This window comes from Bacillus sp. PK6-16, from assembly GCF_056530295.1.
Map to the genome: position 1 here is coordinate 657672 of NZ_CP096511.1, position 56213 is coordinate 713884.

Here is a 56213-nt window from a genome sequence, read left to right on the forward strand (position 1 = left end):
TCTTCATAAAGTCGGTGTAACGAAGCAAGAAATGAAAAAAGCTATCGCAAAACAAGTAAGCTTTATCTTCGCTATTCCGTTAGTAATCGGTATTTTACACAGCTTATTTGCACTAAAAGGTTTATCAAATATATTACCATTCGAAATTATGATTCCGCTTCTAATTAGTATCGGAGTATACGGCGCTATTTATATTGGATATTACTTCTTAACTGTTCGTTCTTATTATAAGATCGTGAGTGCGAAGTAATAAGGGGCAGCTATCGCTACAGGCGATAGCTGTTTTTTTATTCTTCATAAAATCTTAAGAAACTTCCTCAATTTTTGTTAAGAAACGATAGTTATACTTAGACACAAGTTAAAAACTATCGAACGAATGAGGAGAGGTTTATATGCAACTCATAACATTCTTACATGAATTTATGAAACATCCGAAACATACTGGTGCAATTGCGCCAAGTTCAAAAATATTAGCAAAGAAAATGGTAGGAGTAATTGATTTTAATAAAGCGAAGTGCATTGTAGAATTAGGGCCTGGTACAGGAGTCTTTACGAAAGAAATTATGAAGAGAAAGAAGAAGGAAACAATATTTCTTCTTATTGAAATTAATGAAGTGTTTTGCAAAGAGCTAAAGAGAAAATTTAAAGATGAGCAGAACGTCATTGTTGTGCACGGTTCAGCTGAAAATATAAAGAAGTATATGGAAGAGTTCCATATAGAATGCGTGGATTACGTTTTATCGGGATTACCTTTTACCTCTTTACCAGAAGAAGTTTCAAAGCGTATTTTAAACAATGTAATGGAAGCGATACATGAGAATGGTGAATTTATTACATTTCAATATTCACTTGTGAAAAAAGGATTTATACAGCATTTCTTCCCTGAAATTAAGCTAGAGAAAGTGTGGCTCAATTTCCCACCAGCGTACGTCTTTAGCTGTAAAAAAGAGCTAAGGAGAGCGTATGCATAATGGAATTACATGAATTATTATCCTATATTGAGCAGTACGGTTATTGGGCATTATTTTTCTGTTTATGGTTAGGTATTATCGGTATGCCAATTCCAGATGAAATGATTGTTATGAGTGGAGGATTTGTATCTTCATTAGGTATATTAAATGTTATTCCTGCGTTTTTATTAACGTATTTAGGCGTTGTGTCCGGACTTTCTTTAGGCTATATATTAGGGAAAATATTTGGTACAAAAGTACTTGATAAGCTAATGAAAAAGAAAAAAGCAAAGTATGTTGTGAAATCGCAAGAGATGGTAGAGAAGTATGGTCATTATGCATTAGTTACAAGTTACTTCATACCAGTTGTAAGACATGTTGTACCGTATTTAGTTGGAATGAATAACATGTCATTTAAGACGTATGCTTTGTATTCTTATACGACAGGATTTCTTTGGACACTCGTTTACTTTGTGCTAGGTTCTTTATTTGGACAACATATTGAAAGAATTGTAGCAGTTGCGATAGAGTATGGTGTGTATTTTGGCGGGAGCATTGCATTGATTGTGAGTGTGTTTTATTTTTACAGACAAAAAAGAAATACAGTGATGAGTAAATAAAGGAGGCGGCAGCCTCCTTTTATTATTAATATGGCTTTATTTATCGAAGTGCTGATGCAAAGCCCTGTTACATTAAGAAAAAGTTAAGAAACCGTACGAGTTTTTATTAAGAAATGCTCTCTATACTTAGAAAGGTCTTATAGAAAAACATAATGAAAGGCGGAATATAGATGAAAAGATTTATTTTAGGATCATTACTTGTCATCATAGCAGGAGCGGCATATTTGTTAAATGGGAGTGCTACGATTGATAGAGTGAATCCATTTATTGATTTAGAGAACCATTACGCAATTATTGATAATGATGGAAAAGAATTAGGTGGAAATAAAGGCCGTGAGTATACAGTGAAAGCTTATGATGAGAAAGGTGAGGCAAAAGAAGTTACGATTAGTGAGGTTGATGAGTTACCGAAAGGTTCGTATTGGCATGTAATTACAAGAGGGAAGTTTTTACATGACAAAGTGCAAGTAACGATAGAGAAAATTCCTGAAGGTGCGAAGGCAAAGTTAGGATTGTAAATATAAACCCGATTCTTGATGAGAGAATCGGGTTTGTTATTTTATGGTAAAATTTAGAAGGGAGGAGTGAGAGGCATGCTACTTATTGTTAGCCTTATATTGATTGGGATTATGTGCAGTATGAGAATAGTATCCTTACATATGATAGAACGACAAAAGATAGAAGAGCGATATGTATATTGCCCAAAATGTTATGTGAAAATTAGAAAAGGGAATGCTGCGCCTTTTTGTTCGAAATGTAATGTAATATTTTAACACTATTAAATCCCAAATCACTTTATGTGGTTTTGGATTTTTCTTTTTAAGAAAATATTAAGAAACCCCGTCACTATTTGTTAAGAAAATGTATCTATACTGAATTCTGTTGCTTAAAGAGAACATCACGAATTATAACAGGAGGTACAGATAGATGAAAACAATGTTAGAAGCGAAAGGGATTTCGAAAATATATGATACAGGCGGGAATACGTTTGAAGCGTTGAAAGATATTCAACTGCAAGTGAAAGAAGGAGAGTTTGTCGGTATTATGGGACCGTCTGGTTCTGGTAAGACGACACTTTTGAATGTTCTTTCTACTATTGATACGGCTTCAAAAGGTGAGATTTTAATTGATGGAAAAGATATTGTGAAGATGAATGATGATGAATTGGCACTTTTTCGCCGTAATCATTTAGGATTTATTTTTCAAGATTATAACTTATTAGATACGTTAACAGTGCGAGAAAATATTGCATTGCCACTTGCTTTATCAAAGGTGAAGGCGAGAGAAGTAGAATCTCGCGTTGAGGAGATTGCAAAGAAGTTTGGGATAGATCATATTTTAAATCGGTATCCGTATGAAGCTTCAGGCGGACAAAAACAACGCTGCGCGGCATCAAGAGCGATTGTAACAAATCCAAGTATGATTTTTGGAGATGAGCCAACTGGTGCGCTTGATTCGAAGTCAGCGACGGATTTATTAGAAAGTATGAAGACATTAAATGAAAAAGATCTTGTAACGATTTTAATGGTAACGCATGATGCGTTTGCGGCAAGTTATTGTAAACGAGTTGTATTTATTAAAGATGGAAAGTTATATAAAGAATTACGTCGCAAAGAGATGACAAGAAAACAGTTCTTCCAACAAATTATTGATATGATGTCTTCAATCTCTGGGGGTGCGACAAATGAGCTTATCTAGCATCGCCCTTCGTAATATAAAACGAAATTTTAAAGATTATTTTATATACTTTGCTTCCATGATTTTTAGCATCGTCATTTATTTTACGTTTAAGGCGTTGCAATACAATTCACAAATAAGTGAAGCTGGAGATAACATTGGACGAGGATTCCAGCTTGCGAGCGTAATGCTCATTATTTTCGTTGCAATATTTATTATATATTCGAATGGTTTCTTTACACGAAAGCGTAAGAAAGAAATAGGTCTTTATTCTTTACTCGGTATTCGAAAAAAAGAAATAGGTAAAATGCTGTTTTATGAAAATATGTTAATGGGTTTATTATCATTAGTAATCGGAATTGTAATTGGTAGTTTACTTTCAAAAGGGTTTCTAAAGTTACTTGTAAATATGATGGAGTTAGGTGTAAATGTTCATTTTGAAGTACCGGTTGGAGCGGTTATAGATACAACAGTTATTTTTTGTCTCATCATTTTATACACATCGTTTAAAGGATACCGCGTTATTTATCAATTTAAGTTAATCGAGCTATTCCGTGCAGATAACGAAGGCGAAGTCATGCCAAAAGGTTCGAAAATAATGGCTTTCATTTCTTTATTATTAATTGGATCAGGTTATTTCTTGTCAGTAACGGCTATTAAAAATGTGAGCGGTGATAACTTTATGCCCCTTGCACTTTACATTTTATTAGCGACAGTACTTGGAACGTATTTATTATTTATGTTCTTTACCGTTTTTGTATTAAAAAGAGTGCGAAATAAAAAATCCGCATTTTATAACGGAATGAAAATGGTTACGACGTCTCAGTTACTATACCGCATTAAAGGAAATGCAAAATCGTTAGCAACAATTGCCGTATTAAGCGCAGTAACGTTAACGGCGGTTGGAACTTCTGTAACGATGTATTACAACACATATATGCAGGCGAAGAAATATCATCCAGTTAGTTATTCTTATGAAAAGAAAGATATGGAATTAGATCGTAAAGTAAATGAGATTTTAAAAGAAGGACAGAATGAAGTCATTCATCAATATGAATTAGAGACGGTAAAAGTAGTAGGAGAATACGGTGATGGCACTTCATTACAATCAAGAACAACAGAACTTATCGCACAATCATCATTTAATACAATCGCAAAATATTTAAATGAAGAAACTTTAGATTTAAAGAAGAACGAATTGTATGCATTTGATGGCATGTACAGTGAAGGTAAGAGAGATAGTGGCGTATATAAAAATCGAAAAGCTACATTCCCAATTGAAGAAGTAGCACCAGTACAAGTGAAAGATGTACAAGCAAAAAACATTACAAACTTATATGAACTTCTAGTTGTCGTTCCGGATGAAGTGTATGAGCAAGCAAAGAAGACAATTGGCTCTCATACTGTAAAAAATATTGATGTGAAAGACGAAAGAAATAGTAAAGTGTTAACGGAGAAATTAAAGAAAGTAATATCGGAAGAAGATGCAGAAGGAAGAGAGCAATTCAGTGACTTCTATACAATATTCCGCAGCGGTATTGAAACGTCAGGGTTAATGATGTTTAGTGGTATATTCTTAGGACTTGTATTTTTACTTGCAACAGGCTCTATTATTTATTTCAAACAATTAACAGAAGCACATGCAGATCGTGAACGTTACATCGTTCTTCGAAAACTCGGTGTCACGAAAAAAGAAATGAAAAAAGCCATTGCGAAGCAAATGAGATTTATCTTCTTTATTCCTTTAGTAGTTGGTATATTACACACTTTATTTGCGCTCAAAGGATTAGCGACAGTTATTCCGTATGAAATTGCAGTTCCGTTACTAATTAGCATCGGGGTGTATAGTGTTATTTATATTGGTTATTATTGCTTAACGATTTGTTCTTATTTTAGGATTGTTAGTAAATGAAAATAGGGTGTACAGTTTTTGAAAAAGCGAAAGAGAACATAGTGAAAATTATGTTCTCTTTCGCTTTTTTTAGTTAAAATGAGGTGTGCATGAAAATGGTATTTAAATGGAGTGTTACATTTGGGAATTCTTATCATAGAAAGAAAGAGAAATGGAAAGTAGTAGCTGGAAATTTGATAGAGTTATTTAGTGATCCATTGCATGGAGCGCCGTTCTATTTTTTAACTGGGGGTTTCTTTTTTGTAATCGGACTGTTACTTCTTTCTATGGGAATGGGTTGGCTTGAAATTGATTAAGGCCTATTAACAAAGATATTTCATCATGTTAGTGAAGTGGCTTGGAAGTTAAACCATAAAGTACTGTTGATGAACGATAAAGGAAAAACTGTATGGATGTTAACCTTTTTAGAGAAAGATATCCCAGCTAATTTAGTTTGGAAGATTGAAAGAATAGATTGAAAATAGATGAGAAGTGGAGTGCATATGATGGAGACACAAATCGTTATTGGAGTACCTGGTTTATGGAAAGATAGAACAGAATTAATAAAAAAAGTTGTGAGTAAAAGTAACTATATATTAGCAGGAAATGTGATACACCATAAGGAGAAAGAGATTGGCTTTGAAATTGATATATATGAACAAGATCCTTCTTTGAGAGAGGCTTTCTTCTATGCAGGTGGTGAGCGTTTTAATGAAGAATTGCTTCAGGAGTTGGAGAAGCATACTTATACAGTGTATGTTATTGCAAAAGTTGACGATACAGAGAGATTACAAGAAGTAATTGATGTAGGAATGGAACTTTTAAATGCAGGTGGACTTGCTTTAAAAGTTGAAACAGCAGGTGTGGCTTATTCGAAAGAAGAATGGCAAGAGCTTGCAGAGGATAAGGAAATCTTTCCGATGTATTCGCACCTTGTAACTTTAGTCGGAGATGAAGAGGACGGTTATTATTCATGTGGAATGCAAGCATTTAATCTACCAGACGTTGTTTTAGACGGAGGGATAGATCCGGAAGTAGCTGTAGATTTATTGAATGATTTTAACCTACATAATATATTGGAAAAACCTAATTTGAAAGATGGAGATACAATTAGTTTCACAGAAGATGCTCCAGTGTATCGTTTATCTCATTATATAGATAAACGTTATGAACAAGAGGATCCATTTTATAATCCGTGTGGGGTATGGAAGTTAGAGAGTGCTTCGGCAAAGAAATCTATCTTTCAAAAATTGGGGAGTGTGCTAAAAGGATGGAAAAATACATAAAAGAACAGAGGAGTATATGTGATAAATATAAAGCGGAGTATGTAGAATCTCCGAATGACTTGAAATTAGGAATAGCGCAAAATGTGAAAGATGGTATCGCTCCGATTAATGGGTTACGAATGCCTATAGAAAACGGAACGACAGGTTGGTACATTTGGGCTGGTGAAGAAATGGGGACAGAGGAAGATTTCTTTCTTCCTTTACACGTTCAACATATTGATGAATGGGCACCTGAAATAAAGAAGTATTTAGGGTTACCACCTGGTTGGAGATTTTTAATTGCTGGAGATTACGAGGACGTGTGGTATGATCCAAATTTGTTTGATAAAGATTTAGAAGAGGATACAGATGAATGGGAAGAAAATATGCTACAAGAGTATGGATGGTACATGCATATCATATTAGCAGAAGATATTGATGGCATCCATGCTAATTATCATACGCATGGTCTAAGAGATAACTTTAATCATCAAGATTTACAAATAGCATTAAATATGGATCCTGAAGTCGCGCATAGTGTTTTTTGTACTATAATAGAAGAAATAAAGAGCGGAAAAAAGTTTGAACAAGGGATTGAGTATACGAATATTATTGAAGGATATCCCATTATTATGAAGTCTTTCGTAGAGATGGATCGAGAAGTTTTGAGGGTTTTATTACCTGATGAAAGAGGGATTCTTCCTACTAGGTCAGAGTGTGATGAGTGTTATAAGACTCAATTGGATAGTATTGAGGAAATTTGATAAAAAAAGAGCTTGAAACTATTCAAGCTCTTTTTTTATCACTATTTATGTCCTAAAATATGCTCAATCTCATGCAAACTTAATTTACTTGCCTTAGCAATCGTTTCAAGTGGTATACCAAGATCATACATATTTTTAATCATTTGAATTTTCCCCTGTTGAATGCCTTTTTCAATGCCTTTTTCAATGCCTTTTTCAATGCCTTTTTCAATGCCTTTTTCAATGCCTTTTTCAATCCCTTTTTTAATTCCTTGTTCCATTCCTCTTTTAATTCCTTCTGTCTCTGCATGGGCGAATTTTGCTGCTTCATCCATTAAAACTTTCTCCCTTGCGTCATAGGCTTGTCGGAAAGAAGAATCTTGACTCATACGTTCCCATTTATTTATTGCTTTTTGTAAAATAGGGTCTTGGTTCATAGCAATATCCTCCAATAGTTTAGTTAAGTGCTCATCCTCATTTGCTGAAAGCAATAAAAGCCAACGAACAAATGGATTTTTCCACGGATTTACTTTTTCTTCATGCCATTGTTCAGTTAACTTTGGAATTTCTATAATGTGGATTTCTATGTCTTCACTCAGGATTTTTTGTTGTTGTGTATTCCATAATATGCTCGTTGTATGGAAGGCTGGGTGTTCCGAAAACATTACGAAGTTTAGTAAGTTTATGGTGATGGTTTTGTGAAGTGCACTGTAGGGCATCCCTTTTTGTAGTTGAGATGTGTATAGTCTTCCCCAATAATATAAACTGCGTTTAACCATATCGTGATTATTATTGAGTTGTATTTCTACATTAACTTTTGTTCCTGTGTCTAATGTCGCTGAAATGTCTAAAATAGATAACTTATCCTCTTCATATTCCCTGTGTAAATGTGGATCTTCTAGTTGTAGAGAAGCAATGGGCGACTCTAAAGACTCTTGTAACATAGCATTTAAAAATGCAATTAGAATATCTTCGCTACCATTCGTACCAAACAATTGTTTAAATGCAAAATCAATGCGTAAATTAACTAACTGTTGGTTGAACAAAGTTTGTCCTCTCCCTTATATGAAGGTGCTTCTTTCTTTCATTGTACATAAAAAGAACTAGAGTATGCAAACAAGCCATTCTTCTATTTTATTAGAGGATGTTTAGAGATTCCTATCATTGACTACCACGAAAATTTCATATGGACTGTTTGGGTATCACTTAGTAAAGAAAGTTATGATGAAGTATTAGAAAAGTGGGATGAGAGAGGCCGAGAAAATAGTGATCCTTATTTTGGTTGGTTATCTGTAGAAATACCATTTTATCCAGAAACATTAAATTTAAAAACAAATGTACATATAAGAGAAGTTGGAACGGCACCGTATGTTGAATTAGAGCCAACCGAGCATCCTTTAGCGATCGAACAAAGAAATGGAATTACTTTAGAGAGAGTTAAAGAAATACAAGAAATGATTCAACGACATAACTAGATTAGAAGAGAAAAAAACGAGTGCTAGCACTCGTTTTTTTCTTTACACAACCGCAGGATTATAAATCATTGTAAAGTGTCCTGGTAATAATTCAATGTGACAAGGTGTATGAAGCGAACTTTCTCCATCTGTATCTACTTCTTTTTCTTCTTTCGTTTCAATATGAATGGATTTCGCTTTTACGTGGAAGATGTTATTTTCATTTGAGTCTTCAAATAGTTTCTTTCCGATGTAATCTTTAAATGCTTGAATACCTGTTGATTTGACTACGAAAATATCAAGTGTTCCGTCATCACATTTTACGTTTGGAATAAAGGATGGAATACCACCAAGATATTCCCCATTTCCAACCATGACAAGGACAGCTTCGTCTTCATATACTTGTCCGTCATAAGAGATTTTTACCGGGAATGTTTCAGCATTCTTTACAGTTCGAATTGTGCTTAAATAGTAACCGATTTTACCAAGCTTTGCTTTTTCTTCTGCATCGATATTGTTTGATACTTCAGATACGAGGCCAATTCCCCAGAAGTTTAAGAAATGTTGTCCATTTGCTTTTGCAACGTCAACTGGTTTTATGTGTTCTTTTGTAATAAGTTTTGCCGCTTCTGCAATGTTTTGCGGAACACCAAGTGTGCGAGAGAAGTCGTTGCAAGTTCCGCCTGGAATGATTGCAAGTGTAGGTCTAGTTTCGAGAGGTGCTAAGCCATTTGTGCATTCAAATACTGTTCCATCACCACCAAAGACGATAATTAAATCTACTTTACTAGCAAACTCTTGGCAATATTTTGTTGCATCACCTTGTTTTTTCGTATGAAGGATATGTAAATCAGGAAAAGCTGCGGCAAGAGGTGGTACGATTTTCGTTAAATTTGTATGTAAGTCACCTTGACCAGCTTTCGGATTTACGATGAGGAGTACTTTTTCAAATTTTGTCTTTGTCATATTTCATCTCTCCCTGTAGTTTGTAAATGGAAAGAAAGGAGCTGTTCCCATGTATTTTAGAACAGCTTCTCCCTATTAATTGGGTGCTAACATTGTCAGTTATTGTCGGTAAGTCGATATATTTAAAAAACCGCCGATATAATTTGAGTTACGATCGATATATTTTGAAAATCGCCGATATACATTTTATATACTATCAATTTTTTAAGTTATACGATTATTCCGTTACAACTGAAGCAATGAATGGTAAGTTACGATATTTTTCCGCACAGTCGATACCGTATCCAACGATGAATTCGTCTGGAATTTGGAAGCCAACATACTCAGCTGTTAAGTCTACTTTACGACGTTCTGGCTTATCAAGTAATGTACAGAACTTGAGTGCCTTTGGTTTATGCATAAAGAAGTGGTCTTTTAGGAAATGAAGTGTTAAACCAGAATCGATAATATCTTCTACAACAATTACGTTTTTTCCAGTAATGTTTACGTCGATATCTTTTAGTAGTTTCACTTTTCCTGTTGTTTCTGTTTGATTTCCGTAGCTAGATGCAGAAATAAAGTCAATTGTTACATCATTTTTGATGTGACGAATTAAATCAGCAGCAAATACGAATGAACCTTTTAATACTGCGATAACTACGATTTCTTCTCCTTCAAAGTCACGTTCGATTTGAAGTGCTAATTCTTTAACTTTTGCTTGTAATTGTTCTTCAGAAATTAAAGTGTCTTTTATTTCAATATTCATTGTAATCCTCCTACAGTGTAAAACTTGCGAACATTTCGACTGTAAAGGATAGAATAGAAAAAGTCAAAGGAGATAGTAATTTTTTACAAAGATAACGCCAAAATCATCTGATGATATGATATACTAAGTGTATTAAGAAAACGCTTCCATAAAGGGTGAATATGATGAAGAAGAAACAGTACACAAGTGTAACATTTATAAAAGCATTACTTTTAACAATTGTTCTTGGCCTGTTGGCTTACGTAATTGATGTACCTGCGATTCGTATTTCATTAATTGGAATGACTTTAGTGTTAGGAGCAATTTCGCACGGTATGATGTCGCAGCTAAAAGAAGCTGGACTTGATGATATGAGAGATCATATAGATAAAAAGTAAGAAACCTTCATTATATCGAGTGAAGGTTTTTTTGTTTCTTACAAAAATGTAAGGTAGTTGTAAGGCAAATCGATAGTTGCATAAGAGCATTTTGGATAAACTATGGATGTAAGGTAAAAGGCAAGCATATTTTAGGTAAATTAAGTTTTAGGCACTCTATATGTGAAAAAGGAGTAGGAGGGCATGGAGAAACGTTGGACGACCTTTTCTTTTTTAGCGACTAGTAACACCGTAATGCTAGATGGAAAAATGGATTTTTTGCACTTGTTTGATCGTGAAGATGATCATTCTTCTTCTAAATTTACAATGAAATGGAATAAATGGAGCGAGAGTTGTAGGTTTGAAGAAGAGGCCCCTAACGAAGAGCAAAAGATTATTTTAACAAACCCTATTAAAGCGTGGGTTGTTCAACGTCGTAAGTGTAACGTCAAAAATCACTTCAAGAAAACTGAGCCGAGACAATTAGTTATCGCTCCGGCCCGTTCTACTTCCAAATCACGCGAAAGTAACATGTAAATAATTGAGACACACACCCGAAAAAACATCGTACATATTGCGATGTTTTTTTCTTTTTCTACAATGAAATCTTTAAATGAAATATATTTCATCTGCATCTTATATTTATATCTCTTGCTTATTCTAGTAATACATCCGATGCGAGTTGATGAGAATAAAATATAAGGAGAGAATGAAAATGAAAAAGAGACTATTACCAATTTGTGCAATGGCACTTTTAGCAGTAGGATATTCTTCAGTAGCGAGTGCAGATACTGGAACAGTAACAAAGGAAGAAGCGCAAGTGCAACAAGATAAAGCTAAAAAAGAAGAAGCAATTAAGGAACAGCAAAAAAGTGAAGTAGAAAAAAAGCAAGCGGCACAAGTACAAGAAAAAAATGATATGGCTAAAAAAGAAGAAGCAATAAAAGCTGAGAAAAAAAGTGAAGAAGAGAAAAAGAGAATAGCGCAAGAACAGTTAAAAAACGATATGGCCAAAAAAGAAGCAGCGATAAAAGCCGAGCAAAAGAATGAAGTAGCTAAAAAAGAAGTAGCAAAGCCAGTTGTACAAGGTGAAAAATTACCAAATACAGCATCAAATAATGTAGCAATGATGGGATTAAGTGCATGTCTTGTAGCGGTAGGTACATTATTTGGTTTGAATCGTCGCAATAAGATTAAAGCGTAAATAAAATATTTTCCTATAAAGAATGGGATAATTTCATATATTAAAAATGGTAGGTTACTCCTACCATTTTTGGCATGGAGGAATGAAGAATGAAGTTACTCAATTATATCGGTATCATATTGATGGCTATAGGGCTATTCATGGGATCCTATTATGCTGTGGAATGGTATAAAGGAAGAAGCTCTGCCGGGCAATTAACGGCAGAAGAAATAAAGAGCCTTAAAAATATACAAGATACTCAACTTTCTCATGAAACACCTGTAACTTCTCAAGTGCCTTCTTCTCAAACAGAACATAAAGAAGGAGAAAAGGTAGCGATGTTAAACATACCGAAAATAAAGAAGAAGTTTTCTATATATTGGGGAGCAGATGATACGACTTTGAAAAAAGGAGTGGGTATGTTCGTTAGTGATTTAACGACAACTCCATCTGGAGGGGGACATACTGTACTGAGTGGACATCGAGATACTGTATTTACAGATTTAGAAGAGTTGAAAGAAAAGGATACCCTTGTTTTAGAGTATGATAATAAAACGTACACATATGAAATTCAAAAGACATGGATTACTCATGCGGATGATCGTACTGTTATTATAAAAAAAGAAGAACCGATATTAACGCTGACAACTTGTTACCCATTTAATTATATAGGGAATGCACCAGATAGATATATTATCGAGGCGAAGTTAACTGGCAGTCATTCAAAGTGAAATTATAGTTTCTGAAAGCGGGAGGGGGATATATAAATTATGTCAAAAAATATTTTAATTGTTGAAGATGAAGACATATTACGTGAAATATTAAAAGATTATTTTTTAAGTGAGCAATATGTAGTGTTTGAAGCGAGGGACGGGAAAGAGGCTTTAGTTGTATTTGAAGAAGAAGAGGTTGATTTAGTTATTTTAGATATTATGTTGCCAGAACTCGATGGATGGTCTGTTTGCAGAAGGATTAGGAAGACGTCCGAGGTGCCTATTATTATGCTGACGGCGCGCGTAGATGAAGACGATACGTTACTTGGTTTTGAACTTGGGGCAGATGATTATGTGACGAAGCCGTATAGTCCGCCAATTTTATTAGCAAGAGCGAAAAGGTTGTTAGAAAGTAGAAAAGTGACAAAGCAACTTTTAGAGAATGAAGATGATACATTATCAATCCACGGCATTCACGTTCATTTTCCGTCTCGCACTGTTACGGTAGATAGAACCGATATTAATTTAACACATACAGAATTTGAAATATTAGCGTATTTCATGAAAAATCAAGGAATCGTTTTAACGCGAGAGCAACTCATTTCAAGAATTTGGGGATATGAATTTGCTGGTGATGATCGAACGGTGAATAGTCATATTCGTAATTTAAGAAATAAATTAGGAGAGAAAGCAAAGTATATTACAACTGTAGTACGAACAGGTTATAAATTTGAGGGCAATGTATGAGGAAAGGAATTGTACTAAAATTATTTACTCTTACAACGACATTATGCATGTTGATTTTAGCGACGATATTTATTGGACAAACGATATTTTTTAAACAATATTATGCGAATCGAAAAGTGGAAGATATTAAAGTAAATTTAAATTCCTTTGAGAAGAATTATTTAAATTATGCAGGAAATGCAGAAGAAATTCAAAAACTAGAGCAAGACTTTTTAAGAGAAAATAATACGTGGATTACGACATTAGATAAGAACGGGAATTTAAAACATGCAGATGATTTTTATTTTGAAGTAACGATAGATCGTAGGCAACAAAAGAGCTTTGGACAACAAATATTTAAAATTCCCTTAGGTAATCTCGTCAATATAGAGGAAATTGATAATAAATTATCAGAGCAGTTTTTAGGGCAAGAAATTTATTTTTCTGGAATAAGAAAAGAAGATAGTTTTATTCCATTCTCTTTTTCTTTATCTAAGCAGAATTTAAGCGGATCTAATAAACCGTTAGAAAAAGCATTTAATGAGAAAATGAGTAAATTAAATGAGGAGAAAAAGAGAGCAGCTGAGGAACAACTTGTTAAGGAAAAGAGGCCAGCCGTTCAGGAGCAAGTTGCCCAAGAAGCAGATGTTTACATAGGAGGGCGTGTTACGAAAGTACAGTTTCCAGATGTAAAAGGTCCTGTGAATCCAATTTATAAAAATGGCATCTTCTTAGATAACATAAAAGAATTTCAAACTGATTTATTATTAAAAGAGAACAAACACATACAATATACAATACAAACAATGGACTACGAAAAGAATGATATAAAATATAAATTATTAATGAAACCAATAAAAGAAAAAGACGGATCGGTAACATATATTTATGCGATGGCTTCTTTACAGCCGGTAGATGAAGCTGTACAAATGGTGCAAGATTATTACATCTATATCATTGCATTTGTAGTCGTTCTTATTTTTTTAGCTTCGTTCTATTACTCAAAACAAATTGCAAAGCCATTATTGAAAATAAATGATACAACAAAGAAAATAGCGCATTTAGACTTCACAGAAAAAATACCGATTACTTCAAAAGATGAAATTGGGGATTTATCGAAAAATATTAATGTGCTATCAAATAAACTCCATTCGCATATTGGACAGTTAGAAGAAGATATTGAAAAGGAAAGAAAGTTAGAAAAGACGCGAAAAGAATTCATTTCTGGTGTTTCACATGAATTAAAAACACCGCTAAGTATTATGAAAAGCTGTATTTCTATTTTAAAAGACGGGGTAGCTGAACATAAAAAAGAGTATTATTTTCAGGCAATGGAGAGAGAAGTAGACAAAATGGATACGTTAATTTTGGATATGCTTGAGTTAGCTAAATTTGAATCTGGTACATATAAAATGAAAAAGGATTCGTTTTATATTGATACAGTAATTGAAGATATATGTGAACATCTATCTGTGGAAATAGAGAAAAAAGAACTTCATGTTCATAAAAATATATGTTCATTTGAAGTGATTGCAAATCAAGGCCGGATTGAACAAGTCATCGTGAACTTCATTACGAATGCTATACGATATACACCAAATAAAGAGGATATTATTATTTCTACAATAGATGAGAAGAATCGTATAAAAGTGTGCATTGAAAATAAAGGTACTCATATTGAAGAAGAGCAATTAGATAAAATTTGGGATCGTTTTTATCGCGTGGATACAGCTCGTCAGCGTTCACAAGGTGGGACGGGGCTTGGGCTTGCCATTTCAAAGAATATTTTAGAACTACATGATGCTGAATATGGGGCAGAAAATACAGAAAATGGTGTGTTATTTTACTTCTATTTACCGAAAAAAGCGTAAATAATATGATTTACGCTTTTTTAATTTATTTTCATATTATCTTTACCTAATCTTTATTTTTAATCAGTATAATTTGTTTAGAATATGAGGTTATGTAAGGAGTCGATGAACCGTGCATAGCAATTGGCTAAGTATAATGGTATTTATTTTCTTTTGCGCATTTATTGTATTTTTAATTGATATTACGATATGAAAAAAGAGCGCTCATTAAGCGCCCTTTTTTTGTGTATTCATTTGATAAGCACTGATGCTTTTGAATAAGCGTGGTGAAGTGATAAATAAAAATATAAGTAAAACAGTACATAGAATATAGGAACCAATCATTGTACTACCGTTAAATATTAAAGAATATAGGAAAGCCGATTGGCCTTTTGGTGCATATTGTCCCCAGAAAATGATACCAGCGATAAAGTGACAGAAGTAACGAGCTAGACTACCGATAAAAGTAGCGACGATAATGTATCCAATTACTTTCTTTCCTTGGTTTGGTTTTGATGAAGGTTTGTCTTTACGGCTACCTAAATTTGATTGCTCTTCGCTATTATCATTGGAAGTTAAAAGTGCTTTTTGAATTGGACGATAGAATAAACCAGCAAATCCAATGAATGCAAAAGCAACAAAGTATTCAATTAGTACTTGAATTGGTGTGACGATAATGGCATCGCCTACGACAATTTGTAATAATCCCCAAATTAGGCCCCCTAAGAAAGCCATTTTGAAGCCCCAGCGGTATGCGATAATAAAAATAGGAATCATAGCAAATGAAATGGAACCGCCTGTTGCTGATATTTTTATTGAAAGTGGTAAAATGTCGATGACCAAGGCGAAGGCTGCAAGAATAGCAGATTCGATCATCGCTTGTAAATTGGTGTTACGCATGTTGTCTCCCCCTAAATCCAAGTTATACAAAAAAGAATAGATATCATAGGAGGATACGAAATACGTAAATAAAAATGAGGTATGTATTTCGGACGTTTGCACAATCCCTGCGTTAGCATTAACTAACAGGTTCGAAGGGTCGGAACGAAGTGTTCCCTCTCAGCGGCATGGCTCCCCCAGTGATAACGAGATTCTTTATTTGCTATTGTTTATTGTAAGCGAAATGGATGAGAATGGCAAACGAATACAGTATGACAATAATTGAAATAGAATTGTAGCGAAATGTTAATAAATATGAAGCAAAAGGGTATAGTACAAGAGAAATTGAGTGTGGTATAATTTTTTTGAAAATAATTATCATTCTCTTCTGAGGGGGAAGGTTATGAGCTTAGTAGATATTAAAATTGGAGAGAAAGTGTTAGTAAAAAGTATTCAGTCTTTAGATCAGCTATTAAAGCGTAGACTAGCTGCTTTCGGTCTTGCTGAAGGAAGCGAACTTCGCCTGAAACAGAAAGCGATGTTCAAAGGTCCTTGTACATTGGAGTGTCGTGGACAGTTAATTAGTATTCGTCATTGTGACGCGAAAATGATAAAGGTGGAATTAGCGTGAATAAGGTAGCTTTGCTAGGGAATCCGAATACAGGGAAGACATCATTATTTAATGCACTTACTGGTTCTTATGAGTATGTAGGAAACTGGAGCGGTGTAACAGTAGAAAAGAAGGTTGGTAAATTAAAAGATAGACAAGGAACATTAATTGATTTACCAGGTGTTTATGATTTAAATCCAGTTTCACGTGATGAAGGTGTTGTAACAAACTTTCTATTAACAGAAGAATTTAATCATATGTTAAATATCGTAGATTCCTCGCAGTTTGAAAGAAATATGCATTTAACGTTGCAGTTACTTGAATTTGGTAAGCCAGTCTCAATTGGTTTAAACATGGTTGATGTGGCGAAGCAAAGAGGAATTGTCATTGATGTAAAACGATTATCAGAGCTATTAGGTGTAACAGTCGTTCCTGTTGTTGCAAGAAGTGGAAAAGGCTGTGAAGAACTGCTTACGACTCTTAAAGAAAATAACAAACAAGAGAAAAAGCCATTCCTTATTTCATATGGTGTACAAATGGATGAAGGAATTGGAGAAGTAATTGCTCTTTTAGAGACAGCGAATTACGAGCATCCGAGATGGTTAGCACTTCAATTTTTAAGCAATAACGAAGTAGTAGAAAAAGAAATGAAAGCATTACCAATTTATAAGGAACTCATAGCCATTCGATCTCGCTTAGAAGGAAAACTTGATTGTACGTTAGAAGAGCACATTTACAAAACTCGTGAAGCGTATATTGAAAAGTTAAAAACAAATGTTATGAAGCATGAGAAAGAAGGAAAAATTCCTTTTTCAGAAAAAATTGATAGATTAATTACACATAAAATTTTAGGACTTCCAATCTTTTTAGCAGTTATGTTTTTTATTTTTCAGGTTACGTTTACGTGGATTGGTACACCTTTATCGGATATGTTAGATGAGTTTTTTGGTGGCCAGCTTACGGATTGGGTGACGGCTGGACTTATAAGTATTGGAGCTTCTGATTTTATTCAAGCGCTCGTTACAGAAGGTATTATTGCCGGTGTTGGTGCTGTATTAGTATTCGTACCACAAATCTTTGCACTATTCTTTTTTATTTCATTATTAGAAGACTCAGGGTATATGGCGCGAATTGCAGTTGTTATGGATAGAATTATGGAGTTTTTCGGCTTAAACGGAAAAGCTTTTATTCCGATGATTATCGGTTTTGGATGTAACGTTCCAGGTATCATGGCTGCGAGAACGATTGAACAGGAAAAAGAACGTTTACTTACCATTTTAGTAACACCATTTATGTCTTGTTCAGCACGATTACCTGTATATGCATTATTTGCGGGCGTATTTTTCCCGCATAGTCAGGCGACTGTTGTATTTTCTTTATATGTTGCAGGGATTGTTCTTGCGTTATTAGTTACAAAAATTATGTCTCTTACGATTTTGAAAGCGGAAAAGTCTATTTTCGTAATTGAATTACCGCCTTACCGTGTGCCACAAGCAAAAACATTATGGCTAAGCACATGGGAGAAAGGGAAAGGATTTGTTCGTAAAGCTGGTACATTCATCTTTGGTGGTTCGGTTGTCATTTGGTTATTAAACTATGCAGGTCCATCAGGATTTGGTGTTGATATGGGAGACAGTTACTTAGCGATGATTGGTGGATTTATCGCACCACTATTTGCACCGCTCGGCTTCGGAACATGGCAAGCTGCAGCATCCCTTTTAACAGGGTTTTTAGCGAAGGAAGTTGTCGTTTCTACAATGGCAATTATTTATGCAGTTAAAGAAGATGTGCTTGGAAATGTAATGGGAGCACATTATACAGCATTATCAGCTTATGCATTTATGTTCTTTATTTTATTATATGTTCCGTGTTTAGCGACGGTAGCTGTTATTAAACGTGAAACAGGATCAGCGAAGTGGACGATTTTTTCAGTCGTTTATCCACTCGTAGTTGCTTATGTATTAACGCTCATTATATACCAAGTTGGATCCTTACTCGGATTCTAGAAGGAGATGTATTGTGATGATGGTCAATATTATAATTGGAGCTATCATTTTTGGTTATGCAGCATACACGTTAGTTAATTTTGTAAAGAGAAGTAAAAAAGGAAAATGCGCAGCATGTTCTTTAAATAAGTCATGTCAGTCGCAAACTTGTAGCCCGGATATGGAGCAAATTGCTCATAATAAATAGAAAAAAGCTTTGCGAAATTCGCAAAGCTTTTTTCTTACTTCTTAATTTTTACAAGTTGTGATGATTCTACACCGTTCTTTCCAGGGAACTCTTTACTTGGATCTTTATCGAATTTTAATACGCCAACAGATTTTTCATCGCCTTTTACATTTCCATATGTTGCATCATCAACAACCGCGAACATGTCAGCATATGCACGGCCACTTCCGATAATTGTGTTGCCTTCATATTTTAATTTTGCCCCATCAAGTGTAGCATTTTCTACTTTCTCTTTTGCGAATAATACACCTTGTTCTGTTGTTACAGCCGGTAATTTATCAAGTGGTTTCGTGTCGTCTTTTTCATCAACTTTGCTAAGTAACTCTTTCTTCACGAGTTCTTCACCAGTTTTCTTATCCATGACAAGAACTTTTTTACCTTCTAATGTTGTCATTTTCATTTTATAGAAGTCTTTTTCTTTCACTTCTTTTTTGTTTTTATCTGCAATTTGTGTTACTTGATCTTCTGTTCCGTACAGTACAAAGCCGTTCGCTTTTTCTCCTAATAAAGAACAACCTGATAATGCTCCGAATGAAATTGCTGCTGCTAATCCGATTCCTACTAATTTTTTCATGATGATTTCTCCTTTTATATGTTTTATAGTAAATACAATTTTTGTAGTATTGCTTACAAGTGAAGAAGCTTGTTTATTGCTTCTGGTATTAGTGTATAAGAAATATTGGAATGCAACTATCGAGTTAGCTTACAGTAACATTACACTTATGTAATTTAGTGAAATTGCACAAAAGTAAGTTAATTTCAAAGAGGGATAATGAGAATATATTAGAAATACAATATTGTATATAGAATGTCATATTATAATGGATGTATTTTGGAAATAACATGTAAGGACATATTAGTTTTGTTATAATAAACACATAGGCTGTAAAATGAATATTCTTTACTGTAAAGGGAGATTTTTCAGTTTTCCAAGTAGTGAATTTGAAATATGAGGTATATCATAGGAGGAATTTAGATGTCTGTATTTAAACGATTAAGAGATTTAACAATGTCAAATGTGTATTCGTTAATTGAAAAAGCGGAAGATCCAGTTAAGATGACTGATCAATATTTACGCGATATGCAAGCCGATGTACAAGAGGCTGAGAAAAGTGTAGCAGCTCAAATCGCACTTGAGAAGAAATTCAAAATATTATTTGAAGAGCAAGAAGCACTTGTGAAAAAACGTGAAGAGCAGGCTCATATGGCTGTTCAAGCTAATAACTTAGATCTTGCGCGTCGTGCATTAGAAGAAAAACAAAATGCAGAGCAAAAAATGAATGAGTATAAAGCAAGCTACGAGCAAAATAAAGCTGCTGCTGATAACCTGCGCCTAAAGCTAGAAGAAATGCGTAAGCAATTAAATGAGCTGAAAAATAAACGTGAAACACTTGTAGCGCGTGTAAATGCGGCGAAAGCACAAAAGAATATTAATCAGGCGATGTCTGGATTTGATTCAAACTCAGCAAAAGCTGGTTTAAGCCGTATGGAAGAGAAAGCTCTTCAATTAGAGGCTGAAGCGGAAGCAAGCGGTGAAGTTTATAAGAAAGAAAAGTCATTAGATGATGAATTCGCAAGCTTAAACAAAAATTCTGCTGTTGACGATGAATTAGCTCGTATTATGAAGCAGTATGAGAAATAATATAGAATAGAGACAAATGAACCGACATGTCTAAATATATTCATGTCGGTTTTCTATTATATTTTAGAGGAGGTTTTGCAATGACATGGATGAATGTAGTTGCCATGCTTGTATGGACTGGAGCGAGTGCAGTACTTTTATTTGCAATTATGTGGGTTGATTCAATTTTTACAAAATACAATGATTTAAAAGAAATCAAAAATGGAAATACAGCTGTAACAACTCGTTTTATTATGAAATTATTTGCACAAGGGTACATTTTATCTCAATCGATAACGAAAGCAAATGATTTATGGCAAGCACTTCTTGCATCAGCAGTTTCTTTCGTTATTTTATTAGTGGTAGAAATGTTTATCGAATTCGTATTAAAGAAAATGTCTGGTCTTGATTTAGAAGAAGGTACGAAAGAAGGTAGCGTTGCACATGCGATGTTAGCTGGATCATTACATATTGTTGGTGCACTAATTTTAGGTGCGTGTTTATAAAGAGAAAAGGAGGGGTAGATTATGAGTTTATTTAAACGGATAAAAAATATAATGAAAAGCCCAGAGCCATTGAAGCCGGAAAAGAGTCTTGTAACGTTAGCTCCTGGCGATATGATTGAAGTTTCATTAGTTATGTATGAATTAATTGGGAAAACGAGTATGCATTCGCGCAAGGAAATTGTTTTGACATTGCAAGATGGAAAAGATATTCGTTATTTAAAAATTGAAGACCGAGAAAATACGTATTACAAATTATATACTCCAATTGATGGTCGCTTAGATTCAATTGATGAAATTCCGACGACAATTGAAATGGATGATACCGAGTATCATATGGAAGAACAATATAACGGACGTGTTGTTGTGATGGGAAAAACTCCATTCTCAGCTTCAGAAGAACAGTATATATGGGAATTCCAATCAGATAATCGAAAATTATTGCGTATTGAATGGCAAAATGGTCGCACAATGATGTATGAGGGAGAAGCAATCATTCCTGCTGATGTACAAATTATAAGAGCAACGTAAGGGGGCGTAATCATGTCAAACCGATTGTTTACCATGATTAAATCGTTTGTGATCCCTATACTTGCTATCGTTATATTACTTGTTGTTGCTGGTTATGCCTTATCAGGTTGTCAAGGCGGGCAGACAAAGTCGATTCAAGACCGTTATCCACTTGAATCTGTTGCCAAGGAAGGTAAACAAGAATCTTACGTGTATAGGGCCGCCAATCGGTCAGTTCCTGAAGTAGCGAAGGAACTCATTAACGAAAGAGAACCGAAGCAAGCATCTAAAGAAGACGAAAATCAAATGTTCCTCGTTTATTCTGATAAGATTTATAACCTGCAAAAGGATAAAGAGAAACCATCTGATACGTTAATTGAAATAAGTAATAAAGAATTTGTCCGTCAAAATTACCAACCGTCCTTCTTGCAAGGATATATTATGGGTAGCATATTAAACGATATATTCGGTTCACGAAAATCATCATACGGTGATTATCGAGGATATAATGACAGACAAAATCATAAACCAGTTATTCCAGAGAGACCACCTACGAAAGAAGAAAAGAAAACCCCACCTCCAATTACGAAGGAAGGGAAAGGGTCTATCATTAAGCGAGGCGATAATGTAGATTCGAAACCATCAGTAGGTGATAAGGGAAGTATTACTGAAAAAGGAAGTAATACGACGCCCCCACCTTCTACTGGAAGCAAGGGTAAAATTACAAAAACACCAGGCGGTTCAAGCGAATCAGATGTGAAGCCAAAATCATCTATTAAAACGCCGCCAAGGAATACATCTCCTCCGAAAACGAGGGTCGGTGGTTCAGGAAAAATTACGAAGAGAAGATAGTGTAGAGACCGAAAAGTGGAATTTGCTTTTTGGTCTTTTTTTGTTATGGGAATTAATTCCTCTCAGGTGGTACGATTTAGGCATAAGGGAGGAAGTGAAAATATATCAGCGATTATTGAAATATATCGACTTACCGACAAAAACTGACAACGATAGCAACTTAATAATAAAAAGAGGGTGTGCCAAAATTTTGGCACACCCTCTTTTTCATAACGATTAATGAATATCACGTTTCTTAAAGTTACCGCCTTTTACTTCTGCTACGTCATAAACTGTAATAAAGGCATGTGGATCGATTTCATTAATAAGTTCTTTCATTTTACTTTCTTCTAAACGGTTAATTACACATGAAATTTCTTTAAACTTCTCTCTTGAATAACCACCGTATACTTCGTTATATGTTGCACTTCGGCCTAAACGATCGCGAATTGTTTCTACCATTAATTCAGGCTCTTTTGTAATAATTTTAAATGCTTTTGAACCACTTAAACCAACTTCAACGATATGAATCACTTTCGAAGCGATAAAGTAAGCAATTGCCGAAAGGATAGCTCCTTGCAGGCCGAATACCGTTGATACGAAAATAAATACGAACATGTTTAAGAATAAAATAAGGTCACTCGTTCCAAATGGTAACTTACGAGAAAGCAATACAGCAAGCATATCGATTCCATCTAATGCCCCACCGTTACGTAATGCTAGTCCCATACCAAAACCGATGATAATACCACCAACAACTGTAACTAATAATGTATCGCCTTCAATAATAGCTGGTATTCCGTGCATGACAACGGTACCTATTGCTAATGAAGCAATCCCGATAATGGAATAAATCGCAAAGCTTTTACCGATTTGCTTATACCCTAACCAAACGAAAGGAATGTTAATAACTGCGATTAGAGCTCCTAATGGCAATCCAAATAATCTTGAACTAACGATACTTAAACCAGTTACACCACCGTCTGATACGTTATTTGGAATTAATACTGCTTCTAATCCGTACGCTGTGATAAATGCCCCAATAATAATCATCAAAGCTTTTGAAGCAATTCTTAGCTTATTGGGCTTGTTTTTGATAATTTTCTCCATGTAATTTCCTCGTTTCAAACTAGTTTCTTATTTGTTACGTAATTCACACCTAAATTTTATTTTAACATTTAATTTGAAAAAATTCTCCTTTAATGGATGTATGCAGGGAATATTATCACCATATTATCTTTAAAATATTTTTGAAATCAGTATAAGAAATCCCATCCTTTCAAAGGATGGGATGCTATTAAGAAAATATAAAACTAAGTACTGATATGAATAAAGCGAAACCTAAAATAGTTCCACATATTTTCATATGGCGCTTACGTCCCATTACGACAATCGCAACATATTCACGAATCATTGCGTTAGGCCAGTAATAAAATGCAGTTTTTGACCCGATTCCTTGGCTATTAAGACCAGCTTGTCTAGCGTATATACCAGCGCGGAAAAGGTGGAAATTATTCGTTGTAAAAATACTTTTATATTTACCTTCAGGTTTTAAAGAATCCATAATTTCTTTAGAGAACAACATGTTTTGATATGTGTTTACAGAGCGATTTTCCTGGACTGTATGTTCAAGAGGAATTCCTTTTTCAACAGCATAATTTTGCATTGCTTCTGCCTCTGGAAGACCTTCATCTGGACCTTGACCACCAGAGAAAATAATTGTCGGTGGTGTATTTACAGCTGCTTGTTTCCAATAGAAGTCGATAGCTTTATTAATGCGGCTTGCAAGTAAGGGTGGTACTTTATCATTAATTAAGCCGCTACCAAGAACGATAATGAAATCTTGATTACGTCTTGGTCTGTTAAATTGGTATAAAAAATAAGCGCTTAAGAAGTTAGATAAGTGTATAAAGAAATAGAAGCTTATAAGAGAAATAGCTGCGAAAATAGGCTCTAAATGCGATGAGACCAAACTTGCTGGATTTATGATAGGGAGCATTATAAAGAATAAAATTCCTAAAGCAGCAATTAAAGTTAAAGAGTTTGTGAAGCGTCTTCCTTCACGTTGCATTAAAATTTTTGCATTAAGAAAAAGTCCGAACATTAAAGCGACTATAGCAAAAGGTATCATTACAAGTAGTGCCAACATGGGGATGATAACGATAAAATGTAAATCGTTATTACCAGACTCAAATGAGGCTATAGCGCAAAATAATAGAAATGAACAGATAAAGGCATTAAATAAAAAGCCGTTTATTATTTTCCGCGGATCTTTTAAATATGAGATAAGAAAAATAATAAACAATATAAGAGGAATAATTCCAAAATACAGCATAAATATAGTACACCTCAACTTGTATAAGAATTTGACATACCTTTTATATTACATGATTTTATAAGTGAAAATGAAAGAAAAAGGATTTTGAATTTTCTCAATAAAATATATGGATACATATGTTACAATATATTCAAAGCGATATATTAAAAGTAAAATGGTTGAAAAGGCACTCAGTAGAGTGCTTTTTCTTTTTGTATGCAATTGTGCATATTATATTTTTTTTCAAATGAAGAGGATTACAATATAAGTTGTAGACAGACTTTATAAAGCAGAATTTAATACAAACATTTCCCTCTACTTTTTGTATCTAACAATCGTATAACAATAAATAATTCTGTTTTATAGTGTCTGTTTTTGAAAGGTGTCTTTTTTGAAGGCACCTTTTTTTGTTAGTATAGATAGTTTTCACTGTTAGCATAGTGTAAAATATCTATACTAAACATTAGCAATCTTCCGTATAAATATTATCAATTTACTATATATTCCAGTGGTGTTAACCTACATATGAAAGGCTTTCTTTTTCAAAATATTACCCCTAATAAAATTTTGAAGAAGTCAACTGTCTCCAAACTTGTCTTTATGCTTAAAGAAAAAGCACTCAAATTGAGTGCTTTTTCTTATTGAAACATGCTATTTTTCTAGGCGATTTTCATAAAATAAAAGTAAAGAAATGAAAGTGGGTGACAAAATGCCGGCAGTTGTGGAAGGTGTTATTATTGAAAACTGCAATGGAACAATTAATGTAGGGGATAAATATAACGTACAGCCGATTGAAAAGACGAAGGCTTATAATGGATCGGGGTCATCAAATACAGGAATGAAAGTACAAACGTTTAGCGGGATTAGTACGGCGGATGTAAGGGATAATGATGTGAATGATCAGGGGATACAGTTTACCTTATAGTACAATATGTAAAATTGCATAAAATGATGAAGTTGCCCTATGATACAATCTAGCTGTGAGCTGTTAATGATTCTTCTATAGTGTAGTTGTTAGATTAGAAATATAACATCTTATTAAAAATCATACGTATAAAAAAAGACACTTCAAATGAAGTGTCTTTTTTTAACTTAGTGATACCCTTTAGCAGATTCTTTATGAATTTTATTTTTAAAAATACTGTAGCTCCAAAGTTGATATCCAATAACGATTGGTACCATGACCATTGCAACGAAGAACATAATTTTTAAGTTTAATTGACTACCAGCTGCGTTGTATAACGTTGTACTGTATGCATCGTTAATACGAGATGGTAACATTCTTGGGAACATACCTGCAAAGCCAGTTGTCATAAACATTGCGATTGTTAGGCAAACGAATGTGAATGCAAGGCCAATTTTATGTTTGTACACCATAATTAGTGCGAGTACACTCATTAGCATTGCAAGTACTGGAAGAATGAATAGTACCGGATATTCTGTAAAGTTTTGGAATAAGTTTGTTCTATTAGCAGTTGCTACATAGAAAATAGCTAAAATGATAGCAGCTGCCATTGAAAATGGTCTTGCGATTTTATAAGCACGATCAGATACTTCACCAGTCGTTTTAATCATGACCCAAAGGGCACCGGATACGACAAATGTAGCAGTGAAGAAAAGACCACCTAATATACCGTAATGGTTTAGTAAGCTAAGTAAATTTCCTTCATAGCCATTTTTTCCGATTTGTAGTCCGTAATACAAGTTAGCAAATGTAACACCGAATAAAAAGGCGATTAAGAAACTGCCAATTGCAAATGCCCATTTACAAGTTTTTTGCCAAATTGGTGAATCATCTTTATGCATGAATTCCAGTCCAGCGGCACGAGCAAATAGTGCAAGTAATACTAAGAACAACGGTGTATATAAATAACTAAACATATTAGCATATGTGACTGGGAAGGCAGCAAATGTTGCGCCACCAGCTGTAATTAACCATACTTCATTACCGCCCCAGAACGGGCCAATTGCTTCTTGTAATTGATTTCGTTCTTGTCGATCTTTCGTAACGAAAGGAAAAATCATTCCGTTACCAAGTGCATACCCGTCAAGAATGAAGTAAACTGTCCAAATCACGCCCCATAAACCGAACCAGATGATTGCAAGCATATCATGAGACATGAGCCACACCTCCCTCAGTAGCAGGTTCTTCTAATGCGGCAGGTCCTTTTTTCGCGAACTTCAGCATTAAGTATACGTCTGCGATTAAAAGTAAAGTGTAGAACAAAATTAAACTAATTAATGAGAACCAAATTTGCGGTACTGATATAGGCGATACAGATTCTGCTGTACGCATTAGTTTATATACTGTCCATGGCTGGCGACCTACTTCAGCGACGATCCATCCTGCGTTAATCGCGATATAAGGAAGTAAGACAGACCATATTGTAATTTTTAAATAACGTTTTGAGTTTTCTAGTTTTCCTTTTCGGTTTAAATAGAAGCCATACCAAGTTAATGCCATAAAGAACATACCGAGTGCAACCATTAATCGGAAGCTATAATACACGAGGTTAACATTTGGACGTTCATCTTTCGGAATATCTTTTAAACCAACAATTTCGCCATCAAATGAGTTTGTATAGAAGAAGCTTCCGAGTTTTGGAATCGTAAGGAATTCAAAATTCTTCTCGTTTTTCACATCAGGAATTTGAACAATTGAGAAGCCTTGTCCTTTTCCGGTTTCCCAAACTGCTTCCATCGCAGCTCCTTTTGCGGGTTGATATTTAGCCGCTGATACACCAGATTGATGTCCCATAAACGGTGTAATTGTTGCGGCGAATAAGCCTAACATTAAGCCGAACTTAAATGATTTTTTGAAGAATTCAACTTCATTTTTACGTAATAAGTGATAGGCACTAATTGCCATAACGAAGAAAGCACCAACAATATAACAACCAACTACAGTATGGAAGAACATATTCCAAGCGTATGGATTCGTAACGAGTGCCCAGAAATCATTTAATTCAGCGCGGCCGTTACGTACTACGTAGCCAACAGGGTTTTGCATAAAGCCGTTTGCTGTAATAATCCAAAGGGCAGAAATGTTTGTTCCAAGTGCAACCATCCACATGCAGAAGGCACGGAACTTTGGTGAAATTTTGTCTTTACCGAATAACCATATTCCCATGAAAGTAGATTCTAAGAAGAAGGCAACAAGTGCTTCGATTGCGAGAGGTGATCCGAAAATGTCTCCCATATATTTGGAGTACTCAGACCAGTTTGTTCCAAATTGGAATTCCATCGTAATCCCGGTTATAATCCCCATTACGAAGTTAATTGTAAATAATTTACCCCAGAAATTTGCCATTTTGCGGTATGTTGGATTCAATGTGCGGGCGTATTGAGTTTCCATACATGCTACCAAAATAACAAGTCCGATTGTCAAAGGTACAAATAAAAAGTGATAAAAAATAGTAATTGCAAATTGAAAACGACTCAGTAACAGAACGTCGGACATAATGAATATTCACTCCTTTTTTACATTATCTACAATCAGTTTATAGTGAAAATACGTTTAAAGTATGTGAAACTTGTTACAAAGCTGTGTGTATATTTTGAAAGAATTATGTCGATTATCTGAAAATATCTTATTTTTACTATAAAGCGATATCCTTTTTGAGTTTTTCATATTTTGGTACACTATTTATGTAGTGTAAATGAGAGAAAAGAGGGTTCCTTACTATGAAGTCATTAGAAGAGATTTTGCAGTACAATGAGAAATTTGTTGAAGAGAAAAAATATGAAGAGTTTGTAGCGGGGAAATTTCCAAACAAAAAGATGGTAATTATTTCTTGTATGGATACACGACTTGTTGAACTATTACCGAAAGCGATGAATATGCGTAACGGTGATGTGAAAATTATTAAAGTAGCAGGCGCTGTTATTTCACATCCATTTGGAAGTATTATGCGTAGTATTTTAGTCGCTGTATACGAACTTGGCGCTGATGAAGTTTGTGTAGTTGGTCACCATGATTGTGGTATGGCAAAAATTCAAGCAAGCAGTACGATTGAGAAAATGAAAGAACGCGGTATAACAGAAGAGAAATTAGATATGCTTCGTTATTCTGGAATCGATTTAGAACAATTCTTGCGCGGTTTCTCTAGTGTGGAAGAAAGTGTAGAACATAGCGTATCAGTACTTCGCAACCACCCATTACTTCCGGAAGAAGTACCTGTTCACGGTCTTGTTATAGATCCTGATACAGGAAAATTAGATTTAGTTGTAAATGGTTACGACAATTAAGAATTTACTTTGTCATCCTTTTTATCTGGGACAGGATCAAATCCTCCCGGGTGGAAAGGGTGACATTTTAATATACGCTTACAAGTAAGCCAAAAGCCTTTGAATGCACCATGTTTTTGAAACGCCTCTAATCCGTAATGAGAACAAGTCGGATAAAAACGGCATGTTGGTGGTGTCATCGGAGAAATGAATTTTTGATAAAAGCGTATAATCCCAATAAAAATCTGTTTCATAACGGTCTCCTTTTCAGCATATTCTTAAAGTATTATAGCACGACTGTACATAATACTTTACTAATGTGCATTTCCGTTATATCATATTGGATATAACGGAATTAAATTAAAAGCGGGAGAGATGTTGTATGCCATCAGTAGAAAGCTTTGAATTAGATCATACGATTGTAAAGGCACCTTATGTAAGACATTGCGGAGTTCACAATGTAGGTAGTGACGGTATTGTAAATAAATTCGATATTCGTTTCTGCCAACCGAATAAACAAGCAATGAAACCAGATGTTATTCATACGTTAGAACATTTATTAGCATTTAATTTACGTAAATATATTGATCGTTATCCGCACTTTGATATTATCGATATTTCACCGATGGGCTGCCAAACAGGATATTATCTTGTAGTAAGCGGAACACCGACAGTACGAGAAATTATTGATTTATTAGAACTAACATTAAAAGATGCGGTTCAAATTACAGAAATTCCAGCTGCAAATGAAACACAATGTGGTCAAGCGAAGCTTCACGATTTAGAAGGAGCACAACGCTTAATGAACTTCTGGTTAAGCCAAGATAAAGATGAACTTGAGAAAGTGTTTGGATAAAAAGGAAAACTGCCTGTGAAAGGGCAGTTTTTTTATTTGTAGAATTGTATGTATGGAGAGTATTGACTTTAACGTATACGTCAAAGTTTATAGTAGGGTTAAATAGAGTGCAAAGGAGGAAGTGATGGATAAGTATAGCATTGGGGAGATTTCAAAAGAAACGAATGTAACGACGAGAACACTTAGATATTATGAGGAAATTGGATTGTTAAAACCATCGTACGTTGCCGAGTCAGGGTATCGCTACTATTCAAAAGATGATGTGATTACATTACAGCAAATCACGACTTTTAAAAAGCTTGGTTTTAAGCTGTCGGAAATAAAAGAAGTATTAAAAGAAAAAAAGGGGATTTCAGAAGAAGAAAGATGGAAAAGTGCAATTCAAAATGAAATTCAAACAATACAAGCGGAAGTAAAAAGATTACAGGATTTAGAAAAGCTACTATATACAACATTTCATGCCATTGAATTAACAGGAGAGCTTAGAACAGAAGATTTAATGTTATTTATAAAATCAGTACAGGGAATTGATCAGAGAGAAAAGTTTAGGAAAAGCTATTTTACTGAGGAAGAAAAGCAAATCATTCAGGATTTACCAACGTTTGAAGAAGATGACGAAAGAATGAAAGAGTGGTTACAAGTATTAAGAGAAATTCGACAGTGTATAAATGAACCAGTAGATTCACCAGAAATGCAACAATTGGCGGAAAAAGTAGTGACTTTTTCAATGCATGTATTTCAAGAAGATGAACAATTAATAAATAAGTATTGGGAATTAATTAGACCTGAAGAGGGAGAAATTGCAAAAGTATATGGACTTGATTCGGAAACAATGAAGTATATAGACGAAATGGTGGAGTATTATTTGAAAAAGGAGGAAGATAAATGACAGCCACGCAAAAAGAAAAGCTATATGGAAAGGAGCACGCACGATTAGAGCGGCAATACTTTTATAAACATGTGGGGATTTTTGTTTTTGCGCAGCTTCTATTTATTTTTTTAGTAGGACTTGTACCAGCTCAGGAGTTACCAAGCGGTTCCTATTTTCTTCATATGAAAGAGTGGATTTTAAACAAAAAAATTGGCTTTTATCAAAATGAAACGATTAATACGATGATCAGTATTTGGACATCAGTACTTATTATCCATTTTATTTGGGCGATGTCTTACATTCTTTTTCCGAAAAAGAAACGTATTTCTGCAAAACAAGAAACAAGACAAGAGATAAAAGAAGAAGTGAAAAAGGAAAAGGAAATTAGTATAAATAGCGCATGGATGTATCTAGTATTTGGCGGCTTAATTGAAATATATTGGGCGACAGGATTAAAAACAAATTCGATGAGTATTTTGACGCTTATCGCAATTTTAGTGAGCTTTAACTTACTGATTGAAGCGACTAAAAAAATTCCAATTGGTACGGCATATGCAGTATTTACTGGAATTGGAACAGTTGGAACGATATTAGTAGATATTTTATATTTCAAAGAAGCATTTTCGCTCATCAAAATTCTCCTCGTTTGCTTATTAGCACTATTTATTATCGGATTGAAATTTAGTGGGGATAAGGAAGAGGTGAAATAAAATGGCGTGGGTCTATTTAATTGTAGCTGGGCTTTTTGAAATTGTCGGTGTAATCGGGATAAAGAAAGTCGCAAAAAATAATAATTGGACGAATAATATTATTTTAATAGGTGGATTTATTATTAGTTTTCAATTTTTAACGATGGCGCTTCAAGAGATTCAACTATCCATCGCATATGCTGTTTGGACAGGAATTGGAACGCTCGGGGCAGCGGTTGTCGGTATTTTATTCTTTCAAGAACCGAAAAATACTTTTCGGATTATTTGTATCGTTGGGATTATGGGGACGATTATTGGATTGAAAATGGTGAGTTAAAGAAGAGCGGGAATGCCCTTCTTTTTTATGAAAGTATAAGATGAACTCCAACATATAAAATAGCGGTAGAACAGAGGAAATAATTATAAATGCTAAATTGATCGAAATTTTATTCTACATGTAGCGAAAGTAGTTTGATATTAAAAAGAAGAATATGAGACTAGAAACGAAAAAATACGGGATACTCATTAATTCCTAGAAGAATAAAGGAACAACTGAGAATAAATTGTACGTATGGGAGAAGTGAAAAATTATCGGTAAAATGGACATAAGTGCTTAGAGTGAGTAAGAGAAGCATGAGAAATGCTAAAAAAATCCATAATATAGTTAGAGTTAGCATTGTATAGCCCTCTTTAGACCATTTACTAGAATATTTCTGTGAAACCAATAAATAAAGCAGCGGCTCCTGCTAGTAGAGCGAGCACACTACCTCCTGTTTGCTGTTTTAATATTTCCTCTAAACTTATGGTGAGGGCCATACCTCCTAAAAAGATGAACATATAAGGCATTATTTCTCTATTACCAGTAAAAAATCCATAGATTGCTATAGATAAGGCAATAAGTGATAAAGTAATCCGTCCCCCTTTTAGCATAAAAGACCTCCTCTATTTTATGTAGGTAATAATGAGAACAATCCAAATGAAAGCACCGGCAATAATACAAATAAGTCCAGTTGCTGATTCCTTTTTCTTTATTTGTTCAAATGCGATGAGAAACATTAAAGCCCCTAATAGAAATTGTGAAAGAGGTAAAAAATTATTTTGACCTGTATATGATCCAATTGCCGACATAACGATCACAGTGAGTGCTACTATGATGCGAAGTATATTAGGAATTCTCCTTATTCTTTTTTGTATAAGGATTGTCTTCTAGTTTATCGACGGAATGTTTATAAGCATAGCCTTTATTAATTGTCATGATGGAGAGTACGAGGATGATTAGGACGATGATAATACCGATAATTAATATTTTGAACATAAAATCCCTCCTTTTCTTTATTTTACATAATTTTGTAATTGATGAAAACAATAGAAATTAAAAGGATGAAAGAAGGGTGTTACATGGAGACGAAAAAAACATATTATATATCAATAGGAAACGGTCAAATTTCACAAGTGAAGACGGCGGATACGTATAATTTTGAGATTTCCGCAAATGATGAGGAAATTACGGAATTAAGAGAGCACTTCGATCAAGCATATGTAGAAGATTTAGGTTCATTTGTACGCTCCCACGTTCCATTTGTTGAGTATCATCACGATTCAAATAATGACCGATATGATGAACAACTACAAAAAGCATATAAAATGATTTACGATTTAGGAAATCATGAGACGAAAGAATTAGTCGCGCAAATGGGAATAATCAATGGATTGTAATTGGATAATATTATGCAGAAAAGCGAGAATATGCTACAATTTGTGGTAGGAAAAACTTGTAACCATCAATAGGGGAGTAATGGCATGTACAAATTTAAAGATTATTACCACAACACTGTACAATTATCGTTTGAACGTTATCCATTTTCTCCTGAGCCAAAGCATGTTTGGGTTGTATGCCGGTACGGGGATCAATGGTTATTAACGCATCATTTACGTCGCGGTCTTGAATTTCCAGGTGGTAAAGTAGAACTAGGGGAAACACCGGAAGAAGCGGCAGTTCGAGAGGTTCATGAAGAAACCGGCGGCATAGTTTCTGATTTAACTTACTTAGGACAATACAAAGTATCTGGAAAAGACAAAATAATCATTAAAAACATTTATTTTGCAACAATTAGTGCGGTAGAAGAACATACGCATTACGAAGAAACGAAAGGGTCTGTTTTATTAAAAGACATTCCTGACAACATTAAAACGAATAGAAAATTTAGCTTTATAATGCGCGATGACGTATTAGCGCGTACGATGAAACATATAGAAGAAATCGGCTGTTTTACGAAGTAAAGTAGCCGGTTTCTTTTTTTGTATGTAAGAATAAATGTAAATATATCTTTATATTATTTTGGTTATATTATACAATTTTGTAAAGATATATTTACATTTTAGGAGGGGGAAGATGGATAAAAGAAAAGAAACGACTGTTACTGTGTCGATGGTTAAATTAAACTTTTCTTTATTTTTTATAATAATTGCTTTGTCGTTTGGAATTGGTTATTTGCATATATTTCTTTCAGGTGGGGTTCAAGTTGAAGTTACATTATTAACGATGTTTCTTTTTATTATCGCAATGATTGTTCTCGTTTGTATTCATGAAGCGATACATTTAATTGGCTTTCGCTATATCGGAGGTGTTCCGTGGAGTGAACTAAAATGGGGCGTTAATTGGAAATTAGGTGTTGCATATGCTCATTCTAAACAGGCGGTTACAGTAAAGCAAATGAAGAAAGTGTTAATGCTTCCGTTTTTACCAACTGGAATTTTGCCAATTGTATTGGGATTAGCTATGAATCTGGAGCCACTCTCATTTTTAGGAATTCTACTAACAGCAGGGTGTATCGGCGACATAGCCTTATATCAAAAAGTTTCAAAGTTTCCAGATGATGCGCTAGTAAAAGATCATCCGAGTAAACCACAGTTTACAGTATATGAATAATAAAGAAAGAGGAGGCGTTTTTGAATAACTGCCTCCTCTTCCTTTATTATCACTTTTTGTCGGTAAATCGATATATTGTGAAAATCATTGATATAATTTAATTACTGTTATTGTGTTTTTATCTCCACCTCTAAAAACGAAAGCACCTCCAACAAATCATCTACGATACGTGAATGCTTAAAATTCCCCCAAAACGAATCTTTTTTCCAAACACCAAGAATCCCTACTTGTTCAGAACCTAGCACATCGTTTTCTGGATGATCTCCAACATAAAGACATTCTTCTGCCTTCACATCTAGTCTTTGCAAAGCACGTTCGAAAATTTCAAGGTGAGGTTTTTTAATTCCTTCAGCTTCTGAAACGAAAATGGTGTTTGTATACGTATGTATACGTATGTATATGTAGTGCTCGAAGGTTGCTCATCTGAAATTCAGTAAAACCATTTGTGATAATACCAATTTTAATGTTTTGCTGTTTTAACTGTTGAAGTAGTTCATGCGTGTTTTTGAAAGGAATACAATGATGTTGGAAGTTTGTAATATAGTCGTGTAGCAGTTGCTCTTGCGTTAAAGTAGTAATGTTGTATTCGGAAAGGAGAGTAGCATATACTTTATCCTTCCACGTATAGCCATTATTATCGAGTTCAAGAAATCGAGAACAATACTCTGATTTCTCTATGCTCTTCAAATGTGAGGCGAAGCGATTATATTGCTCACAAATAAATTGTTCTAAAGATTGGCGCCGATCTAATAGTGTTCCATCTAAGTCGAATAAGATTGCACGAATCATGAGAAGCCTCCTTGGAGTTTTTATAATTAATTATCGCATATTCGTAAAAAAATGATTATGATATTTTGTAGAATGGAATAATGGGGGATTGTATGAAGAAACTGTATGGCAAGTTAGTGTGTTGTATTATAGCAAGCGGTTTAGTTGCAGGATGCGATAGTGCTATCGAGGTTACGAAAGAAAAAGAAATTTGTAAAACAGAAGAAGAGTGCACGCAAATAGGAGATAAAACATTACAAAAAGTATATAAAAAGATAGAGGGACTTTCAGAACTTGAAAAAGTAGAGGATTATGACATAGAAGAGTATGAAAGTATGAATATGAAAGAGGCGGAACAGAAAAAAGAAGAGGATAACAATTACTTCTTTTTAGCTTCGTATTATATCGATGATGATGAAATTGTAGATCCTTATTTTGAAAAATTGGATCGTAAGAGATTGAATAAAGTTTTTGCAGATGATGAAGTAGCAAAAGATGATTTGTTAAGCCAGCGGCAAGATAGAGAGTATCATGAAACGTTATGGGACATGTATCGCACTCTCATTCCAGTGAAATATCGTGAGAATATAACAGGATTGGATTTAATAACGGATGGTTATGACGGCGTTGTTGCCCATGTCATGCCAAGTATGGATGACCCGAGAGATTGGGTGCTTAGTTTAGATGTGCTGGATTCTGGGGTGAATATAGATGAAGTGATGAAAACATTAATTCATGAAACGGCTCACGTATTAACGATTGGGCATAAACAAGTACCAGTGGATAGGAAATATTTAGAGGCGTTTGATGAAGAAAAAGACATTTCATCATATCGAAATAAATGTAAAACGGTGTTCTTGAAAAATGGATGTGCGAGAAAAACTTCGTATATTAACCAATTTTATAATGAATTTTGGAAACCAATTGAGCAAGAGTGGACAGAAAAGAAAGTAGAAGAAAGTGAAGAGGCACAAATTGAATTTTATAAAGAAAAGCATGATGATTTTGTATCGCTATATGGAACAACAAATGTAACGGAAGATATCGCAGATACATTTACAGCGTTCATTTTACAAGATTCAAAAAAGGTGAAAGAAGGAACAGAGTTAAAATATAAGAAAATTGCTTTCTTCTATCAGTTCCCTGAGCTTGTAAAAATGAGAGCGGAAGTGCTGTCGGGATTATATGATGTTTCAAAAACGATAGAACAACAAAGTGGAGACTAATGTGAGGTATGCTTTCGATATAGTTTCGTTAAAGAAAAGCGTGAAGAATTTTTAATTCTTTGCGTTTTTTTATGTTGATAAAATTGAAAATTCTGTATTTTTATCAAAAAGAAGAAGGAACTGGAGGCACAAAAGAGAATTAGTATAAAAATGTCACAATTTAGACACAATTATAATGCGCGTGTTGTAGGGACTATAAGTTTACTCTCGAGGAGGTAATGAAACGTATGAAAACGATTCTTGCTGTTGCTGGTCTCATTTGGGTAATGTCTCACGGTTTTCCGATTTTTGAAGGGGAGCAAATTCGTAGTGCTTTGAATGAAAAGTTTAATGATTATCATGTGATAGATCGAAAAGATAATGTCGTTACAGTACGTGTGAAAGACTGTTTCCATACAGTTACGGTTGCGGATGGAAACATTACAAATGAAACGAAAATGTGTGATAAAAGGTAAAAGAAAGAAGCTGACTATAGCGCACTGTTTTGAGTCAGCTTCTTTTTCTTTTTCCAATTAGAATTTTTTCAAATGCCTCAACAAATACATACATAAGAGTTGCAAGAACACATGTGAGTAGTACGCTAAGTAAGACGAGTGTGAAGTTAAAGACTTGGAATCCGTAGCTAATTAAGTAGCCAAGTCCTTGTTTGGAAACGAGAAGTTCTCCGAAAATAACACCGACCCAGGATAAACCAACATTTACTTTTAACGTTGAGATAATTGCTGGAAAGGATGCAGGGAGAACGACTTGCTTATAACATTGCCATTTATTTGCGCCAAATGTATCCATCACTTTTATATAGTTAGAATCGACTTCTTGAAATGCACTGTAAATAACGAGAATGGTAATGATGATGGAAATGATTACGCCCATTGCGATAGAAGATGAAATGTTTGGACCGAAAATAACGATGATGATTGGACCGAGTGCAACTTTTGGCATTGCATTTAGGACGACGAGGTAAGGATCAAGTACGCGGGCTAGAAGTGGCATCCACCAAAGAAACGTGGCAATAATAGCACCGAGTACCGTTCCGAGAATGAAACCTACTCCTGTTTCCAGCAATGTCGTCCATATGTGGACCCAAAGTGAACCGTCGATCCATTTCGTTAAGAAGAGATCCCAAATACTCGAAGGAGAACTAAAGAGTAAAGGATCGATCCATTCTTTTTTGCTAGCTATTTCCCATAGTGCAAAGAAAAGAATAAGTAGTAAAAGCTGTAGTGAGCGAGCAATCCAAGCACGCCTGCGTTCTTTCTTTCGAAATTGTTCATGTAGTTGTTTTATATTATCCAAGTCGTTCCAGCTCCTTCCATATATCTTGAAAGAGGGCTGGGAAATCGTAGTGATGGCGTGCTTCTAACGGTGATAAAGAACGGATACTTTCCGGGACGATAAAGGTTTTCGCGATTTTTCCAGGATTCGCTTGAAGTAAATAAATACGATCACTCATCGCAATCGCCTCTTCAATATCGTGAGTAACAAGTAGTGATGTTTTCTTATATTTATTTAGTAAGTTGAAAACGAGTTCTTCTAGTTTTAATTTCGTTTGATAATCGAGTGCGGAGAATGGTTCATCTAGTAATAAAATTTTCGGATCAGTTGCTAACGTTCGAACGAGAGCGGCACGTTGACGCATACCGCCGGATAGTTCACGAGGATATTGTCCTTCTACCCCATGTAGACCGACTTGCTTTAAAAGGTTTAAAGTATGTTCTTTCATTTGTTCATCATAAATCCTTCGAATATGAAGTCCAAGCATAATATTTTCTTCAATCGTTTTCCACGGGAATAAGTAATCTTGCTGCAACATATATCCCATAGATGATGTTTTCATTGTAATTGGTTCACCATCTAAAAAGACAATACCATCAATTGGATCAAGTAACCCAGCAATGATTGAGAGGAGCGTTGTTTTACCGCAACCACTTGGGCCGAGTATAGAAATAAATTCGCCTTCTTCCACTTGTAAGCTCATATCTTCAAGAATAAGTTTGGCATTCTCTTTTGCAAAAAAGCAGTGAGAAACGTTACGTATTTGTAAAAAACTCATACAATTCGCCTCTATTTCTTAATAACGCTTTCGGCAATTTTTGTATTGACGAGCGCTTCATGTGGGACTTCTTTTTGTAATTCACCAGCGTCTTTCATAATCGTTTGGAGCTGTTTCCATTCTTCCGCATCTAGTAGTGGATTTGTCGCATAAGAATGTTGCTTTTTATACCGTTCAATTACTTTTACTGTAATGTCTTTTGAAGTGTCTTTAAATAGCGGGGAAACAGCATCAGCAATCTCTTCTGGACTATGTGTATCAACCCATTGCTGTGCTTTATAGAGCGCACGTGTGAACTTTTCAGCAGCAGCTTTATCTTTCTTTAAGAAACTTTCTTTTGCCATGAATGTTGTATAAGGAACAGTACCAGATTCATTTCCGAATGAAGCGACGATATAACCTTTACCTTCTTTTTCGAATATGCTTGCAGTCGGTTCAAAGAGCTGGACAAACTCTCCTGTACCAGATGCAAAGGCATTTGCAATATTAGCAAATTCGATATTTTGAATTAAGTTCGTATCTTTGCGAGGATCAATGCCATTTTTCTTTAAAACGTATTCCCCAACCATTTGCGGCATGCCGCCTTTACGCTGTCCTAAAAATGTAACACCTTTTACGTCATTCCAATTAAAAGAGTCTAGTTTTTTACGTGAAACTAAAAATGTCCCATCTGTTTGTGTAAGCTGTGCAAAGTTAATGACAGGGTCTTTCGCTCCTTGTTGATGAACGTAAATAGATGTTTCAGAACCGACGAGAGCAATATCAATTCCGCCAGATAATAGGGCGGTCATCGTTTTATCGCCACCAGCTGTTGTTTGTAGGTCAATATTTAGTCCTTCATCTTTAAAAAATCCTTTTTCAATCCCGACATATAATGGGGCATAGAAGAGAGAATGGGTAACTTCGCCGACGCGAATGTTTTGGGTTTGTTCTTTCGTACTTTCTTTTTTACTACTACAAGCAGCAAAAGTAAAAACAGCTAGTAACATGATGCAAAAAATCGCGATTAATTTTTTCACTATATAACACCTCCCAGAAGTCACTCTACAAGCATGATATGTAGGTAAGTGCCCATATGTGAGTGTAGATAGCAGGAATTTTTTTGGAGGTAAAGAAGTACAAATATAAGGGGTGATAAAATGGAGTACGAATACGATGATAGCGTACATTTACATCTTGATTATTTCGGGACAGAATGTGATATGGAATCGATTGCTTATAAGAGGAAGAATGAAGACGTATGGGATGTGTATTTTAATTTTGGAGTATACGGTATTCAGAAAGACGATGTAGAGTTAGGTAGGTTTATGGATGAATATGCCGGTTATTACGTTTTTTCTGTACATGCTCGCGATCTTAGTTGGGAATTTGGAAGTGCCCAGTTTGAAGAGTGGGTTTTGAAAAATCGGATAGTAGAAAAAACGCTACAAAAATAGGAGGAATTTTGTGATTGGATTTCTCATCTTATTATTTATTTTTGTGGCCGGATTTTTTATTATGCAAATGCTTATTTACCGATTTGTAAAGAAAAACATCCATAAATATACAAAAATAAAATGGTTTCATATGTGGCTACATATGAATATGAAAAAAAGGCCCGAGATTAGATTTTTTTGATTTTGTAGTTACAGTACTCGTATGTATCGTATGGAAAATATGGCTGCTTCCTTTTATATAATACACATGCTAATCATCTTCTCTTTTATCATAAAATAACGAAAAGAACCTGTCTTGTGGCGGGTTCTTTTCGTTATAGTAATTGTTGTTAAAAACGTACAACGCTTGTCTATTAATTCTTTCGTATTTTCATGTCGAATCTTTAATAGCATTAAGGATTTCTAAAAAATAGTTATTATATCATAAAGTGGAGTGCTGAAATTAAGTTTTTCAAGAATGAGTAATTTGTATGCCACAATTTAACTATTGATTAAGGAAGTATTAAGGAAATATATTTATAGTAGAAGCAAGTTTGCAGACGAAATATAGGATATATGTTATTTTAATACAAATAGTTTTTTCGATGCGAGGTGAAATTAATACATAGAAAAGAGGGAATGAATTGAAGTATGGTTCTACACTTTTTCATCTTCCAAAAAGAAATATATTAATTTCTAGCATTATAAGTAGTATGGTGACTTTATTAGTAATAACTATGCTGTTTATGATTTTAAAGGTTTTTAATTTAGACATGATGAAAGATCATTTAAATCAAAAGCTTGTTTTAAGTGTTATGATGATTTTCATATGGGGCATAACGTTTTATATTACGCATTTCAATAAAAAAGAGATGCCTATACTTAGAGCATCCCTACGAGTGCATTTTATATTATTTTTGCTAGCTCATACAGTAGCGTTATTTTATATTGTCATGCAAGTTAATATGAGTTTCATAGAGGCAATGAATTGGATTTACTTTTATAATATGCAGTTTATATTAAGTTTTGTAGTAATTTATGCAATATATATTCTTGTATATAATTTAATAGGTAAGGTTTTTCTAAGTATGGTTTTAACGAGCTGTACGTTAGTCATTTTATGTATTGTGAATTATTTGAAGCTTATTTTCAGAGGTGATCCGTTATATCCTTCTGATTTTACACAAATTACGCATATGCAATCTGTTATACCGATGGTGATGGACTATTTTAGTTGGAGTTATATTTTTGTCATTATCTTAAGTATCGTAGCTTGTATTGTAGCAGGGATATATATGAGAAGGTATATTCAAAATGTAAAGATTCATCTAGGAATAAGAGCCTTATTAGTAGTAGGGTCTATTTTTGTTCTATATGCGTATGGTAATTTTGCGAATACATTTATGAATAAAGTATTTCAAAAATCAGGTGTAGATTTTGTTTTGTGGAATCAAAATGAGAACTATGCTTCAAATGGTTTTGTACTTGGGTTTATTAGCAATTTAGATACAACAGTTATGGAAAAACCAAAAAATTATTCTAAAGAAAATATGCTTCAAATAGCAAACGATATAAACAAACAATATAGTGGAAATATAGGGAGCCAAAAGAAAAAAGAGAAACCGAATATTATTTTTGTAATGAGTGAATCGTTTTGGGATCCGACGAAAGTAACCAACCTTTCTTTTAGTGAAGATCCTGTGCCAAATTTACATCATTATATAGAAAACTTTCCTGGTGGACAAACTATTTCTCCTACATTTGGGGGGAATACGGCGAACGTTGAATTTGAGGCATTAACAAGTTATTCAATGAGTTTGTTAAAGCCAGGTTCTATACCATATCAGCAGGTTATTACAAATAAGAAAGAAATTCCATCAATCCCTACAGCGTTGAAAAAAGAAGGTTATTATACAAGTGCAATTCATTCATTTGGTCGCACATTCTTTAAACGTGATGATGTATATAAGGTGTTAGGGTTTGATAAGTTTAATGCAGAGGACACGATGGAAAATGTGGATATTGATGGAGATTATATTAGTGATTTAGCGATGAGTAAAGAGATAATTGCTGAGTTAGAGAAACAAAAACAACCTACATTTATTCATGCAGTTACGATGCAAAATCATTTTCCATTTACAGAGGGCCGATTTGGTGAAAACCTAATCGAAATTAGCGGTCTAGAAAATGAAGAATCAAAGGGAGAATTAGAGACGTATACAGAAGGATTAAGACGTTCAGATGAGGCTCTTCAATATTTAATAGAGCAACTAGATAATTTTGATAGACCTACATTATTAGTATTCTTTGGAGATCATCTTCCATCATTAGGAACAAATAAATCTTTTTATAAAGAAAATGGGTATATAACGAATGAAAAAACATCGAATGAACGTTTAGCGATGGCGCAAACGCCGCTATTAATGTATGCAAACTTTGATATGCCAAATGATAATTTAGGTTTAGTAAGCCCAATTCATTTTTCTAATCTTATTTTTGATTATGCAGGATTAAATAAATCCTTATTTTATCAATTTTTATCGGAACTTTACAAGGAAATACCAGTGCTTAGAGATGAATTAAAAGTTGATAAAAATGGAGAAGTAATCAATGATTTAACAAAGAAACAAAAAGAAATGTTAGAGCAATATAAAATGCTCCAATATGATTTACTCGTCGGAAATCAATATAGTAAAGATATCCTCTTTAAATAAAAGAAACAAAAAGAACTTGTATAACGATACAAGTTCTTTTTTCATAGTATTTAACGGGGTAACCAGACAAGCTGGGTTTAGGGAGTATTACCTGTACATTTAGTATATATGAAAATGTAATCGTTTTATTTGTGTATTTGTGAGAAATATGTGAATTTTATGTTTTGTGAAAAATCGATTGTATTAACTTTCGTTCTTGTATTGCAGTTGTTATGCATGTAAAAATTTTATCAGTTCTTTATTTAATTCATCCGCTTGATCGATTGGTGAACCATGACCACTATTTGTAAGAGCATGTAACTGAGAATTTTTAATTCGTTGCTGCGTAAGCTCAGCACTTTTGTAAGGAATTAGTTGGTCGTGAACGCCGTGGAAGATTTTTGTTGGGACGTTAATTTTATTTAAATCTTTCGTTACATCTTCATTTGCAGCTGCTTGTAAAATTTTTATAAGGGCATAAGAAGCGGACTGCATACCGAGATAAGAAAACCATTCAAGGGTTGCAGCCCCTAAGTTTCTATTAAAAAAGGATAAAGATACATCATTTAAAAATTTTGGTAAATTAGCATACATTTGATTAATGAGAGCATCTGCTTGTTCTTTCGGTACACCGTAAGGGGACTCTTGATTTTTAACGAAAGAGGGGGAGACAGCGTCAATTAATGCGAGCTTAGAAATGCGGCGCCCATTATAGCGAGACATATAGCGAATAGAAAGAGCACCACCAACTGAGAAACCGACTAATGTAGCGTTCTCTACTTGAAGTGCTTCCAGAACAATTGCGATATCATCCGCTAATCGATCATACGTGTAACCAGTCCATGGCTTATCAGATTGTCCATTCCCTCGTATATCCATGGCGATACAGCGAAAGCCATGCTCTGGTAAAACATTGAGTTGATATTGGTACATTTGATGATTTAAAGGCCATCCGTGAACGAAGAAAACAGTCTTACTACCTGGACCAGGATTAACGTCTTGCACAAAAATATGCACATCTTTCTCGACAGTAACAAACATAAATTTCCCCCTATTTTATGAATATGCTCTATCCCAAAAGCGTTGTTTTGTCATAGCTTTAATAAATTCATTTGCTAGCCTCGTAGGGTCTTGTTCTATTAGAACACCAGGCTTTCCTTCGATATTTAAAGATTGAATAATAGAAGAGCCGTTTTGGAAGGAGCCAATCGGCTTAAAGTGATTATATGATTCTACGACAAATGAACTTGCTTTGTTAAGAAAATGATCATCCATCTCTCCGCCGATAAGAAGTAATCCATCATAAAGGAGTGGTGAGCCTGTTAAGAAAGTATCATTTACTTCCCACTGTCCATTTGGCGTTCCTTGCACTATGCCTAATCGTTCTGAAACGATCACTGGCAGTTAAAGAGTTTTCATCGTTTGAAATTTTAATACCTGTATTTGTTGTCATCTCCTTTCCTTCATTTTCACGCATGAAAGATTGGAGTTGTTCGGTCTTTTTATTTTTTTTGCCATCCATAAAAAATACCTCCCATAATATACGTATTATTGTTTATGTTTTTTATGCTTGTATATAGCATGAAGATATTGCATAGTTGGCATGATTTTCCTCAAATGTTCGATTTATCTTTGTTTGTCTATGAAAATCATTTATTATAATAAATGGTATTCTTCGAGATATTATTTTGAAGGGGTGTTGAAGTGAAAGAAAGTTTTTTATCATATAAAGAAGAAGAAAGAAATGCAAAAATCCTTTTATGGGTGTTATATGTCATTGTTATTGTATATCAAATTTTCTATGCAATCGTATTAGAAGATAAATCAATAATGGATAAGGGATACAAAATAATATGGCAAGTTATTTGCGGAGTAGCAATACTGTGCGCAAATATATATTTAATGAAAAAAGAGAAGGCAAACCTTGTTAAATATGCATGGATATTTGCATACATAGGGATAGAACTCGCTAATATATTTTCGTATGTTTTTTATAATAAGGCGGCGTTTGATGCGACAAATATAATAGAAATTATTCTCATTTTCTTTGTACCTATATTTTTAAATAAAAAACTCTATGTATTTTTACTTTCCTCTATTGTAGGAAAATATTTAATTTATTTATTTGTATTAGAGGAAGTAAAAGCATTTATGTTCCTTATTATGTATACACTTATGTTAATAGCTGCATATATCATTTTAAACCGATTTTTACAATATCTTTCAGCTGTAAAGGAAAGTATTGCGATTGCTAGTGAATCACAAAAATTAGCAGTAATCGGAAAAATGGCAGCGACTGTTGGACATGAAATTAAAAATCCACTCGCTTCATTAAAAGGATTTACGCAATTACAACGAGAGAAGCATGAAGAGGATCCTATTTATAAACGTATGATTTTTGAAATAGAAAATATGAATAATATGATAAGTGAGTTAATGGAAGTTGCTACATGCAAACCTTCTATTTATAAGAAACATGATGTAGGAAAAATTGTATTACAAGTAATAACAAGTCTTCGTGAAAAAATAGATGAATTAAACATTCAGTTTATTTCTAATGTGGAAGAAAAAACAATAGAAGTTGAATGTGATGAACGAAAAATAAGAGGAGTCTTTTTATATACGATAAAAAATGCTTTAGAGGCAATGGGACAAGGTGGCATATTACATTTACAATTAGAAAATAAAGGGAAAGAATATGTAATGATCAGTGTGATCGATAATGGTCATGGTATTAAGCAAGAAAACTTACCCCGTGTTACAGAGGCCTTTTATACAACGAAACAAGATAAAATTGGTCTGGGACTGACGGTAGCGAATCGAATTGTCGCCGAGCACCTTGGTGAGTTGCATATTTCAAGTGAAAAAGATTCTGGAACGAGAATAGACATCATTCTCCCAAGGAAGTGTGGAAATACTGAAATCCAAGTGGAAGAAAAGCTAGGAGTTACCATATGAATAAAGGCTATATATTTAAAAATGAAGAAATAAAGGCGCTGAAAGCATTTTTAAGTTTATTTTTTATTATATTTTTCGTATATGATCTTGCCTATGAATTTATCGTACCGTTAATCGGTGGAGAGCAAGAAGGTGTAGGAGAGTTTGAAGATGGTTTAGGTTTATGGCTTTACTTTTTGATGGTGGTATTGTTTTGCATTGGAATATACTTTATGAAATGGAAGAATGCTTTTGCGGTAAAGTATATTATTCTAATTGGCTATAATGTATTAGATTGTATCCATAACATTATGATTTATTATGGTAGCGATGCAGAATTTGACGGTGGAAATATAGTAGAAGGATTTTTTATTTTGTTTGCACCAATCTTTGTGAATAAAAGATATTTCTGGTTAGTTCCAGCGATACTTATCGGAAAGTATGCTCTTACAGGAATCATTATTCAATCTTCTCTCGTTTTAATCCCAATGGCATTATATAGCGTATTTACTATCATATGTTGGATTATATTTTTAAGGGTTCAGTCTTACGTTCGTACGCTTGAGATGATGGACAAAGAAATAAAACAGACAGAAAAACTAGCAGCTGTTGGAAAGATGGCAACGGTTATTGGTTATAAGATTAGAAGACCTTTAGCAAACTTAAAAAAACTTGTGAATAAACAAGCAGACAAGCATCCAGAGGATAAAATTTATAGTGATATTATGAAACAAGAAGTAGATCGGATTCATATAATTGCTACAGAACTTAGTGGATTTGAGAAATCTAAATCACTAGAATCAGAAACTCATAACATACAAGAAATTATCTCTTATGTTATTCGAGTTATGGAAAAGCCAGCTTTAAAACAAGGAGTCTACATACAAGGTATTTACAGTAAAGACTTACCATCAATTATATGTGATGAAAAACGATTAAAACAGGTCTTTTTTAATTTAATCAAAAATGCAATTGAAGCAATGTCAGTTGGCGGAACAATTACGATTAAAGTTACTGTAAAAGATGGAATCATCGTTCAAGTGAAAGATGAGGGATGCGGCATTCCGAAAGATAAAATTCCAAAGTTAAATGAAGCCTTTTATACAACGAAAGAAACAGGAACTGGTCTAGGTTTAGTAGTTACAGAAAAAATTATTAAAGACCACAACGGTAAAATGAGTTTTGAAAGTGAAGTTGGGGTTGGAACGACAGTTGAGGTTATGTTACCACTGCATTAACTACAAAAACATCACTTATTTGGAAGTGATGTTTTTTATTTTATCTCGCTATTTGTGTATAGTAAAAATCTCATTTTATCGATAAAGAATGTATGATGTGTTTCTAACATCAAAATGTTTTTTGAAAGTTTTCAATATGGATTTCCTAGAGAAAATTTAGATTATAAAAATTAATAGTTTTTTTCTAAAAAAACTATTTTCTTTTTTGGGTTTTAATGGTATATTCAAAACACGATAAATAAATACCTATATTTGGCACACTATTCGAAAGGATAGGTCGCAAAGCTAAGAGTCTAAAGTAATGAAAATTACTATGATAGTCTGGTTGCAGTTTGGATTTTCACACATAGTTGTATGTATGAAAATCGAAGAGGCAACCGGATTTTTTTATTGTCTCAAAAAGAAAAAATAAATGGGCATACTATTCGAAAGGATAGGTCGCAAAGCTAAGAGTCTAAGGTAATGAAAATTACTATGATAGTCTGGTTGCAGTTTGGATTTTCACACATGTTGTGATGTATGAAAATCCAAAAGGCAACCAGGCTTTTTATTTTCTAGGAATATACACTATGATTGTAAATTTAGCTAGAAAATAAATTCAATGTTCGAAATATTCGGTATGCAGGAAGCAAGGGAGGGAAGTACATTGCAAAAACAAATAGGGAAATTTGGGCGTATACTTCTCGCTGGAGGAATATTATTTACACAAGTTGGTGTGCTAGACTACTCTGCAACGAAAGTTTATGCGGTTACAAACGACGAGCAAGGACGTTTTATCGTTCATATGGATAAACAAGAAATAAAAGTTGATGAAGATGTAGTATTAAAGATCACAAATACAAATAAACAAGATGCTAATATCGAGCTGAAATTATCTAATGAGCAGCTGTTTAATGAAGCAGAAACGAAAAAAATGAATGAAAACAATAAAGCGATTCAAAACATTTCAGTAACAGAAGATCACATTGTAAAAATTGAAAAGAATGAACAAAGTAATTCTATCGGTGACGTATATGTAGTCATTCAAATGAAAAAAGCTGGAGAGTACAAATTTGAACCGATAGTGAAGTTTGAAGGGAATGAAAAGAAAATTGAATCTCCTTCTCTGCATGTTGGAGAGAAAAAAGAGGCTTTACATGTAGCTATTTCTGATGAAAATCCAAAGGTTTCAGAGGAAGTTGCGAAAAAAGAAATCAGTGAAAAAGTGAAAGTATTGGAAGAAAATAAAAAACAAGAAATAAATGCTACTAATGCTGAAATTCCAAAAGAAACGAAGACTTTAGCGAAAGAAAAGGTTAATGAAGAACTCGTATCAAAGGAAAATGAATTAAAAGAGAGCAATAAGGTCAACGAAAATAATCAGGAATTACCTGCTATTCAAGCTGAGAAGATATTAAAGAGCCAATCTCTACTAGCTGCTAGTCCTGTTACAAGTATTCTTAAATATCCAAATGTAAAGGTAATAAATAATAGAACAGGTGAAGGGCCTTCTATCTCGGGTAAATATGCTTTTAGATTTGTTTGGAGCCCACAAGTAACATATGAGGTAAAGGGTAGTAGCGATGACAGAACTGGTCAAAGTCAATATACATTTAGAAATTCAAATAGAGAACAGTACGTATTAGTAAAAAAAGCTGGTGAATATCAAGGGAAATGGATTGATGTCCGTATTAATATTCACTCTATGACAGCTTCGTCTGTAGATGTTAAAACACCAATAACTAAAGGTGATGCAAAAAACTTTTTACAATTATATGGGAACGGAAGGTCAGGACAAACTTATAATGCTTCCTTTGAATTTTATGAGCACGGAACAAGTAAAAAAGTACCATTAACGGCAATGTGGAATTTTAAAAGGATAAATAGTTATAAAAATGTTACGTTGCGTAATGATGGTAGTCATTTAACGAATTTATACGTGTATGATACGAGTTCAATTAGGTATCAAGATAAAGGGAATAATAAAATAGAGTTTTCTGGAACAGCAGGCCCAGTAGCTACTCCAGAAGCAGATATGACAATTACATTTGATAATTTAACAGAATTACCGCTAGAAGTTAGATTAAATGCTTCAGGTGTTAATGTAGCATACGACCAATTAGCGATCACACAAATTGAAATTCCAGCTCCAAGTGTAATAGGAGATATTGTGGAAGATAATTCCCGTCAACTTTCTTATAAGGTATATCAAAATATGCCTGCTCAATCGAAAGATATTCACTATGCGAAATCTTTTGTATTAGAAAGTGAAGTGAATAAGGATTTTACTGTGAATGATGTTTCCATTCAAGATGTGGAGAGTGGAGATGATGTAAGTAGCTTCTTTGATATTAATAGGAAAAACAATAAAGTCACTGCAGTTGCGAAAGAAAATGCGCTAAAAACAGAAGAATTCAACGGGAAAATTTACGAGATGACAATTACAGGTTCTCCTGTAAAAGGTGCCGATGTAATGAAATATTACAAAGGTGGTTATCTTGAAATACCGGTGTCAGCTAAAAATTATTTAGATGGCGATAAGGATGGGCAAGATAGTAATCGAGATGGAATCGCAAAAATAAGGTATAAAGGTATTCCAACTGGGAAATCAGTCCCACAAAAAGTAGTGCAAGGAACAGATTTAACAAAAATGGATATTTCTAAATTTGTGACAGATTTATCTGTAGATACGAATTTGGATGTAGATAAACCAATATCAGTAGTGAAGTTAATCAATATTCCGGATACCAAAATAATAGGGAATCATACTGTAACGGTTGTAATTGAAACGAAGCAAGGTGTACAAGCGGAAATTCAAGTTCCAGTTACTGTTGTTGATGGTACTTTAAAGTTAGTAGACGTACCAAAAGAAATTACCTTTGGAGATTTAACAATTCCATCGAAAACAACGACATACGCACCGAAGGCGATTTCAAATTCTTTAAAGGTAACTGATGATCGTGTTAAAAAGCAAAAATGGAGTGTATATGTAAAGGAAATTACACCGTTAACTTCAGCACAAAATGACACATTGACGGGAGCATTGATTTACAAACGAAATGGAAAGGATACACCTTTAAGTACTTCTAGTATAGAAGCATTCTCGTATACTTCTAAAAACGACGAGGAGGTTTCACTAAATTGGAAGGAAAACGAGGGAATTCATTTACAAGTAAAACCAGGGCCGAATGTCAAAGCAAATACAAAATATTCCGGACAGCTAGAATGGACATTAACCGATGCTCCTCTCTAAAAATATATGAAATATATAAATTTTAGAAAGGAGAGAGTAATGAAAAAAATAGTTGGTATTATCGTTTCCACAGTTATATGTGTGCCGTTTCTTATGGCAAATGTAGTAACGGCTACAAGTGCGAATTCAAAAGCAGGTATTACATTTTCGAATAGCTATACACCAAATACATCAACTGATCCGACAAAGATAAATACAAAAAAAGAGACAGTTGATAAAAATGGAGATAAATATTTACCGAAAACAGGAGGCCAGACACGGGACTTCAAACAATATATAGGATTGTTTTCGATTGTTTTATCTCTATATGCATTCAAAAGAATTAGGGGAAAGCAAGTGTATTCAAAATAAAAAATAGATGAAAACAGAGAAAAGGGGAAGGTACATATGAAACTAGCAAAATTAGCATTAATCGGTGCAGTGTCATTAACATCAGTTGCAGCAGTAGGAACTTCAGCATTTGCGGAAGAGAAAGCAAATATGAAATCTAAAACAGATGTAACGTTTATTGAAGATACAAGCACAACAGATCCAAACAATCCAGAAAATCCAAATGAAAAAGTTACACCAGAGAACCCTGGTGACCATGAAAAAGGAACAAAAGGTCCATTAAGTATTAACTACGTTTCTAACTTACACTTCGGCGAGCAAGTTATCTCTGGTAATGATCAAACGTACTTTGCAAAATTGGACAAAGTGAAACAAGGGAGCAAAACAGTTGAAGTACCTAACTTCGTATCTGTAACAGATAACCGTGGTACAAATGCAGGATGGAAATTGAAAGTAAAGCAAAATGCACAATTTAAAAGTGGTAATAGTGAGTTAACAAATGCAGCTTTAAGCTTAAGTAATCCAGCTGTAAATTCTGTAACTGATGCACAATATGCACCTACCACATTTAAAAATAAAGTAACGTTAGCTCCAGGTGGAGATGCGGTGGAAATTACTACTGCCGCAAAGAATAAAGGTATGGGTGATTGGACGACTGCATTCGGTAAAGGAGCAGAACAAGGTAAACAGAGTGTGAGCTTATTCGTACCAGGTACGACAGCAAAAGAAAAAGGTGCGAAATATTCAGCTGAGCTAACTTGGACTTTAGAAGATACACCAAACTAAGGTTGCGTAAGATTGAAAATTAAGAATAAATGAATTTTTAAAAATAAAGGAGTATAAAACTATGAAACTAGCAAAATTAGCATTAATTGGAGCGGTAACATTATCATCAGTATCAGTAGGGACGTCTGCATTTGCAGCTGAGAAAGATGGCGGGAAATTAGATTCAAAAGCATTCATTAAATTCGAGAAAAATACAGATAAAATTGATGTTGTTAATCCAGAGAATCCAGATGAAACTGTAGATCCAGTTGATCCAGATAAAAAAGGTACAGATGGTCCACTAAGTATTGATTATGTATCTAACTTCAACTTTAAAACACAAAAAGCATCAGGGAATAACGAAATCTATTTTGCAGAATTAGATAAAGTAAAGAAAAAAGTAGACGGTTCTGTAATTGACGTGCCAAACTACGTTCAAGTAACAGATAACCGTGGTACAAATGCAGGATGGCATTTAACAGTAAAACAAAATGGTCAATTCAAAACTGCAGATGATAAAGCGTTGGATGGCGCAGCATTAACATTAAAAAATTCAGCTTTGAAATCAAATGCAGGTAGCGATGCACCAACAGCAGAACAATCTATCACATTAAATCCAAGTGGTGCAGCATCTGATTTAATCGATGCAAAAGAAAACCAAGGTATGGGTACGTGGGTAAATACGTTCGGTAAAGATGCAACAAAAGCGAAACAAAGCGTAGAGTTATCTGTACCAGGTAAAACGAAAAAAGAACAAACACAATACACAACTTCACTAACTTGGGAGCTAACAGACGCTCCTATGTAGGTAAGAGGAATTTTAAGATAAAAGAGGAAAATGAGAAGAGATAAGGGAATGGCTTTAACCTTATCTCTTTCTTGTCTATAAAATGGATATGAAGGGGACTACATAAGAGATGGTAAAAAAACTATTTACTAGCTTACTATTAATTACATTCTTCATGATAAACGCTTTTTCAGTATATGCAGCTGAAATGAAATTCGCTGTGACAGCAGTTATACCAGAAAATCAAATTGATAAAAATCAAACGTACTTTGATTTGAAAATGCAACCTGGACAAAAGCAAACAATTCAAGTCCAAATGAAAAATGATACGAATAAAGAAGTTGTGGTAGAATCGTTTGCTAATACAGCAATTACGAATAGCAATGGTATTACAGATTATAGTACAGTAGAACCAAAAACGGATTCTACTTTGAAATATCCGTTTTCTAAAATTGCTAAAATGCCAAAAGAAACGAAAGTCCCAGCTAACAGCATAGTGACAGTTGATATAAACTTGGAAATGCCAAGTGAGTCGTTTGATGGTGTTATTCTAGGTGGTTTATACTTTAAAGAAAAAGAAGATGAGAATGCAAAGAAAAAAGATGAAGGTGTGCAAATTGAAAATAAATATGCATACGCAATTGGTGTTGTTTTAAAAGAAACAGATGCTGAAGTAAAACCAGACATGAAATTAAACGAAGTAAAGCCAACACAAATTAACGGGCGTAACGTCGTTACTGCAAATTTACAAAATGTAAAGCCAGCAATGTTAAAAAATTTAAGTGTCGATGCAAAGATATATAAAGAAAAAGGTACGGACGTTTTATTTGAAGCGAAAAAAGAAAATTTAAGAATGGCGCCAAACTCAAACTTTGATTACGCTATTAGCTGGGAAAACAAAGCATTTGATCCAGGAACGTACCGAGTAGAAGTGAAAGCTACTGATGGCGATCAAAAATGGGAATGGGCGAAAAAATTTACAATTGAAGGCAAGACAGCTGATAAGTTAAATGATACAGCGGTAGAAGCGAAAAAAGACCACACACTATATTACATTATCGGCGGAGTACTACTGTTAATTATATTATTAGTTCTTGTGTTCTTCTTAGGTAGACGTTCTAAAAAAGAGGACGATAACGAAAAATAATATATTGATAGTGTAAAAAGAAAATAATGGATGTTTTACTATGAAAAATATATAATGGCTTTGTCTGTTATTTGTTGTAGTTCATTTATATTCCTATTTGTTGACCCGAATTTCGGGTCTTTTTTTATGAAATGAATTGCTATATATCAGTAATTAGAAAAATAGAATATACAGCACTTGCAGTAATTCCAGGGGTAATATAAAGGGATATAGCATCTCCTCTTGCAACTGGGTTTCCAGTTGTAAGACTAGTCCAAGTTACAGCAGCGGGACCTACTGCCGGAGTAGGATTAAATACTTGAATTTGTCCTGCTCTGCTATCCGTTGGTTTAATGGAAAATACCATAGTTCCGGTAATTTTGTCAGTAGTGGTTAGGGTAATAGTAGATAGGAGGTAGCTAGAAGCAGGGGGTGTGAGGTTTGTTGGGACATTTCTGCAAATATTAATCGTATAAATAGCAGCAGGTAAATTATTTATATTTATAGACGCAGAAAAGCCAACTATACTACCGGCTCCAGCAGTGACATATGGAATAACATTGGAGTCAATTCCAGGAGAACCCGCTATACGTTGAAAACCAGCATTTGTTCCTTGAAAAACAATACTTTTTGCTGAAGCACTATCGGCAGATCCCGTAGGACCAGTAATGCCCGTAGGACCAGTGTTCCCCGTAGGACCAGTGATGCCGGTAGGCCCGGTACTACCGGTAGGTCCACTTTCTATTAATACGATATAATCTGGAGATATATTAGGAAACCCTTGAGGTGCATCTTTTTTTACAACATAGCCACTGCCCGTATAAGTGACAACTTGTCCTTTTTTATAGTTGGGAGCCGCTGCTAGACTAAAGGTGGTAGTACTTTGGAAACCAGCTCCGGAAGGTCCAGCATTACCCGTAGGCCCGGTGTTCCCCGTGGGTCCGGTGTTCCCCGTGGGTCCAGTGTTCCCTGTGGGTCCAGTGTTCCCCGTGGGTCCGGTGTTCCCCGTGGGTCCAGTGTTCCCTGTGGGTCCAGTGTTCCCCGTGGGTCCGGTGTTCCCCGTGGGTCCAGTGTTCCCTGTGGGTCCAGTGTTCCCCGTGGGTCCAGTATTTTCGTTAGAACTGCTGTTGCGTCTGCCATCGCAACTAAAACAATTACGTGGGTACATATATGTTCTCCTTTCTATATTTTCAAAATCTAGTTTTTAAAATAGAACTAATATATATATTATGAATTCTATAATTTTGTGTGGCAGATCGTCTTTTGTGTCTAGATTTCAAAAGATAGCGGGAGGAGAATTAAGTAGTGTCAGAGCCACCATTTTTCCTGAGGAAGCAAAATAACATCCACATCAAAATTCTCTTTAAACCAATCATACATCAATGTCTCTTTCACTAAATATTCAGAGGCAGAGTGTGACACACCAATTAGAGACATATTCGTTTCTTTTACATAATCCATAATGAGCGAGTATTTATGTCTGCCGTAATCATTGTCGATATGGCAATGGATTTCTCCTGTAATATATGCTTCAGCACCTTTTTCTTCTGCTTCCTTCATTAAAGATACAACATCGCCACATCCAGCGATAATTGCGATTTTTTTGATGGAATCATGTCGTTTACCTTCGAAGTCTGTGTAAGGAATCTGGAAGAGTTGTTTTAGATGTTTTTGGAGTGCTTCTGTTGATGTTTCATCTATTTCACAAATAAGGCCAACTGGTTCTTGTTCTGGACCTCCATATGCAAAGTCGTCCACTACAGTAGCGTTTAATGCTTTTGCAATTGAAATACTCGTTCCATGTGTTTGATGAAAATCCATTGGTACGTGACATGTATATATAGAAAGTTGTTTTTCTTTTATTCCTTGCAAATATTTTTCAGGAATTGGTATGAAACCGCGGCCTGATCTTCCAAGCGGATCACCGCACTCCATTACAAGGGGATGGTGCATAAAGAGTAAATCACCGGGTGTGGATTGTGAAATGAATGTTTCAAGAACGTCATCTGTAGGGAATACAGCTAAAAATACTTTGTTTACATTTTCAGATCCGTGCATCATAAGGCCGTTAAATAAATCTACAAAATTTGCTTCGAAAAATTGTTGCCAAGGAAATTTGATAGGATCATATACGGCTGGGATAAATCGACTAAAGGCACTATCTTTTCCGTATTTTTCAATTTGGAATAAGTGATCGAGTGATTGCTCTATTTTTTTTAAGGCTGGCATGTTTGATAATCCTCCTTAAGGTGATTCTTGCTTTATGAGTTGTTTGTATTCTTCGTAGCAAAATAAGAAGCGGATAGGAAACAAATAAAACCTAGAATCGAGCTAATAGAAGGAGAATAGGGAAGTACATGCTGTAATAGCATTCCGCTAGAAATGAAGAAACTACTAAATACACCTAATAACATGGGATATCGTTGTAGTTTGAACACAGATAGTAAACATCCTTTCTCCTGCATGAACTACTCATAAAAGCTCGATTGCTGAAACTTTATCACATACATTGTATATTAGTCTTAATTTTCTGTATATAACTTTTAAGAAAAATGGTGATACAATATATGAATGATAATAGAAGAGAGGATGAAGATTAACATATGTACGTTACTGTAACAGAAGCAGCATATAAAAAGATTATGGATACGATTCCAAGTGAAGCGAAATATATAAAGTTATTTTATGATAATGAAGGTTGCGGTTGTGTTATGAGCGGAATCATCGATTTAGTAGCTGTAGCAGAGAAAGATGAGCGCGATGTGGATATTGAATCAAGCACAATGAATTTTATCGCTGATCGTACAAAGCTTGTATTTATGGACGATAAGTTAACGGTTGATTGGCATGAAGGTGGAGGAACTTTTCAGTTGAAGAGCCCAAGCCAGTTTTATAATCCAAATATGAAATTACACGTTCGAGTATAGTAAAGGTGAGTCCAAAATGTATTTTGGACTCACCTTTTTTTATTTTATAAGTCGCTATTATTGTCGATAAGTCGATATATTGAAAAAATCGCTGATATAAATGGAGTTGCGCCGATATATTCAGAAAATCGCCGATATAATTTCATTTACCAAAACGTTTCATATAATAAAAAGATTTTTTCACATAATGAAATGTACATATGATTGAATTTTCTGTATAATCTTCTTTGCGGAGGGGATACGCATGAGAAGATGGGGAATTGAGTTATTAATTTTAAGTGTTGTTATTATTTGGGGGATTAACTATACAATTGCGAAGTATGGACTTTTAGAATTTACAGCAATTGAGTTTACTGCACTTCGTATGATGGCGGCGGCACCGCTTCTGTTACTCCTTACCTTTTTTATTGAAAAGTCGGTTTATATGGAGCGAACGGATATACCTAGATTAATTATTGTTAGCGTTGTAGGTATTGTACTGTATCAAACGTTATTTATGGAA

General features: G+C 34.4%; 66 protein-coding genes, 4 pseudogenes and 3 riboswitches (2 of these 73 cut by a window edge). Of the genes and pseudogenes, 48 read left to right on the forward strand and 22 right to left on the reverse strand.

Features of this window, described 5'->3' with window-relative positions:
• The 11 genes from M1D66_RS03280 to M1D66_RS03330 all read left to right on the forward strand — a co-directional run.
• On the forward strand, positions 1–250 hold the 3' portion of the coding sequence (locus M1D66_RS03280; RefSeq protein WP_000176131.1) for an ABC transporter permease. 1700 nt of this gene lie to the left of the window's left edge; the window shows 250 of its 1950 coding nt (coding positions 1701–1950); its start codon lies off the left edge, out of view; the stop codon is at positions 248–250.
• A 142-nt stretch (positions 251–392) separates the two neighbouring features.
• Positions 393–971, forward strand: coding sequence for a class I SAM-dependent methyltransferase (locus M1D66_RS03285; protein ID WP_001176090.1), 579 nt, complete (start codon positions 393–395; stop codon positions 969–971).
• Entirely contained in the window at positions 971–1570 is a 600-nt protein-coding gene (locus M1D66_RS03290) for a DedA family protein (protein WP_000418905.1), read from the forward strand. The genes M1D66_RS03285 and M1D66_RS03290 overlap by 1 nt, the downstream gene beginning before the upstream one ends.
• A gap of 170 nt (positions 1571–1740) precedes the next feature.
• Positions 1741–2088 carry a YxeA family protein gene (locus M1D66_RS03295; protein WP_000819384.1) on the forward strand — a complete coding sequence of 116 codons (348 nt, stop codon included), beginning with the start codon at positions 1741–1743 and terminating at the stop codon, positions 2086–2088.
• Positions 2089–2163: 75 nt separating this feature from the next.
• Entirely contained in the window at positions 2164–2343 is a 180-nt protein-coding gene (locus tag M1D66_RS03300) for a hypothetical protein (protein WP_012593357.1), read from the forward strand.
• Positions 2344–2497: 154 nt separating this feature from the next.
• Positions 2498–3268, forward strand: a complete 771-nt coding sequence (locus M1D66_RS03305; RefSeq protein ID WP_000855635.1) for an ABC transporter ATP-binding protein — start codon at positions 2498–2500, stop codon at positions 3266–3268.
• Positions 3255–5159, forward strand: a complete 1905-nt coding sequence (locus M1D66_RS03310) for an ABC transporter permease (RefSeq protein WP_000059442.1) — start codon at positions 3255–3257, stop codon at positions 5157–5159. The genes M1D66_RS03305 and M1D66_RS03310 overlap by 14 nt, the downstream gene beginning before the upstream one ends.
• An 89-nt stretch (positions 5160–5248) precedes the next feature.
• Positions 5249–5455 (forward strand): hypothetical protein, encoded by a 207-nt coding sequence (locus M1D66_RS03315; RefSeq protein ID WP_012593356.1) that lies wholly within the window; start codon positions 5249–5251, stop codon positions 5453–5455.
• 36 nt (positions 5456–5491) lie between these two features.
• Positions 5492–5617: a hypothetical protein gene (locus M1D66_RS03320; protein ID WP_012593355.1), complete on the forward strand. Its 126-nt coding sequence runs from the start codon at positions 5492–5494 to the stop codon at positions 5615–5617.
• Positions 5618–5644: 27 nt separating this feature from the next.
• Positions 5645–6424 (forward strand): DUF4261 domain-containing protein, encoded by a 780-nt coding sequence (locus M1D66_RS03325; protein ID WP_242555039.1) that lies wholly within the window; start codon positions 5645–5647, stop codon positions 6422–6424.
• Positions 6409–7167, forward strand: a complete 759-nt coding sequence (locus M1D66_RS03330; protein WP_144596881.1) for a DUF4262 domain-containing protein — start codon at positions 6409–6411, stop codon at positions 7165–7167. The genes M1D66_RS03325 and M1D66_RS03330 overlap by 16 nt, the downstream gene beginning before the upstream one ends.
• Positions 7168–7208: 41 nt before the next feature.
• Here M1D66_RS03330 and M1D66_RS03335 read toward each other — a convergent pair whose 3' ends face one another.
• Positions 7209–8192: an Rpn family recombination-promoting nuclease/putative transposase gene (locus M1D66_RS03335; protein WP_242554989.1), complete on the reverse strand. Its 984-nt coding sequence runs from the start codon at positions 8190–8192 to the stop codon at positions 7209–7211.
• 84 nt (positions 8193–8276) lie between these two features.
• On the opposite strand from M1D66_RS03335, the pseudogene M1D66_RS03340 reads away from it, so the two are divergent.
• Positions 8277–8621 (forward strand): annotated as a pseudogene (locus M1D66_RS03340) (DUF2199 domain-containing protein); the annotation flags it as partial.
• Between the two features lie 42 nt (positions 8622–8663).
• Here M1D66_RS03340 and M1D66_RS03345 read toward each other — a convergent pair.
• Both M1D66_RS03345 and hpt read right to left on the reverse strand, forming a co-directional pair.
• Complete coding sequence (locus M1D66_RS03345; RefSeq protein WP_242554990.1) at positions 8664–9566, reverse strand: diacylglycerol/lipid kinase family protein; 903 nt, start codon at positions 9564–9566, stop codon at positions 8664–8666.
• A gap of 217 nt (positions 9567–9783) precedes the next feature.
• Positions 9784–10311, reverse strand: coding sequence for a hypoxanthine phosphoribosyltransferase (hpt, locus tag M1D66_RS03350; protein ID WP_001019295.1), 528 nt, complete (start codon positions 10309–10311; stop codon positions 9784–9786).
• Between the two features lie 161 nt (positions 10312–10472).
• Between hpt and M1D66_RS03355 the strand changes: the two genes are divergently transcribed.
• The 6 genes from M1D66_RS03355 (at position 10473) to M1D66_RS03380 (ending at position 15160) form a co-directional block, all read left to right on the forward strand.
• Positions 10473–10688, forward strand: coding sequence for a hypothetical protein (locus M1D66_RS03355; protein ID WP_002001286.1), 216 nt, complete (start codon positions 10473–10475; stop codon positions 10686–10688).
• A gap of 183 nt (positions 10689–10871) precedes the next feature.
• Positions 10872–11204 (forward strand): hypothetical protein, encoded by a 333-nt coding sequence (locus M1D66_RS03360; protein WP_000415613.1) that lies wholly within the window; start codon positions 10872–10874, stop codon positions 11202–11204.
• A 178-nt stretch (positions 11205–11382) separates the two neighbouring features.
• Entirely contained in the window at positions 11383–11871 is a 489-nt protein-coding gene (locus M1D66_RS03365) for an LPXTG cell wall anchor domain-containing protein (RefSeq protein WP_000746704.1), read from the forward strand.
• Between the two features lie 89 nt (positions 11872–11960).
• Positions 11961–12581: a class D sortase gene (locus tag M1D66_RS03370; protein ID WP_000771591.1), complete on the forward strand. Its 621-nt coding sequence runs from the start codon at positions 11961–11963 to the stop codon at positions 12579–12581.
• A 39-nt stretch (positions 12582–12620) separates the two neighbouring features.
• The gene (locus tag M1D66_RS03375; RefSeq protein WP_000041857.1) at positions 12621–13310 is read left to right on the forward strand and encodes a response regulator transcription factor; all 690 of its coding nucleotides are present in this window, start codon (positions 12621–12623) and stop codon (positions 13308–13310) included.
• Positions 13307–15160, forward strand: coding sequence for a sensor histidine kinase (locus tag M1D66_RS03380; protein WP_001225373.1), 1854 nt, complete (start codon positions 13307–13309; stop codon positions 15158–15160). Before M1D66_RS03375 ends, M1D66_RS03380 begins: the two co-directional genes overlap by 4 nt.
• A 207-nt stretch (positions 15161–15367) precedes the next feature.
• On the opposite strand, the gene M1D66_RS03385 is transcribed toward M1D66_RS03380, so the two are convergent.
• Positions 15368–16039: an energy-coupled thiamine transporter ThiT gene (locus M1D66_RS03385; protein WP_001246571.1), complete on the reverse strand. Its 672-nt coding sequence runs from the start codon at positions 16037–16039 to the stop codon at positions 15368–15370.
• An 86-nt stretch (positions 16040–16125) separates the two neighbouring features.
• Positions 16126–16227, reverse strand: a riboswitch (TPP riboswitch).
• Positions 16228–16421: 194 nt separating this feature from the next.
• On the opposite strand from M1D66_RS03385, the gene M1D66_RS03390 reads away from it, so the two are divergent.
• From M1D66_RS03390 to M1D66_RS03400, 3 genes are read left to right on the forward strand one after another with little or no spacing between them, the layout of a single operon-like run.
• Positions 16422–16649, forward strand: coding sequence for a FeoA family protein (locus M1D66_RS03390; RefSeq protein ID WP_000060512.1), 228 nt, complete (start codon positions 16422–16424; stop codon positions 16647–16649).
• Positions 16646–18634: a ferrous iron transport protein B gene (gene feoB, locus M1D66_RS03395; RefSeq protein WP_242554991.1), complete on the forward strand. Its 1989-nt coding sequence runs from the start codon at positions 16646–16648 to the stop codon at positions 18632–18634. The genes M1D66_RS03390 and feoB overlap by 4 nt, the downstream gene beginning before the upstream one ends.
• Positions 18635–18650: 16 nt before the next feature.
• On the forward strand, positions 18651–18821 hold the full coding sequence (locus tag M1D66_RS03400) for a FeoB-associated Cys-rich membrane protein (protein WP_000989598.1): 171 nt from the start codon (positions 18651–18653) through the stop codon (positions 18819–18821).
• A 34-nt stretch (positions 18822–18855) separates the two neighbouring features.
• On the opposite strand, the gene M1D66_RS03405 is transcribed toward M1D66_RS03400, so the two are convergent.
• The gene (locus M1D66_RS03405; RefSeq protein ID WP_000737481.1) at positions 18856–19434 is read right to left on the reverse strand and encodes a lipoprotein BA_5634 family protein; all 579 of its coding nucleotides are present in this window, start codon (positions 19432–19434) and stop codon (positions 18856–18858) included.
• Between the two features lie 402 nt (positions 19435–19836).
• On the opposite strand from M1D66_RS03405, the gene M1D66_RS03410 reads away from it, so the two are divergent.
• The 4 genes from M1D66_RS03410 to M1D66_RS03425 all read left to right on the forward strand — a co-directional run bounded on the left by M1D66_RS03410 (position 19837) and on the right by M1D66_RS03425 (position 22346).
• On the forward strand, positions 19837–20502 hold the full coding sequence (locus M1D66_RS03410) for a PspA/IM30 family protein (RefSeq protein WP_000110280.1): 666 nt from the start codon (positions 19837–19839) through the stop codon (positions 20500–20502).
• An 80-nt stretch (positions 20503–20582) separates the two neighbouring features.
• On the forward strand, positions 20583–20987 hold the full coding sequence (locus M1D66_RS03415) for a DUF350 domain-containing protein (RefSeq protein ID WP_000220087.1): 405 nt from the start codon (positions 20583–20585) through the stop codon (positions 20985–20987).
• 21 nt (positions 20988–21008) lie between these two features.
• Positions 21009–21515, forward strand: coding sequence for a DUF4178 domain-containing protein (locus M1D66_RS03420; RefSeq protein ID WP_242554992.1), 507 nt, complete (start codon positions 21009–21011; stop codon positions 21513–21515).
• A 12-nt stretch (positions 21516–21527) separates the two neighbouring features.
• Positions 21528–22346, forward strand: coding sequence for a DUF4247 domain-containing protein (locus M1D66_RS03425; protein ID WP_242554993.1), 819 nt, complete (start codon positions 21528–21530; stop codon positions 22344–22346).
• Between the two features lie 216 nt (positions 22347–22562).
• Here the strand turns inward: M1D66_RS03425 and M1D66_RS03430 are convergent, their stop codons facing one another.
• Both M1D66_RS03430 and M1D66_RS03435 read right to left on the reverse strand, forming a co-directional pair.
• Positions 22563–23435, reverse strand: a complete 873-nt coding sequence (locus M1D66_RS03430) for a YitT family protein (protein WP_000411245.1) — start codon at positions 23433–23435, stop codon at positions 22563–22565.
• Between the two features lie 187 nt (positions 23436–23622).
• On the reverse strand, positions 23623–24660 hold the full coding sequence (locus tag M1D66_RS03435) for a YdcF family protein (protein ID WP_000965215.1): 1038 nt from the start codon (positions 24658–24660) through the stop codon (positions 23623–23625).
• A 673-nt stretch (positions 24661–25333) separates the two neighbouring features.
• Here M1D66_RS03435 and M1D66_RS03440 point away from each other — a divergent pair.
• Positions 25334–25567, forward strand: coding sequence for a spore germination protein (locus M1D66_RS03440; RefSeq protein ID WP_041184006.1), 234 nt, complete (start codon positions 25334–25336; stop codon positions 25565–25567).
• A gap of 167 nt (positions 25568–25734) precedes the next feature.
• On the opposite strand, the gene cydB is transcribed toward M1D66_RS03440, so the two are convergent.
• Together cydB and cydA are read right to left on the reverse strand one after the other, a co-directional pair.
• On the reverse strand, positions 25735–26763 hold the full coding sequence (gene cydB, locus M1D66_RS03445; protein ID WP_000017668.1) for a cytochrome d ubiquinol oxidase subunit II: 1029 nt from the start codon (positions 26761–26763) through the stop codon (positions 25735–25737).
• Positions 26753–28102 (reverse strand): cytochrome ubiquinol oxidase subunit I, encoded by a 1350-nt coding sequence (gene cydA, locus M1D66_RS03450; protein ID WP_001286188.1) that lies wholly within the window; start codon positions 28100–28102, stop codon positions 26753–26755. The genes cydB and cydA overlap by 11 nt, the downstream gene beginning before the upstream one ends.
• A gap of 224 nt (positions 28103–28326) precedes the next feature.
• Between cydA and M1D66_RS03455 the strand changes: the two genes are divergently transcribed.
• Positions 28327–28890 (forward strand): beta-class carbonic anhydrase, encoded by a 564-nt coding sequence (locus M1D66_RS03455; RefSeq protein WP_000838159.1) that lies wholly within the window; start codon positions 28327–28329, stop codon positions 28888–28890.
• Here M1D66_RS03455 and yidD read toward each other — a convergent pair.
• Positions 28887–29123: a membrane protein insertion efficiency factor YidD gene (yidD, locus tag M1D66_RS03460; RefSeq protein WP_000809330.1), complete on the reverse strand. Its 237-nt coding sequence runs from the start codon at positions 29121–29123 to the stop codon at positions 28887–28889. The two genes, M1D66_RS03455 and yidD, sit on opposite strands and share 4 nt — an antisense overlap.
• A 128-nt stretch (positions 29124–29251) precedes the next feature.
• Between yidD and luxS the strand changes: the two genes are divergently transcribed.
• The 4 genes from luxS (at position 29252) to M1D66_RS03480 (ending at position 31622) form a co-directional block, all read left to right on the forward strand.
• A complete protein-coding gene (gene luxS, locus M1D66_RS03465; RefSeq protein WP_001141371.1) occupies positions 29252–29725 on the forward strand; it encodes an S-ribosylhomocysteine lyase LuxS in 474 nt (157 codons plus the stop codon).
• 124 nt (positions 29726–29849) lie between these two features.
• Positions 29850–30614 (forward strand): MerR family transcriptional regulator, encoded by a 765-nt coding sequence (locus M1D66_RS03470; protein WP_144596873.1) that lies wholly within the window; start codon positions 29850–29852, stop codon positions 30612–30614.
• Complete coding sequence (locus tag M1D66_RS03475) at positions 30611–31306, forward strand: DMT family transporter (protein WP_144596871.1); 696 nt, start codon at positions 30611–30613, stop codon at positions 31304–31306. The genes M1D66_RS03470 and M1D66_RS03475 overlap by 4 nt, the downstream gene beginning before the upstream one ends.
• Before the next feature lies 1 nt (position 31307).
• Entirely contained in the window at positions 31308–31622 is a 315-nt protein-coding gene (locus M1D66_RS03480; RefSeq protein WP_242554994.1) for a DMT family transporter, read from the forward strand.
• Positions 31623–31987: 365 nt separating this feature from the next.
• Here the strand turns inward: M1D66_RS03480 and M1D66_RS03485 are convergent, their stop codons facing one another.
• From M1D66_RS03485 to ytzI, 3 genes are read right to left on the reverse strand one after another with little or no spacing between them, the layout of a single operon-like run.
• Positions 31988–32215: a DUF3953 domain-containing protein gene (locus M1D66_RS03485; RefSeq protein WP_000911651.1), complete on the reverse strand. Its 228-nt coding sequence runs from the start codon at positions 32213–32215 to the stop codon at positions 31988–31990.
• A 12-nt stretch (positions 32216–32227) separates the two neighbouring features.
• Positions 32228–32458: a DUF3953 domain-containing protein gene (locus tag M1D66_RS03490; RefSeq protein ID WP_041184005.1), complete on the reverse strand. Its 231-nt coding sequence runs from the start codon at positions 32456–32458 to the stop codon at positions 32228–32230.
• Positions 32451–32600 carry a YtzI protein gene (gene ytzI / locus M1D66_RS03495; RefSeq protein WP_000472791.1) on the reverse strand — a complete coding sequence of 50 codons (150 nt, stop codon included), beginning with the start codon at positions 32598–32600 and terminating at the stop codon, positions 32451–32453. The genes M1D66_RS03490 and ytzI overlap by 8 nt, the downstream gene beginning before the upstream one ends.
• 83 nt (positions 32601–32683) lie before the next feature.
• On the opposite strand from ytzI, the gene M1D66_RS03500 reads away from it, so the two are divergent.
• The 3 genes from M1D66_RS03500 to M1D66_RS03510 all read left to right on the forward strand — a co-directional run bounded on the left by M1D66_RS03500 (position 32684) and on the right by M1D66_RS03510 (position 34214).
• Positions 32684–33001 (forward strand): hypothetical protein, encoded by a 318-nt coding sequence (locus M1D66_RS03500; protein WP_000448409.1) that lies wholly within the window; start codon positions 32684–32686, stop codon positions 32999–33001.
• An 84-nt stretch (positions 33002–33085) separates the two neighbouring features.
• Positions 33086–33565 carry an antimutator 8-oxo-(dGTP/GTP)ase gene (gene mutTA / locus M1D66_RS03505; protein WP_000276385.1) on the forward strand — a complete coding sequence of 160 codons (480 nt, stop codon included), beginning with the start codon at positions 33086–33088 and terminating at the stop codon, positions 33563–33565.
• A gap of 112 nt (positions 33566–33677) precedes the next feature.
• Positions 33678–34214 carry a DUF3267 domain-containing protein gene (locus M1D66_RS03510; protein ID WP_000361287.1) on the forward strand — a complete coding sequence of 179 codons (537 nt, stop codon included), beginning with the start codon at positions 33678–33680 and terminating at the stop codon, positions 34212–34214.
• Between the two features lie 107 nt (positions 34215–34321).
• Here M1D66_RS03510 and M1D66_RS03515 read toward each other — a convergent pair.
• A pseudogene (locus M1D66_RS03515) lies at positions 34322–35003 on the reverse strand (HAD family hydrolase).
• Between the two features lie 92 nt (positions 35004–35095).
• Here M1D66_RS03515 and M1D66_RS03520 point away from each other — a divergent pair.
• On the forward strand, positions 35096–36208 hold the full coding sequence (locus M1D66_RS03520) for a hypothetical protein (protein WP_000737820.1): 1113 nt from the start codon (positions 35096–35098) through the stop codon (positions 36206–36208).
• Between the two features lie 227 nt (positions 36209–36435).
• Positions 36436–36663 (forward strand): hypothetical protein, encoded by a 228-nt coding sequence (locus M1D66_RS03525; RefSeq protein ID WP_000849112.1) that lies wholly within the window; start codon positions 36436–36438, stop codon positions 36661–36663.
• Between the two features lie 34 nt (positions 36664–36697).
• Here M1D66_RS03525 and M1D66_RS03530 read toward each other — a convergent pair whose 3' ends face one another.
• From M1D66_RS03530 to M1D66_RS03540, 3 genes are read right to left on the reverse strand one after another with little or no spacing between them, the layout of a single operon-like run.
• Positions 36698–37504, reverse strand: a complete 807-nt coding sequence (locus tag M1D66_RS03530) for an ABC transporter permease (RefSeq protein ID WP_000368771.1) — start codon at positions 37502–37504, stop codon at positions 36698–36700.
• Complete coding sequence (locus M1D66_RS03535; protein WP_000009021.1) at positions 37497–38261, reverse strand: ABC transporter ATP-binding protein; 765 nt, start codon at positions 38259–38261, stop codon at positions 37497–37499. Before M1D66_RS03535 ends, M1D66_RS03530 begins: the two co-directional genes overlap by 8 nt.
• Before the next feature lie 11 nt (positions 38262–38272).
• Positions 38273–39280 (reverse strand): ABC transporter substrate-binding protein, encoded by a 1008-nt coding sequence (locus M1D66_RS03540; protein WP_000733151.1) that lies wholly within the window; start codon positions 39278–39280, stop codon positions 38273–38275.
• 120 nt (positions 39281–39400) lie between these two features.
• Between M1D66_RS03540 and M1D66_RS03545 the strand changes: the two genes are divergently transcribed.
• From M1D66_RS03545 to M1D66_RS03555, 3 genes and pseudogenes are all read left to right on the forward strand, one after another.
• On the forward strand, positions 39401–39697 hold the full coding sequence (locus tag M1D66_RS03545; protein WP_000455580.1) for a DUF3986 family protein: 297 nt from the start codon (positions 39401–39403) through the stop codon (positions 39695–39697).
• A 10-nt stretch (positions 39698–39707) separates the two neighbouring features.
• Positions 39708–39939: pseudogene (locus tag M1D66_RS03550) on the forward strand (hypothetical protein).
• Between the two features lie 381 nt (positions 39940–40320).
• Positions 40321–42390 carry an LTA synthase family protein gene (locus M1D66_RS03555; RefSeq protein ID WP_086386047.1) on the forward strand — a complete coding sequence of 690 codons (2070 nt, stop codon included), beginning with the start codon at positions 40321–40323 and terminating at the stop codon, positions 42388–42390.
• Positions 42391–42600: 210 nt separating this feature from the next.
• Here the strand turns inward: M1D66_RS03555 and M1D66_RS03560 are convergent, their stop codons facing one another.
• From M1D66_RS03560 to M1D66_RS03570, 3 genes and pseudogenes are all read right to left on the reverse strand, one after another.
• The gene (locus M1D66_RS03560) at positions 42601–43410 is read right to left on the reverse strand and encodes an alpha/beta fold hydrolase (RefSeq protein ID WP_000498278.1); all 810 of its coding nucleotides are present in this window, start codon (positions 43408–43410) and stop codon (positions 42601–42603) included.
• Positions 43411–43425: 15 nt separating this feature from the next.
• Positions 43426–43770, reverse strand: a pseudogene (locus M1D66_RS03565) (catalase); the annotation flags it as partial.
• Positions 43703–43891, reverse strand: coding sequence for a catalase (locus M1D66_RS03570; RefSeq protein WP_086386048.1), 189 nt, complete (start codon positions 43889–43891; stop codon positions 43703–43705). The gene M1D66_RS03570 and the pseudogene M1D66_RS03565, both read right to left, overlap by 68 nt.
• A gap of 182 nt (positions 43892–44073) precedes the next feature.
• Here M1D66_RS03570 and M1D66_RS03575 point away from each other — a divergent pair, with 182 nt between their 5' ends.
• The 7 genes from M1D66_RS03575 to M1D66_RS03605 all read left to right on the forward strand — a co-directional run bounded on the left by M1D66_RS03575 (position 44074) and on the right by M1D66_RS03605 (position 52805).
• The gene (locus tag M1D66_RS03575; protein WP_242554995.1) at positions 44074–45327 is read left to right on the forward strand and encodes an ATP-binding protein; all 1254 of its coding nucleotides are present in this window, start codon (positions 44074–44076) and stop codon (positions 45325–45327) included.
• Positions 45324–46544, forward strand: a complete 1221-nt coding sequence (locus M1D66_RS03580) for an ATP-binding protein (RefSeq protein ID WP_001032627.1) — start codon at positions 45324–45326, stop codon at positions 46542–46544. Before M1D66_RS03575 ends, M1D66_RS03580 begins: the two co-directional genes overlap by 4 nt.
• Before the next feature lie 244 nt (positions 46545–46788).
• Positions 46789–46877, forward strand: a riboswitch (cyclic di-GMP riboswitch).
• Between the two features lie 72 nt (positions 46878–46949).
• Positions 46950–47038, forward strand: a riboswitch (cyclic di-GMP riboswitch).
• Positions 47039–47190: 152 nt separating this feature from the next.
• Positions 47191–49776 carry a WxL domain-containing protein gene (locus M1D66_RS03585; protein WP_086386050.1) on the forward strand — a complete coding sequence of 862 codons (2586 nt, stop codon included), beginning with the start codon at positions 47191–47193 and terminating at the stop codon, positions 49774–49776.
• A 39-nt stretch (positions 49777–49815) separates the two neighbouring features.
• A complete protein-coding gene (locus M1D66_RS03590) occupies positions 49816–50127 on the forward strand; it encodes a cell wall anchor protein (protein ID WP_086386051.1) in 312 nt (103 codons plus the stop codon).
• Positions 50128–50163: 36 nt separating this feature from the next.
• Positions 50164–50892 (forward strand): WxL domain-containing protein, encoded by a 729-nt coding sequence (locus tag M1D66_RS03595; protein ID WP_000761534.1) that lies wholly within the window; start codon positions 50164–50166, stop codon positions 50890–50892.
• Positions 50893–50953: 61 nt separating this feature from the next.
• On the forward strand, positions 50954–51679 hold the full coding sequence (locus M1D66_RS03600; RefSeq protein ID WP_086386052.1) for a WxL domain-containing protein: 726 nt from the start codon (positions 50954–50956) through the stop codon (positions 51677–51679).
• A gap of 109 nt (positions 51680–51788) precedes the next feature.
• A complete protein-coding gene (locus M1D66_RS03605) occupies positions 51789–52805 on the forward strand; it encodes a WxLIP family cell surface protein (protein ID WP_086386053.1) in 1017 nt (338 codons plus the stop codon).
• A 139-nt stretch (positions 52806–52944) separates the two neighbouring features.
• On the opposite strand, the gene M1D66_RS03610 is transcribed toward M1D66_RS03605, so the two are convergent.
• Positions 52945–53952: a collagen-like protein gene (locus M1D66_RS03610; protein WP_242554996.1), complete on the reverse strand. Its 1008-nt coding sequence runs from the start codon at positions 53950–53952 to the stop codon at positions 52945–52947.
• Positions 53953–54092: 140 nt separating this feature from the next.
• Complete coding sequence (locus M1D66_RS03615) at positions 54093–55013, reverse strand: Nif3-like dinuclear metal center hexameric protein (RefSeq protein ID WP_001111122.1); 921 nt, start codon at positions 55011–55013, stop codon at positions 54093–54095.
• 374 nt (positions 55014–55387) lie between these two features.
• On the opposite strand from M1D66_RS03615, the gene M1D66_RS03620 reads away from it, so the two are divergent.
• On the forward strand, positions 55388–55711 hold the full coding sequence (locus M1D66_RS03620) for an iron-sulfur cluster biosynthesis family protein (RefSeq protein ID WP_000289570.1): 324 nt from the start codon (positions 55388–55390) through the stop codon (positions 55709–55711).
• Between the two features lie 244 nt (positions 55712–55955).
• Positions 55956–56213: the 5' end (the start) of a DMT family transporter gene (locus M1D66_RS03625; RefSeq protein WP_001255418.1), read on the forward strand. 648 nt of this gene lie beyond the right edge of the window; only the first 258 of its 906 coding nucleotides appear in the window; the start codon lies at positions 55956–55958; the stop codon falls past the right edge of the window.

Coding starts and splice junctions, on each gene's coding strand:
- M1D66_RS03310 (WP_000059442.1), top strand. CDS start 3,255: ATGAGCTTATCTAGCATCGCCCTTCGTAATATAAAACGAAATTTTAAA.
- M1D66_RS03300 (WP_012593357.1), top strand. CDS start 2,164: ATGCTACTTATTGTTAGCCTTATATTGATTGGGATTATGTGCAGTATG.
- M1D66_RS03435 (WP_000965215.1), bottom strand. CDS start 24,660: ATGCTGTATTTTGGAATTATTCCTCTTATATTGTTTATTATTTTTCTT.
- M1D66_RS03420 (WP_242554992.1), top strand. CDS start 21,009: ATGAGTTTATTTAAACGGATAAAAAATATAATGAAAAGCCCAGAGCCA.
- M1D66_RS03325 (WP_242555039.1), top strand. CDS start 5,645: ATGGAGACACAAATCGTTATTGGAGTACCTGGTTTATGGAAAGATAGA.
- M1D66_RS03430 (WP_000411245.1), bottom strand. CDS start 23,435: ATGGAGAAAATTATCAAAAACAAGCCCAATAAGCTAAGAATTGCTTCA.
- M1D66_RS03370 (WP_000771591.1), top strand. CDS start 11,961: ATGAAGTTACTCAATTATATCGGTATCATATTGATGGCTATAGGGCTA.
- M1D66_RS03305 (WP_000855635.1), top strand. CDS start 2,498: ATGAAAACAATGTTAGAAGCGAAAGGGATTTCGAAAATATATGATACA.
- M1D66_RS03330 (WP_144596881.1), top strand. CDS start 6,409: ATGGAAAAATACATAAAAGAACAGAGGAGTATATGTGATAAATATAAA.
- M1D66_RS03375 (WP_000041857.1), top strand. CDS start 12,621: ATGTCAAAAAATATTTTAATTGTTGAAGATGAAGACATATTACGTGAA.
- M1D66_RS03380 (WP_001225373.1), top strand. CDS start 13,307: ATGAGGAAAGGAATTGTACTAAAATTATTTACTCTTACAACGACATTA.
- M1D66_RS03295 (WP_000819384.1), top strand. CDS start 1,741: ATGAAAAGATTTATTTTAGGATCATTACTTGTCATCATAGCAGGAGCG.
- M1D66_RS03440 (WP_041184006.1), top strand. CDS start 25,334: ATGAAAGTGGGTGACAAAATGCCGGCAGTTGTGGAAGGTGTTATTATT.
- luxS (WP_001141371.1), top strand. CDS start 29,252: ATGCCATCAGTAGAAAGCTTTGAATTAGATCATACGATTGTAAAGGCA.
- M1D66_RS03520 (WP_000737820.1), top strand. CDS start 35,096: ATGAAGAAACTGTATGGCAAGTTAGTGTGTTGTATTATAGCAAGCGGT.
- M1D66_RS03580 (WP_001032627.1), top strand. CDS start 45,324: ATGAATAAAGGCTATATATTTAAAAATGAAGAAATAAAGGCGCTGAAA.
- M1D66_RS03610 (WP_242554996.1), bottom strand. CDS start 53,952: ATGTACCCACGTAATTGTTTTAGTTGCGATGGCAGACGCAACAGCAGT.
- mutTA (WP_000276385.1), top strand. CDS start 33,086: ATGTACAAATTTAAAGATTATTACCACAACACTGTACAATTATCGTTT.
- M1D66_RS03390 (WP_000060512.1), top strand. CDS start 16,422: ATGAGCTTAGTAGATATTAAAATTGGAGAGAAAGTGTTAGTAAAAAGT.
- hpt (WP_001019295.1), bottom strand. CDS start 10,311: ATGAATATTGAAATAAAAGACACTTTAATTTCTGAAGAACAATTACAA.
- M1D66_RS03415 (WP_000220087.1), top strand. CDS start 20,583: ATGACATGGATGAATGTAGTTGCCATGCTTGTATGGACTGGAGCGAGT.
- M1D66_RS03510 (WP_000361287.1), top strand. CDS start 33,678: ATGGATAAAAGAAAAGAAACGACTGTTACTGTGTCGATGGTTAAATTA.
- M1D66_RS03470 (WP_144596873.1), top strand. CDS start 29,850: ATGGATAAGTATAGCATTGGGGAGATTTCAAAAGAAACGAATGTAACG.
- ytzI (WP_000472791.1), bottom strand. CDS start 32,600: ATGTTCAAAATATTAATTATCGGTATTATCATCGTCCTAATCATCCTC.
- M1D66_RS03595 (WP_000761534.1), top strand. CDS start 50,164: ATGAAACTAGCAAAATTAGCATTAATCGGTGCAGTGTCATTAACATCA.
- M1D66_RS03535 (WP_000009021.1), bottom strand. CDS start 38,261: ATGAGTTTTTTACAAATACGTAACGTTTCTCACTGCTTTTTTGCAAAA.
- M1D66_RS03525 (WP_000849112.1), top strand. CDS start 36,436: ATGAAAACGATTCTTGCTGTTGCTGGTCTCATTTGGGTAATGTCTCAC.
- M1D66_RS03410 (WP_000110280.1), top strand. CDS start 19,837: ATGTCTGTATTTAAACGATTAAGAGATTTAACAATGTCAAATGTGTAT.
- cydA (WP_001286188.1), bottom strand. CDS start 28,102: ATGTCCGACGTTCTGTTACTGAGTCGTTTTCAATTTGCAATTACTATT.
- M1D66_RS03400 (WP_000989598.1), top strand. CDS start 18,651: ATGATGGTCAATATTATAATTGGAGCTATCATTTTTGGTTATGCAGCA.
- yidD (WP_000809330.1), bottom strand. CDS start 29,123: ATGAAACAGATTTTTATTGGGATTATACGCTTTTATCAAAAATTCATT.
- M1D66_RS03355 (WP_002001286.1), top strand. CDS start 10,473: ATGATGAAGAAGAAACAGTACACAAGTGTAACATTTATAAAAGCATTA.
- M1D66_RS03590 (WP_086386051.1), top strand. CDS start 49,816: ATGAAAAAAATAGTTGGTATTATCGTTTCCACAGTTATATGTGTGCCG.
- M1D66_RS03315 (WP_012593356.1), top strand. CDS start 5,249: ATGAAAATGGTATTTAAATGGAGTGTTACATTTGGGAATTCTTATCAT.
- M1D66_RS03620 (WP_000289570.1), top strand. CDS start 55,388: ATGTACGTTACTGTAACAGAAGCAGCATATAAAAAGATTATGGATACG.
- M1D66_RS03385 (WP_001246571.1), bottom strand. CDS start 16,039: ATGCGTAACACCAATTTACAAGCGATGATCGAATCTGCTATTCTTGCA.
- M1D66_RS03345 (WP_242554990.1), bottom strand. CDS start 9,566: ATGACAAAGACAAAATTTGAAAAAGTACTCCTCATCGTAAATCCGAAA.
- M1D66_RS03365 (WP_000746704.1), top strand. CDS start 11,383: ATGAAAAAGAGACTATTACCAATTTGTGCAATGGCACTTTTAGCAGTA.
- cydB (WP_000017668.1), bottom strand. CDS start 26,763: ATGTCTCATGATATGCTTGCAATCATCTGGTTCGGTTTATGGGGCGTG.
- M1D66_RS03405 (WP_000737481.1), bottom strand. CDS start 19,434: ATGAAAAAATTAGTAGGAATCGGATTAGCAGCAGCAATTTCATTCGGA.
- M1D66_RS03500 (WP_000448409.1), top strand. CDS start 32,684: ATGGAGACGAAAAAAACATATTATATATCAATAGGAAACGGTCAAATT.
- M1D66_RS03285 (WP_001176090.1), top strand. CDS start 393: ATGCAACTCATAACATTCTTACATGAATTTATGAAACATCCGAAACAT.
- M1D66_RS03290 (WP_000418905.1), top strand. CDS start 971: ATGGAATTACATGAATTATTATCCTATATTGAGCAGTACGGTTATTGG.
- M1D66_RS03360 (WP_000415613.1), top strand. CDS start 10,872: ATGGAGAAACGTTGGACGACCTTTTCTTTTTTAGCGACTAGTAACACC.
- M1D66_RS03545 (WP_000455580.1), top strand. CDS start 39,401: ATGGAGTACGAATACGATGATAGCGTACATTTACATCTTGATTATTTC.
- M1D66_RS03605 (WP_086386053.1), top strand. CDS start 51,789: ATGGTAAAAAAACTATTTACTAGCTTACTATTAATTACATTCTTCATG.
- M1D66_RS03570 (WP_086386048.1), bottom strand. CDS start 43,891: ATGGATGGCAAAAAAAATAAAAAGACCGAACAACTCCAATCTTTCATG.
- M1D66_RS03560 (WP_000498278.1), bottom strand. CDS start 43,410: ATGTTTGTTACTGTCGAGAAAGATGTGCATATTTTTGTGCAAGACGTT.
- M1D66_RS03615 (WP_001111122.1), bottom strand. CDS start 55,013: ATGCCAGCCTTAAAAAAAATAGAGCAATCACTCGATCACTTATTCCAA.
- M1D66_RS03485 (WP_000911651.1), bottom strand. CDS start 32,215: ATGCTAAAAGGGGGACGGATTACTTTATCACTTATTGCCTTATCTATA.
- M1D66_RS03600 (WP_086386052.1), top strand. CDS start 50,954: ATGAAACTAGCAAAATTAGCATTAATTGGAGCGGTAACATTATCATCA.
- M1D66_RS03455 (WP_000838159.1), top strand. CDS start 28,327: ATGAAGTCATTAGAAGAGATTTTGCAGTACAATGAGAAATTTGTTGAA.
- M1D66_RS03425 (WP_242554993.1), top strand. CDS start 21,528: ATGTCAAACCGATTGTTTACCATGATTAAATCGTTTGTGATCCCTATA.
- M1D66_RS03475 (WP_144596871.1), top strand. CDS start 30,611: ATGACAGCCACGCAAAAAGAAAAGCTATATGGAAAGGAGCACGCACGA.
- M1D66_RS03480 (WP_242554994.1), top strand. CDS start 31,308: ATGGCGTGGGTCTATTTAATTGTAGCTGGGCTTTTTGAAATTGTCGGT.